This window comes from Micromonospora sp. BRA006-A (genome assembly GCF_033433935.1).
GTDB classification, from domain to species: Bacteria; Actinomycetota; Actinomycetes; order Mycobacteriales; family Micromonosporaceae; genus Micromonospora; species Micromonospora aurantiaca.
On sequence record NZ_JANCLW010000001.1, the window covers coordinates 5,486,610 to 5,544,280 of the forward strand.

General features: G+C 73.4%; 45 protein-coding genes and 1 pseudogene (2 of these 46 cut by a window edge). 20 read left to right on the forward strand and 26 right to left on the reverse strand.

The features are described from left to right. Positions 1-403, forward strand: the final stretch of a protein-coding gene (locus tag NMK34_RS24995; protein ID WP_318336418.1) for an alpha-amylase family glycosyl hydrolase. It extends 1,241 nt beyond the left edge of the window; only the last 403 of its 1,644 coding nucleotides appear in the window; its start codon lies beyond the left edge, outside the window; the stop codon is at positions 401-403. A 58-nt stretch (positions 404-461) separates the two neighbouring features. Here the strand turns inward: NMK34_RS24995 and NMK34_RS25000 are convergent, their stop codons facing one another. From NMK34_RS25000 to xylA, 3 genes are all read right to left on the reverse strand, one after another. Then, positions 462-1,895 carry an MFS transporter gene (locus NMK34_RS25000; RefSeq protein ID WP_318335440.1) on the reverse strand — a complete coding sequence of 478 codons (1,434 nt, stop codon included), beginning with the start codon at positions 1,893-1,895 and terminating at the stop codon, positions 462-464. A 109-nt stretch (positions 1,896-2,004) separates the two neighbouring features. Next, positions 2,005-3,462 carry a xylulokinase gene (gene xylB / locus NMK34_RS25005; protein WP_318335441.1) on the reverse strand — a complete coding sequence of 486 codons (1,458 nt, stop codon included), beginning with the start codon at positions 3,460-3,462 and terminating at the stop codon, positions 2,005-2,007. Between the two features lie 11 nt (positions 3,463-3,473). Then, entirely contained in the window at positions 3,474-4,661 is a 1,188-nt protein-coding gene (gene xylA / locus NMK34_RS25010; RefSeq protein ID WP_318335442.1) for a xylose isomerase, read from the reverse strand. Between the two features lie 53 nt (positions 4,662-4,714). On the opposite strand from xylA, the gene NMK34_RS25015 reads away from it, so the two are divergent. The 3 genes from NMK34_RS25015 to NMK34_RS25025 all read left to right on the forward strand — a co-directional run bounded on the left by NMK34_RS25015 (position 4,715) and on the right by NMK34_RS25025 (position 8,808). After that, positions 4,715-5,974 carry an ROK family protein gene (locus NMK34_RS25015; RefSeq protein WP_318335443.1) on the forward strand — a complete coding sequence of 420 codons (1,260 nt, stop codon included), beginning with the start codon at positions 4,715-4,717 and terminating at the stop codon, positions 5,972-5,974. Positions 5,975-6,106: 132 nt separating this feature from the next. After that, on the forward strand, positions 6,107-7,774 hold the full coding sequence (locus NMK34_RS25020) for a PP2C family protein-serine/threonine phosphatase (RefSeq protein ID WP_318335444.1): 1,668 nt from the start codon (positions 6,107-6,109) through the stop codon (positions 7,772-7,774). Further along, entirely contained in the window at positions 7,771-8,808 is a 1,038-nt protein-coding gene (locus NMK34_RS25025) for a B12-binding domain-containing protein (protein WP_318335445.1), read from the forward strand. The genes NMK34_RS25020 and NMK34_RS25025 overlap by 4 nt, the downstream gene beginning before the upstream one ends. A 1-nt stretch (position 8,809) precedes the next feature. Here NMK34_RS25025 and NMK34_RS25030 read toward each other — a convergent pair whose 3' ends face one another. Continuing rightward, the gene (locus tag NMK34_RS25030) at positions 8,810-9,325 is read right to left on the reverse strand and encodes a MarR family winged helix-turn-helix transcriptional regulator (RefSeq protein WP_135241735.1); all 516 of its coding nucleotides are present in this window, start codon (positions 9,323-9,325) and stop codon (positions 8,810-8,812) included. A gap of 95 nt (positions 9,326-9,420) precedes the next feature. Between NMK34_RS25030 and NMK34_RS25035 the strand changes: the two genes are divergently transcribed. Then, the gene (locus NMK34_RS25035; protein ID WP_318335446.1) at positions 9,421-10,551 is read left to right on the forward strand and encodes a PP2C family protein-serine/threonine phosphatase; all 1,131 of its coding nucleotides are present in this window, start codon (positions 9,421-9,423) and stop codon (positions 10,549-10,551) included. Positions 10,552-10,560: 9 nt separating this feature from the next. Here NMK34_RS25035 and NMK34_RS25040 read toward each other — a convergent pair whose 3' ends face one another. From NMK34_RS25040 to NMK34_RS25070, 7 genes are all read right to left on the reverse strand, one after another. Continuing rightward, positions 10,561-12,042 (reverse strand): sugar transferase, encoded by a 1,482-nt coding sequence (locus NMK34_RS25040; RefSeq protein ID WP_318335447.1) that lies wholly within the window; start codon positions 12,040-12,042, stop codon positions 10,561-10,563. Between the two features lie 212 nt (positions 12,043-12,254). Further along, positions 12,255-14,009, reverse strand: coding sequence for a substrate-binding domain-containing protein (locus NMK34_RS25045; protein WP_318335448.1), 1,755 nt, complete (start codon positions 14,007-14,009; stop codon positions 12,255-12,257). Between the two features lie 177 nt (positions 14,010-14,186). After that, positions 14,187-15,221, reverse strand: a complete 1,035-nt coding sequence (locus NMK34_RS25050) for a lactonase family protein (protein ID WP_318335449.1) — start codon at positions 15,219-15,221, stop codon at positions 14,187-14,189. Between the two features lie 101 nt (positions 15,222-15,322). After that, positions 15,323-15,925, reverse strand: a complete 603-nt coding sequence (locus tag NMK34_RS25055) for a GTP-binding protein (RefSeq protein WP_013288179.1) — start codon at positions 15,923-15,925, stop codon at positions 15,323-15,325. Next, positions 15,906-16,295, reverse strand: a complete 390-nt coding sequence (locus NMK34_RS25060; protein WP_091422853.1) for a DUF742 domain-containing protein — start codon at positions 16,293-16,295, stop codon at positions 15,906-15,908. The genes NMK34_RS25055 and NMK34_RS25060 overlap by 20 nt, the downstream gene beginning before the upstream one ends. Next, positions 16,285-16,707 carry a roadblock/LC7 domain-containing protein gene (locus tag NMK34_RS25065; RefSeq protein WP_013288181.1) on the reverse strand — a complete coding sequence of 141 codons (423 nt, stop codon included), beginning with the start codon at positions 16,705-16,707 and terminating at the stop codon, positions 16,285-16,287. The genes NMK34_RS25060 and NMK34_RS25065 overlap by 11 nt, the downstream gene beginning before the upstream one ends. Further along, positions 16,707-19,055, reverse strand: a complete 2,349-nt coding sequence (locus tag NMK34_RS25070; protein WP_318335450.1) for a nitrate- and nitrite sensing domain-containing protein — start codon at positions 19,053-19,055, stop codon at positions 16,707-16,709. Before NMK34_RS25070 ends, NMK34_RS25065 begins: the two co-directional genes overlap by 1 nt. Before the next feature lie 304 nt (positions 19,056-19,359). Here NMK34_RS25070 and NMK34_RS25075 point away from each other — a divergent pair, with 304 nt between their 5' ends. The 5 genes from NMK34_RS25075 to NMK34_RS25095 all read left to right on the forward strand — a co-directional run bounded on the left by NMK34_RS25075 (position 19,360) and on the right by NMK34_RS25095 (position 23,634). Continuing rightward, entirely contained in the window at positions 19,360-19,959 is a 600-nt protein-coding gene (locus tag NMK34_RS25075) for a hypothetical protein (protein ID WP_318335451.1), read from the forward strand. A 13-nt stretch (positions 19,960-19,972) separates the two neighbouring features. Further along, the gene (locus NMK34_RS25080) at positions 19,973-21,049 is read left to right on the forward strand and encodes a hypothetical protein (RefSeq protein ID WP_318335452.1); all 1,077 of its coding nucleotides are present in this window, start codon (positions 19,973-19,975) and stop codon (positions 21,047-21,049) included. Positions 21,050-21,175: 126 nt separating this feature from the next. Beyond that, positions 21,176-22,834 (forward strand): sodium:solute symporter family protein, encoded by a 1,659-nt coding sequence (locus tag NMK34_RS25085; protein ID WP_184975087.1) that lies wholly within the window; start codon positions 21,176-21,178, stop codon positions 22,832-22,834. Between the two features lie 16 nt (positions 22,835-22,850). Beyond that, the gene (locus tag NMK34_RS25090) at positions 22,851-23,174 is read left to right on the forward strand and encodes a hypothetical protein (protein WP_318335453.1); all 324 of its coding nucleotides are present in this window, start codon (positions 22,851-22,853) and stop codon (positions 23,172-23,174) included. 76 nt (positions 23,175-23,250) lie between these two features. Beyond that, complete coding sequence (locus NMK34_RS25095) at positions 23,251-23,634, forward strand: hypothetical protein (protein ID WP_123110071.1); 384 nt, start codon at positions 23,251-23,253, stop codon at positions 23,632-23,634. Positions 23,635-23,743: 109 nt separating this feature from the next. Here NMK34_RS25095 and NMK34_RS25100 read toward each other — a convergent pair whose 3' ends face one another. Continuing rightward, complete coding sequence (locus NMK34_RS25100) at positions 23,744-25,552, reverse strand: glycoside hydrolase family 6 protein (protein ID WP_318335454.1); 1,809 nt, start codon at positions 25,550-25,552, stop codon at positions 23,744-23,746. 631 nt (positions 25,553-26,183) lie between these two features. On the opposite strand from NMK34_RS25100, the gene NMK34_RS25105 reads away from it, so the two are divergent. Next, positions 26,184-27,422, forward strand: coding sequence for a hypothetical protein (locus NMK34_RS25105; RefSeq protein ID WP_318335455.1), 1,239 nt, complete (start codon positions 26,184-26,186; stop codon positions 27,420-27,422). 79 nt (positions 27,423-27,501) lie between these two features. Continuing rightward, the gene (locus tag NMK34_RS25110; protein ID WP_412098967.1) at positions 27,502-28,296 is read left to right on the forward strand and encodes a class F sortase; all 795 of its coding nucleotides are present in this window, start codon (positions 27,502-27,504) and stop codon (positions 28,294-28,296) included. A 63-nt stretch (positions 28,297-28,359) separates the two neighbouring features. Here the strand turns inward: NMK34_RS25110 and NMK34_RS25115 are convergent, their stop codons facing one another. Beyond that, a complete protein-coding gene (locus tag NMK34_RS25115; protein WP_318335457.1) occupies positions 28,360-33,426 on the reverse strand; it encodes an NAD-glutamate dehydrogenase in 5,067 nt (1,688 codons plus the stop codon). A 288-nt stretch (positions 33,427-33,714) separates the two neighbouring features. On the opposite strand from NMK34_RS25115, the gene NMK34_RS25120 reads away from it, so the two are divergent. Further along, positions 33,715-35,682 carry a penicillin-binding transpeptidase domain-containing protein gene (locus tag NMK34_RS25120; protein ID WP_318335458.1) on the forward strand — a complete coding sequence of 656 codons (1,968 nt, stop codon included), beginning with the start codon at positions 33,715-33,717 and terminating at the stop codon, positions 35,680-35,682. Positions 35,683-35,725: 43 nt separating this feature from the next. On the opposite strand, the gene NMK34_RS30940 is transcribed toward NMK34_RS25120, so the two are convergent. From NMK34_RS30940 to NMK34_RS25130, 3 genes and pseudogenes are all read right to left on the reverse strand, one after another. Then, complete coding sequence (locus tag NMK34_RS30940) at positions 35,726-35,854, reverse strand: hypothetical protein (RefSeq protein WP_412098918.1); 129 nt, start codon at positions 35,852-35,854, stop codon at positions 35,726-35,728. Between the two features lie 10 nt (positions 35,855-35,864). Next, positions 35,865-36,892, reverse strand: a pseudogene (locus NMK34_RS25125) (arginase family protein); the annotation flags it as partial. 58 nt (positions 36,893-36,950) lie between these two features. Then, the gene (locus NMK34_RS25130; protein WP_318335460.1) at positions 36,951-37,868 is read right to left on the reverse strand and encodes a tetratricopeptide repeat protein; all 918 of its coding nucleotides are present in this window, start codon (positions 37,866-37,868) and stop codon (positions 36,951-36,953) included. Positions 37,869-38,411: 543 nt separating this feature from the next. Here NMK34_RS25130 and ccrA point away from each other — a divergent pair. From ccrA to NMK34_RS25150, 4 genes are all read left to right on the forward strand, one after another. Then, positions 38,412-39,767 (forward strand): crotonyl-CoA carboxylase/reductase, encoded by a 1,356-nt coding sequence (gene ccrA, locus NMK34_RS25135; RefSeq protein WP_194800729.1) that lies wholly within the window; start codon positions 38,412-38,414, stop codon positions 39,765-39,767. 263 nt (positions 39,768-40,030) lie between these two features. Continuing rightward, positions 40,031-41,281, forward strand: coding sequence for a DivIVA domain-containing protein (locus NMK34_RS25140; RefSeq protein WP_318335461.1), 1,251 nt, complete (start codon positions 40,031-40,033; stop codon positions 41,279-41,281). A 171-nt stretch (positions 41,282-41,452) separates the two neighbouring features. Continuing rightward, positions 41,453-43,549, forward strand: a complete 2,097-nt coding sequence (locus NMK34_RS25145) for a hypothetical protein (protein ID WP_318335462.1) — start codon at positions 41,453-41,455, stop codon at positions 43,547-43,549. A gap of 435 nt (positions 43,550-43,984) precedes the next feature. Then, entirely contained in the window at positions 43,985-45,082 is a 1,098-nt protein-coding gene (locus tag NMK34_RS25150) for an AI-2E family transporter (protein WP_318336419.1), read from the forward strand. A 4-nt stretch (positions 45,083-45,086) separates the two neighbouring features. On the opposite strand, the gene NMK34_RS25155 is transcribed toward NMK34_RS25150, so the two are convergent. The 7 genes from NMK34_RS25155 to NMK34_RS25185 all read right to left on the reverse strand — a co-directional run bounded on the left by NMK34_RS25155 (position 45,087) and on the right by NMK34_RS25185 (position 51,960). Then, entirely contained in the window at positions 45,087-45,896 is an 810-nt protein-coding gene (locus NMK34_RS25155) for an alpha/beta hydrolase (protein WP_318335463.1), read from the reverse strand. A 67-nt stretch (positions 45,897-45,963) separates the two neighbouring features. Next, positions 45,964-46,296 (reverse strand): hypothetical protein, encoded by a 333-nt coding sequence (locus NMK34_RS25160; RefSeq protein WP_318335464.1) that lies wholly within the window; start codon positions 46,294-46,296, stop codon positions 45,964-45,966. A gap of 100 nt (positions 46,297-46,396) precedes the next feature. Beyond that, complete coding sequence (locus NMK34_RS25165; protein ID WP_318335465.1) at positions 46,397-47,476, reverse strand: hypothetical protein; 1,080 nt, start codon at positions 47,474-47,476, stop codon at positions 46,397-46,399. After that, complete coding sequence (locus NMK34_RS25170; RefSeq protein ID WP_318335466.1) at positions 47,473-47,967, reverse strand: SigE family RNA polymerase sigma factor; 495 nt, start codon at positions 47,965-47,967, stop codon at positions 47,473-47,475. Before NMK34_RS25170 ends, NMK34_RS25165 begins: the two co-directional genes overlap by 4 nt. Positions 47,968-48,008: 41 nt before the next feature. Further along, entirely contained in the window at positions 48,009-49,799 is a 1,791-nt protein-coding gene (locus NMK34_RS25175) for a 3-hydroxybutyryl-CoA dehydrogenase (protein WP_318335467.1), read from the reverse strand. A gap of 123 nt (positions 49,800-49,922) precedes the next feature. Next, positions 49,923-50,987: an alpha/beta hydrolase gene (locus NMK34_RS25180; RefSeq protein ID WP_318335468.1), complete on the reverse strand. Its 1,065-nt coding sequence runs from the start codon at positions 50,985-50,987 to the stop codon at positions 49,923-49,925. A 526-nt stretch (positions 50,988-51,513) separates the two neighbouring features. Next, entirely contained in the window at positions 51,514-51,960 is a 447-nt protein-coding gene (locus NMK34_RS25185; protein ID WP_135241787.1) for an FHA domain-containing protein, read from the reverse strand. Between the two features lie 218 nt (positions 51,961-52,178). On the opposite strand from NMK34_RS25185, the gene NMK34_RS25190 reads away from it, so the two are divergent. Next, positions 52,179-53,681 carry an aldehyde dehydrogenase family protein gene (locus tag NMK34_RS25190; protein ID WP_318335469.1) on the forward strand — a complete coding sequence of 501 codons (1,503 nt, stop codon included), beginning with the start codon at positions 52,179-52,181 and terminating at the stop codon, positions 53,679-53,681. 9 nt (positions 53,682-53,690) lie between these two features. Here NMK34_RS25190 and nucS read toward each other — a convergent pair whose 3' ends face one another. Next, positions 53,691-54,350, reverse strand: coding sequence for an endonuclease NucS (gene nucS / locus NMK34_RS25195; RefSeq protein WP_030503891.1), 660 nt, complete (start codon positions 54,348-54,350; stop codon positions 53,691-53,693). 71 nt (positions 54,351-54,421) lie between these two features. On the opposite strand from nucS, the gene NMK34_RS25200 reads away from it, so the two are divergent. Both NMK34_RS25200 and NMK34_RS25205 read left to right on the forward strand, forming a co-directional pair. Further along, positions 54,422-55,039: a DUF4126 domain-containing protein gene (locus NMK34_RS25200; RefSeq protein WP_013288236.1), complete on the forward strand. Its 618-nt coding sequence runs from the start codon at positions 54,422-54,424 to the stop codon at positions 55,037-55,039. A gap of 59 nt (positions 55,040-55,098) precedes the next feature. Further along, complete coding sequence (locus tag NMK34_RS25205; RefSeq protein ID WP_013288237.1) at positions 55,099-55,395, forward strand: DUF1540 domain-containing protein; 297 nt, start codon at positions 55,099-55,101, stop codon at positions 55,393-55,395. A 116-nt stretch (positions 55,396-55,511) separates the two neighbouring features. Here NMK34_RS25205 and NMK34_RS25210 read toward each other — a convergent pair whose 3' ends face one another. Both NMK34_RS25210 and NMK34_RS25215 read right to left on the reverse strand, forming a co-directional pair. Beyond that, positions 55,512-57,515, reverse strand: a complete 2,004-nt coding sequence (locus NMK34_RS25210) for a protein meaA (RefSeq protein ID WP_318335470.1) — start codon at positions 57,513-57,515, stop codon at positions 55,512-55,514. Between the two features lie 101 nt (positions 57,516-57,616). Beyond that, a protein-coding gene (locus tag NMK34_RS25215; protein ID WP_318335471.1) for an FtsX-like permease family protein crosses the window boundary here: on the reverse strand, positions 57,617-57,671 show its final stretch. 2,099 nt of this gene lie beyond the right edge of the window; 55 of the gene's 2,154 nt are visible here — the last part of the coding sequence; its start codon lies off the right edge, out of view; the stop codon is at positions 57,617-57,619.

The window sequence follows — 57,671 nt, forward strand, 5'->3', positions numbered from 1 at the left end:
CGGGCACACCGAGCGCGGCCGGGACGGCTGCCGGGTGCCGATCCCGTGGGAGGCCGACGCCCCGTCGTACGGCTTCGGGCCTACCGACGCGAGCTGGCTGCCCCAGCCGCCGGTGTGGGCCGAGTACGCGCTGGACCGGCAGCGCGGCGTGCCCGGGTCGACGTACGAGCTGTACCGGACCGCGCTGCGGCTGCGCCGCGAGCACGCGCTGGCCCGGGGGCCGCTGCGGTTCCTGTCCTCCGGCGACGAGGTGCTCACGTTCACCAACGGCGGCCTCACCGTGCTGACCAACTTCGGCGCCGACCCCGTATCGCTGCCGGCCGGCGCCGAGGTGCTGGTGTCGAGCGCGCCGCTGGACGCCGACACGGTCCCGACGGACGTCACCGTCTGGTTCCGGGTGTAAGGAAGGGCCCCTTCTTAACGCCTCCGGTAGAGGAAGGGCCCCTTCTTAACACGCACCGTTAAGAAGGGGCCCTTCCTTCCTCCAAGCGGTCGGCGCGGGCGTGCAGCAGGTCGTGCACCTGCGCGATGTCCCGCGGCGACGTACGCGCGGCCAGCCAGTACATGATCCCGGTCGGGATGAAGAAGAGCTGGAACGCGGCCAGCCCGACCGCGTAGTTCAGCGGCGGCGGGAAGGCCGCCCGCAGCCCGGCGAACGCCACCCCCACCAGCCCGTTGCCCGCCGCCCGGCCGACGCCGTTGACGAGGTTGCCCAGGCTGTAGACGGTGCCCCGGTGCTCGGGCGGGTTGACGTCGGCGATCAGCGCGAACCAGTTCGGCGAGTTCGCCGAGGTCAGCGCCAGCGCCACCACGGCGGTGAGCAGGCTCAGCCCCACCGACGGCTCGGTCAGCACGCTGGACAGCACGGCCGTGACCACCGCACCGGAGCCGGCGCCGTCGGGCACGTCGATGCGGATCGGCACGAAGAACAGGACCAGGTAGAACGGAAGCGCCGCGAGGATGCCGACGGCCGCGACCATGGCCCGGCCACTCGGCGTACGCCGTTGCAGCGCGTCGCCCACGAGTCCGCCCACGATGGACAGCACGCCGCCGAGCTGGAACAGGGTGGCGAAGACGCTGCCCACCACCACGGCCGTGGCCGGTGAGTAGCCCTGCGCCTCGGCCCGCTGGCTGAACAGCACCGGCAGCCAGACCAGCGAGCCGAACGCGGCCTGGGCGGTCAGCCCTTGCAGGATCAGCCAGCGGTTGGTCCGGCGGGCCAGGATCCGGGGCAGGTCGGCGCGGCTGATCCGGTAGTCGTACTCGTTCCCGGCGTCGATCGCCCCGGCCAGCTCCGGTTCGCTCTGCCCGCGCCGGATGTCGTATGTGAACAGGTACGCGACGGTGGCGGCCAGGCCCACACCGGTCAGCAGCAGGAACGGCCGCCGCCAGTCGGTCGCGCCGAGGACGCCGCCGAGCAGCGTCCCGGCCAGCGTGCCGACGCCCTGCGACAGCCCCCAGAAGCTCATCACCAGGCCCCGGCGGCGCGGTGAGATCAGGTCGGTGACCACCGAGAAACCGACCGAGCCCACCGCGCCGAGCCCGACCGCGCCGACGAACTGGGCGATCAGGAACGTCGCGTACCCCCCGGCGAGCGCGCTGCCCCCGGTGCCGGCGGCCCACAGCAGCGTGCCGACCATGAGCAGCGGCTTACGGTTGGTGCGGTCCCCCACGTACGCCCAGCCCACCGCCGCCACCGCGCTGACCAGGAAGCTGACGGCGGTGACCAGGCCGAGCATCCGCTGGGGTACGTCGAGGGCGGTGGAGATCGGCCCGTACAGCGGGGGCACCAGGCCGATCGCCACGTTGTCCAGCGAGGCGAGCACCACGAAGACCACGACGCTGTAGAACCGGTGTGCCGTGTTCCCGCGCCGGGAGATCCTGGTGCCCTTCATGCAGGGCAGCCAATCAGGTGCGGGCCGGATCCGGGACACCGCCCCCGGCCGGCGCGCGTGTTAAGAAGGGGCCCCTCCTCTACCGCAGGCGTTAAGAAGGGGCCCTTCCTTACCCCCGGGCGTGGGCGTAGCGCTCGCGGATGGCGGGGACCGCCTCGCCCGTGTACTCCTCGGTGTCGCCGATGGACCAGGCGGGCGGGGTGTCGCCACCGAGCGCCACCCAGGCGGCCTGCCGGGCCGCGCCGTCCGCCACGTACTCCCCCGGCGGCGGCACCACCACCGGGCGGCCGAAGACCTGCGGCGCGATCCGGCGTACCGCGGCGGACCGGGCGCCGCCGCCGACCAGGATGATCCGGTCGGCGCGGGCGCCCTGCGCGATCAGGGCGTCCAGGCCGTCGGCCAGGCCGCAGAGCATGCCCTCCACCGCGGCCCGGGCCAGGTGCGCCGGGGTCGAGGTGCGCAGCGTCAGGCCCTTCAGCTCGCCGGTGGCGTGCGGCCGGTCCGGCGTCCGCTCCCCTTCCAGGTACGGCACGAGCACCAGCCCGTCCGCGCCGGGCGGGGCGGACAGGGCCAGTTCGCCGAGCGTGTCGAGGTCGACGCCGAGCAGCGTCGCGGCGGCGTCCAGCACCCGGGCCGCGTTGAGCGTGCACACCAGCGGCAGGAACCGGCCGGTGGCGTCGGCGAACCCGGCCACCGCGCCGGTGGAGTCGGCGGCCGGGGTGTCCGCGACCGCGAACACGGTGCCGGAGGTGCCGATCGAGACGACCACGTCGCCCGGGCCGGCTCCGGCACCGAGCGCCGCGGCGGCGTTGTCCCCGGTGCCCGGTCCGAGGAGCACCGGGCCGGCAGCGGCCGGGCCTCCGGACGGACCGGCCGCGCCGGACGCCGCGCCGCCGCCGAACACGGCCGGGTCGAGGTGCCCGGCCGTCTCGGCCGGGCCGAGCACGACCGGCACCGTCACGCGTCGGCCGAAGGCCCGTTCCAGCAGGTCCAGCCGGTACTCGCCGGTGCGCGGCGACCAGTACCCGGTGCCGCTGGCGTCGCCCCGGTCGGTGCGCAGCGCGTCCAGGCCGGGAGCGCCGGCGAGCCGCCAGGTCAGCCAGTCGTGCGGCAGGCAGACGGCGGCGACCCGGTCGGCGTTGTCCGGCTCGTGCCGGGCCAGCCAGCGCAGCTTCGTCGCGGTGAAGCTGGCCACCGGCACCGCGCCGGTCGCCTCGGCCCAGAACCGGCGGCCGGTCTCCCCGCCGCCGGCCTCCTCGACCAGTTCCCGGGCCGCGTCGGCGGACCGGGTGTCGTTCCACAGCAGCGCCGGCCGGACCACCTCACCGGAGGCGTCCAGGCAGACCATGCCGTGCTGCTGGCCGCCGACCGAGACGGCGGCCACGTCGGCCAGGCCGCCGGCCTCGGCCACCGCCGCCCGCAGGGCCTCCCACCAGGCGTACGGGTCGACCTCGGTACCGGGCGGGTGCGGCGCGCGGCCCTGCCGGACCAGTTCGCCGGTCTCCGCGTCCCGGATGACCACCTTGCAGGACTGGGTCGACGAGTCGACCCCCGCGACGAGCGGCATGGCGGCCCGCCTCAGCGCGCGCCGAGCACGTGCTCGACGGCGAGCTGGTTGAGCCGGACGAAGCCGAAGCCCTTCGCCCCGGCGGCCTCCGGGTCGAACTCCTCGAACGCGGACCGGTCGGCCAGCAGCTCGCGGTAGCCCTCACCGGGGTTGAGCGTCGGGGTGGCCAGCTCGGCCACCCGGGCGGCGGCGAGCGCCTCGGCGACCTCGGGGTCGGCGCGGAACGCCGCGGCCCGCTCCTTGAGCAGCAGGTACGTGCGCATGTTCGCCTCGGCGGAGGCCCACACGCCGGTCATGTCCTCGGTGCGGGACGGCTTGTAGTCGAAGTGGCGCGGGCCGTCGTAGGCCGGGCCGCCGTCGGGGCCGCCGTGCTCCAGCAGGTCGACCAGGGCGAACGCGTTGAGCAGGTCGCCGTGGCCGAAGACCAGATCCTGGTCGTACTTGATGCCGCGCTGGCCGTTGAGGTCGATGTGGAACAGCTTGCCCTGCCAGAGCGCCTGGGCGATGCCGTGGGCGAAGTTCAGCCCGGCCATCTGCTCGTGCCCGACCTCCGGGTTGAGCCCGACCATCTCCGGGCGGGCCAGGGTGGAGATGAAGCCGAGCGCGTGGCCGACGGTGGGCAGCAGGATGTCGCCGCGCGGCTCGTTCGGCTTGGGCTCCAGGGCGAAGCGCAGGTCGTAGCCGTTGTCGACGACGTACTCGCAGAGCAGGTCGACTGCTTCGCGGTAGCGGTCCAGCGCGGCCTGGACGTCCTTGGCGACGTCGTACTCGGCGCCCTCCCGGCCGCCCCACATGACGAACGTCTTGGCGCCCAGCTCGGCGGCCAGGTCGACGTTGCGCAGCACCTTGCGCAGCGCGTACCGGCGCACGTCGCGGTCGTTGCTGGTGAAGCCGCCGTCCTTGAACACCGGGTGGGTGAACAGGTTGGTGGTGACCATCGGCACGACCAGGCCGGTCTCGTCGAGGGCCTTGCGGAAGCGGCTCAGCCGGGCGTCGCGGGTGGCGGCGTCCGCGCCGAACGGGACCAGGTCGTCGTCGTGGAAGGTGATGCCGTACGCGCCCAGCTCGGCGAGCCGGTGCACCGCCTCGACGGCGTCCAGCTCGGGCCGGGTGGCGTCGCCGAACGGGTCACGGGCCGGCCAGCCCACCGTCCAGAGACCGAAGGAGAACTTGTCCGCGGGGGTGGGGCGGGGTGCCATGGCAGACCTCCAGGTGGTGGTGTCGTCCGCGATTTGTTCAGCGGTTGAATTAAATGGCGGCGATGTGGCAGTGTCAAGAGGTGACGAGCACCAGCACCGCCGGGGCGGTCCGGCAGGGCAGCCTGCGCGAGTTGAACCTCGCGGTGGTGCTGCGGCGGATCGCCGCCGCCGACCGGCCGCCCTCGCGCGCCGGGATCGCCGCCGACACCGGCCTGACTCGGGCCACCGTCTCCGCCGTGGTGGACGACCTGATCGCCGGCCGGCTGGTCGCCGAGGCCGAGCCGGAGCCGCGTACCGGTGCGGGCCGTCCGGCCCGAGGCCTGGTGCTCGCCTCCGACGGCCCGGCCGGGCTCGGCCTGGAGGTCAACGTCGACTACCTGGCGGCCTGCGTCGTCGACCTGACCGGCACGGTCCGGCACCACCTGGTCCGCCGCGCCGACCTGCGCCCGGTCTCCCCCGCCGACGCGCTCGCCCGGCTCGCCGCGCTGGCCGCCGAGGCGCGCGCCGCCGCCGTACGCGACGGGCTGACCCTGGCCGGCGCGGCGCTCGCCGTGCCCGGCCTGGTGGGCGACGACGGCCTGGTCCGGCTCGCACCGAACCTCGGCTGGCGGGACGTGGACGTACCGGCGCTGCTGGCCGGGCACCCGCTGGCCGAGCCGGTCGACGGGGTGCCGCCGCTGGTGGTCGACAACGAGGCCAACCTGGCCGCCCTCGGGGAGCTGTACGCGGGCCCGGCCGGTCCGCACAGCTTCCTGCACGTCACCGGCGAGATCGGCATCGGCGCCGGGATCGTGCTCGACGGGGCGCTCTACCGGGGCGCGCGCGGCTGGAGCGGAGAGATCGGTCACTTCCCGGTGCAGCCGCAGGGGCGGCCGTGCCGCTGCGGCGGCCAGGGCTGCCTGGAGCGGTACGCGGGCCAGGAGGCGATCCTCGCCGCCGCCGGGCTACCCGGCGCGGAACTGCCCGCTGACACCGCCGCCACCCGGCTCGCCGACCTGGCCGGGGCCGGTGACCCGGCCACGCTGACCGCCCTGACCGACGCCGGCACCGCCCTCGGGGTGGCGGTGGCGGGCGTGGTGAACCTGCTTGATCTGGACACCGTGGTGCTCGGCGGCGGATACGCCCGGCTCGCGCCCTGGCTGCGGCCGACGGTGGAGGCGGAGGTATCCCGGCGGGTGCTCACCGCCGCCTGGGCGCCGGTTACGGTGCGCCCTGCGGTGCTCGGGGCGCAGTCCGCGGCGGTCGGCGGGGCCGGCTCGGTGGTCCGCCGGATCGTCGACCGGCCGGTGGGCTGGCTGGCCCGCACCGGCTGACCGGGACGATCCTCGACGGGCATTCCGTGCCTGCGCTCGGTACGCTTGCCGCCAGACAACCTGTTCGTCGAGCGAGGAGTGCACCGACAGCATGCGCACGGGTCGACCGACCGAAGCGCCCGGCCACCGGAGGTGACCGCCGCGCGCCGGGGCGGTGTCGCGGGGCCGGTCAGCGGCGGTGGACACGCCTCGCGGAGACGACCCCGGCGGGTTGCCGGGGTCGCGCTACCGGCTGACGACCATCTGGCCCGGGAGCTGCTGGACGGGCTCGCCGAGGCGGTCGTGACAGTCGACCACGCGGGCGTGGTGACGCTCGTCAACGCGATGGCCGCCGACCTGCTCCCCGAGGTGGCACCCGGCGTCGACCTGTCCGCGTGCCGGGTTCCCGCGCTGGCCGACGCGGCCGCCGCCGGATCGGACTCGTTCGAGACCGACCACCACGGCCGGCGGCTGCGCGGCGTGCGGCGCCCCCTGGCCGACGACCGCAGCGCCTGGTACGTCCGCGACGTCACCGAGGAACACGCGCGTACCGACGCGCTGCTGGCCGAACGGTCCCGCACCGCGTTCCTCGCCGAGGCGGGCAGCCGGCTCGGCCTGTCCCTGCACCGCGAGCAGACGCTGCGTACCGCGGTGACGCTGCCGGTGCCCTACCTGGCCGACGTCGCGGTGGTGGTGCACCGCCCGCCGCCGCCCGCCGAGGACCAGCCGCACTGGATCCGGTACGCCACCGGCGACCCCGGCCCGGTCACCGGCCTGGCCGGCTGGCCGACTGTGGAGTCCGTACCCGGCCTGGTCGAGGCGCTCGAAGGCGACCTCACCGAACCGAGTCCCTGGCTGGACGCCGAGCTGGCCGACCTGGCCGAGGTGCTGCCCGCCGGGTTCGGCCGTCCGGGCACCGTGTTGATCAGTCCGATGCCGAGCGCCGGTGGTCCGGCCGGCGCGCTGGTGCTGGCCCGCCGCCCGGAGCGGCCCGGCTTCGACAGGCGGGAGATCGGCCTGGCCCGGGAGTTCGCCGGGCGGGCCGGCGCCGCGCTGGCCGCCGCCGAGCTGTACGGCGAGCAGGCCCACCTGGCCCGGGTTCTCCAGAACAGCCTGCTCCCGCCGGAGCTGCCGCGCCTGCGCGGGATGACACTGGCCGGCGGGTACCGCGCCGCCGGGGACAGCCTGCGCATCGGCGGCGACTTCTACGACCTGTTCCCCACCGGCGACGGCGGTCTGTTCGCGCTCGGTGACGTCTGCGGCAAGGGTGTCGGCGCAGCAGTGCTGACCGGCCGGGTCCGCCAGTCGCTACAGACCCTGCGCCTGGTCGAGCAGCGCCCCCGGGAGCTGCTGGAGCTGCTCAACCGGGCGCTGCTGGACGCCCCCGACGCGGCCCGCCGCGCCCAGTTCACCACGCTCCTGCTGGGCGCGCTGCGCCGCGAGCCGGACGGCGGGCTGCTGGTGCGGCTCGCCGGCGGCGGGCACCCGTCACCGCTCGTCGTCCGCGCCGGCGGCGGGGTGGAGACGGTCCGGGTGGGCGGCATGCCGGTGGGCGCGCTCACCGACGCCCGCTTCGCCGGCACCGAGGTACGGCTGGCGCCGGGAGACCTGCTGCTGGCGTACACCGACGGGGTGACCGAGGCCCGCGGCGGCCCCACCGAGCCGGCCATGTTCGGCGACGCCCGGCTGCGTCAGGCGCTCGCCACCGGCACCGGGCTTCCGCCCGCCGCGCTCGTCGAGCGGGTGCTCCAGCTCGTCGACGAGTGGCTGGACGGGCAGCCCCACGACGACATCGCCATGCTCGCCGTGGCGGCCGGGTGACATCGCCGCCGCCGGATCGCCCCACCCCCGCGGCCGGGCGCCGGATCGGGCCGGACACGCTCGCCGCGTACCTCGATCGCCTGGACGCCGCCGACCGGGCCGGCGCGGTCGCGCTGGCGCGCGGCCTGCTCGCGGACGGCTTCTCGGTCGCGGACGTCCTGGTCGACCTGGTCGCGGTGGCGCAGCGGGAGGTCGGCCGGCGCTGGCTCACCGGCACGTGGAGCATCGCCCAGGAGCACGCCGCCACCCACGTCAGCGAGCAGGTGGTGGACGCGCTGGGCGCGACGGCCGGCCCACCGCGACGCGGGCACGTGGTGATGGCGTGCGTGGAGGGCGAGTGGCACGCGCTTGCCGCCCGCATCGTCACCGAGGTGGTCCGGGCGGCCGGCTGGCGGGTGACGTTCCTCGGTGCCAGCGTGCCGGCCCGGCACCTGGTCTCCTACCTGCACCAGACCGGCCCGGACGCGGTGCTGCTGAGCTGCGTGCAGCCCAACCGGTTGGTCCGGGCGGCGCGGATGGTGGAGGCCAGCCGGGCCGCCGGGGTGCCGGTGCTCGCGGGTGGTCCCGGCTTCGGCCCGGACGGCCGGTGGGCCACCGCGATCGGCGCGGCGGGCTGGGGCGCCAGCGCCCGGGACGCGGTGGAGTTGCTGGAACGGCCGCTGTTTGCCGCGCACACCGGCGCGCCGCCGCCCCCGCCCGACGACGCGTACGTGGCGGTGCTGCACCGGCGGCGTGAGCTGGTCCGGCTCGCGCTCGCCGCGGTGGACCCGCCGCCGGAGAGCGCCGAGGACGTCGCCGCCGGTATCGCGCACCTGGTGGACGCGCTGATCGCGGCCGTGCGGGTGGACGACGACCGGCTGCTGCGCGACTTCGTCGGATGGCAGGAGGAGGCGCTGACCTCCCGCGGCGGCCGGGCCCTGCTGGACCGGGTGCTCGACACGCTGGAACGGGCGCTCACCGAGCATCCCCGGGTGGTGGCCCGGTTGCGGGCCGCCCGCGAAGCCGCGCCGGGCGATCCCGGCCCCGCCGGCTGAGTCAGGCGGTACGGGCCACCGGAGGTTCGCCGGACGGCCGGGCCGGGTCGCCGATCCGTTCCCCGGAGGGTTGCAGCATCGGCCAGCCCTCCGCCACTGTGGCCTCCCCGCGCCGGCCCACCTCGTCGAACTCGCGCATGCCGCGTACCAGCGCGGCCCGGCCCTCCGGGCTCATCCCGGCCAGGATCCGCTCCAGCCGGTGCCGCCGGTCGGCACGCAACTCGGCGAGGAGCCGGAGGGCGGCGGGCGTGAGGTGCAGCGAGATCTCCCGCCGGTCGTAGCGGCCCGGCTCGCGCTCCAGCATCCCGGCCGCGACCAGCCGGTCGCACAGCCGGCTGGCGGAGGAGAGCAACATGTCGGTGAGCGTGGCGAGACGGCGGAGGTTGATGCCGTCATACTGCTCGACGACCATGATCGCGCGCAGTTGGGCACTCGACAGCCGGCTGGTGGTGCGCTCCCGGGCCGCCTCCCAGACGGCGAGCAAGGTGCCTGCCGCCTCGTCCAGGGCGGCGGACATACTCGTTACAGGTTCCCGGGTACTGCGCTCTTCGGTCATGGTGGGGCCGAGACTACTCCCCGGATCTGCCCGGCGACCTGTGCAAAGGAGCAAAGATGAGCGGAGCGGAGGGCCGCGCGCGCCGGGTCCTGACCGAGGCGCCGACGGATCTCATCGTGGACCGGCTCGCCGCCGAGCTCGCGCGCACGTACGGCGTCACCCGCACCGAGCTCTACCAGGTCGACTACCGGCTCGCCGAGCTGCTGCCGCTGGATGACGGACCGTCGGTCACCGGGCCCGGCCACCCGGCCTGGCGCGCCTTCGACCACCAGGAGCCGGTGATCGCCGACGGCGTCGGCTGGTTCCCGGTGGGCATGCGCGGCGAACGCCGGGGCGTACTGAAGGTCTCGCCGGTGCCCGCCGACCCGGACGCCCGCCGGGAGCTGGACACCATCGCCACGGTGCTCGGGCACGAGCTGAGCGCGGTCATGGCGACCACAGACATCTACCGGACCGCCCGGCGCAGCCGGCGGCTCACGCTGGCCGCCGAGATGCAGTGGGAGCTGCTGCCCGGGCGCAGCCGGATCCGGCCGTCGTTCAGCCTGGCCGGGCAGCTGGAGCCGGCGTACGCGGTGCGCGGGGACAGCTTCGACTGGTCCGACGACGGGCACCGGCTCTGGCTGGCGGTGCTGAACGGCTACGGCGAGGGGGTGGCCGCGGCGCTGCTCGCCTCGCTGGCCACGTACGCGCTGCGCAACGCGCGCCGGGCCGGGCTGGACCTGGCCGACCAGGCCGCGCTGGCCGACCAGGCCATCTACGCCCAGCACCGGGGCGAACAGCACGTCTCGGTGCTGCTGATCGAGCTGGACCTGGCCTCCGGCGAGATGACAGTGGTGGACGCCGGTTCGCCGCGGCTGCTGCGGCTACGGGCCGGCGAGGTGACCGAGCAGGAGCTGGACAAGCAGTTCCCGCTCGGCATGTTCGAGGGCACCGACTACCGGCCGCAGCGATTCCGGCTGGAGCGCGAGGACCGGCTCTTCGTGGTCAGCGACGGCGTGATCGACGCCACCACCGAGCAGGTGCGCTACGGAGAAGTGGCGCTGGACCGGTTCCTGCGCCGGACCGGCCCGATGGAGCCGCTGGACGCGGTCCGGTCGCTGATCGGCGACCTGCGGGCGTTCGTCGCCGGGGATCTGGTGGACGACGCGGTGGTGGTCTGCCTGGACTGGCTGGGGCCGCAGCCCTGAGCCGCCCGGTCAGTACGCGCCGCGGCTGTTGACCACCGCGCCGAACGTCTTCCACAGGATGGTCAGGTCGGCGGCCAGCGACCAGTTCTCCACGTAGTACAGGTCGAGCCGGATGCCGTCCTCCCAGCTCAGGTCGGACCGGCCGCTGACCTGCCAGAGGCCGGTCATGCCGGGCTTGACCAGCAGGCGGCGTGCCACGTCGCCGTCGTAGCGGGCCACCTCGGACGGCAGCGGCGGGCGCGGGCCGACCAGGCTCATCTGGCCGAGCAGCACGTTGGCGAGCTGGGGCAGCTCGTCCAGCGACCACTTGCGCAGCAGCCGGCCGACCCGGGTGACGCGCGGGTCGTCGCGCATCTTGAACATCAGGCCGTCGGTCTCGTTGCGCGCGGCCAGCTCGGCGAGCAGGGCGTCGGCGTTGACGACCATGGTGCGGAACTTGAAGACGCCGAACTCCTCGCCGCCCTGGCCGACGCGGGTCTGCCGGAACAGCACCGGGCCCCGGCTGTCGATCTTGATGGCGAGCGCGATCACGATCAGCAGCGGCGCCAGCACGAGCAGCGCGATCAGCGAGATCGACCTGTCGACGAACCCCTTGACCAGCTTGCGGGCGCCGCGGAACTCGGGCGCCTCGACGTGGATCAGCGGCAGGCCGGCGACCGGGCGGGTGTGGATGCGAGGGCCGGCCACGTCGGTGAGCGCCGGCGCCACCACCAGGTCGACGCCGGTGCCCTCCAGCTGCCAGCCGAGGCGGCGCAGCCGGGTCGCGGTCAGCTCGCCGGAGGCGGTGACCGCCACCGTGTCGGCGCCGATCGCGGTGGCCGCCTCCGGGATGCCGCGGAAGCTGCCGACCACCGGCACGTCGCCCAGGCGTTGCGGAACCGGGGCGAGCAGCGCGTCCGGGATGCACGCGCCGACCACCTGGTAGCCGGCGTACGGTTCCCGGCGCAGCGTGTGCACCAGCTCCAGCACGTGTGCGGTGTCGCCCACCACGAGCACCTTGCGGGACCAGCCGGCGCCCCGGTCGCGGGCCCGGTGCAGCCGCTTGCGGGCCGCGAACCGCGCCACCTCCAGGCCGATCGTGCCGACCGCGAAGGAGATGGCCAGGAAACCCCGGGAGACGCCGACGTCGGCGATGTACCCGGCGATGGCGATTCCGCCGGCGAGTCGCATGCTGGCCGCGCTGACCCGCCGGTACTCGTCGGCGCCGTAGCCGAGCACCTGGTCGTCGTAGCACCGCATCGCCTTGAGCGAGACGAGCCAGACGAGCAGGAGCGCCGGGGCGACCACCACGTACGGGATCTCGGACCCGGTCGGTTCCTCGTCGCCGAACCGGGCCAGATAGCCGACCAGGATGGCCACCGCGAGCACGGCGGTGTCCAGCACCACCAGGACCCGTATGTAGGCCCGCTCCGCCGCTCGCGTCGTCTTGCCCGGGCGTTCACCACCGGGTCGCGACGACGTGGCAGGGGTCAACAGCGTCGCCGAGGTCACCGGCCCTCCCCACTTCGCTCAGGACCGCCCCGTCCCCGCCCGGCTCCGGTGTGGAGCCTGCGGTCGAGGCACCCGGTCATCATGCCTGGACAATTATGGTTACCGATTGATTCGGACGCATTACCGTCAGTTCTCATCCCGCGTCTTGACCCGGGAAGCCTTCCGCCGTACCGGATTTCCGGTACGGCGGAAGACTAGCGCTGAGCTTCAGGTCAGCGGGGGGCGGGCGGCCGGAGCGCGATCGCCCGGAGGAAGATCTCGCCGATCTTGCTGGGGTCGGTGGTGACGAACGCGCCGCCGCCGGTGACCTTGGTGATCGACTCCAGCTCGGCCCGGTTCACCTCGGTGCCGATGCCGATGATGACGACCTGGACCGGCTGCTCGTCGTCCTTCAGCTTCTTCAGCTGGTCCAGCAACTCCTTCTGCGAGATGCCGTTGTCGTCCTCGTTCTTGCCGTCGGTGAACAGCACGATCGAGTTGACCTTGCCCGGCTCCCAGTCCTGCTGCACCTTCTTGTACGCCGCGAGCATGGTGTCGTACAGGCCGGTGTCGCCACTGGAGGGCTTGATCGAGGCCAGGCCGCGCTGGAGCGCGCCCCGGTTGCTGGACAGAGGCTTTATTCCGACCAGCTCGCTCCAGTCCTGCGAGCCCTGGAGGTTGGTGGAGAAGGTCCAGAGGCCGATCGACCAGGAGTCGTCGAACAGCCCGAGGCCCTGGCTCGCGGCGGCGACCGTGACCTGCTCCCGGCTGGCGCCGTTGGCGGTCGCGACCGGCTTCTTCATCGAGCCGGAGACGTCGATGACGCAGAGCATCCGGCCCGACTGGGTGGCTACCGACCAGGTCGTGGTGGCGGTCGAGATGGCGCCGGGGTCGAGGTCGGCCGCGCCGCCCTGGCCCGACGGCGGCACCTGGCTCGCGCCGCCGTTGGCCGGGCTCGGCGCGCCGGTCGGGGCCTGGAAACCCCGGCCCCAGTTGCCGTCCGGCGCGCGCAGCGCCTGCGAGGCGAGCCGGTCCTTGAAGCCCGGCGTCCGCAGCACCTCGAAGAGCACCTTGGCGGCGGACGCCTTGGCCGGCTCGATGCCGGGCAGCACCGCGAACGGGTAGTCCAGCGGGATCGGCGCCGGCTCCAGGTAGAGCGCGGCCAGCCGGATCGGCGGCTTGGTGCTGTTGTAGGCGATCACGTCCTCCTCGGACAGCGCCGCCGCCCCGAGGCCGTTGGCGATCGCCGTCGGGTCGGACGAGCGCGGGAACCGCGCGAGGAGGTCCTGCCGCAGCGAGGAACGGTTGGTGGCGAGCGCCCGCAGCGCGCCGACCATCGCCTCCTGCGCCTTCGGCGAGCCGGACTCACCGGTGGAGCTGGCCGCGGCGGTCAGCGACAGCAGGCCGGACAGGCCGGCCGCGTCCTGGGTCGGCTCGACGATGCCGGCCCGCAGCGGCTTGCTGGCGGTGACCTGGGTGAGCAGGTCGGACCAGCGGAGCTTCTTGTCCGGCCACCCTATGCGGGAGGCCACCGGCTCGGGCAGCGCCACCACGACCGGGCTGCGCGCGATCGAGGCGCCGTTCGTCGGCGCGAACGCGCTGGCCCCGCCGCTCTTGAGCCGGACCAGCCAGGTCGAGGAGTCCGGCACCCAGACGTCGGGGGTGACGGCGGTGCCGCTGGCCTGCCCGACGCCGGCGAGCGTGGCGCCGTGCTTGCTCGCCACCGCCGCGGCCACCTCGACCGACTCGGACGAGGAGACGTTCACCGCGATGCACGTGCCGCCCACCGCGGCGCCGTCGGAGACCCACTGGTCGGCGGCGGCGCGCACCGCGGGGGCGATCTCCGGGGCGGTCGCCACCGACAACTCGATCCGGCCCGAACAGTTCGGGCCGGCCAGCTGCTGGTAGCCGAACCAGGAGCCGGCTACGACGGCGACCAGGGCGGCCGCCACGGCGGCGGCACCTGCTCCGCGGAGGTGAGAACGCATGCGATGGCGGCCAGACACGGTGACCATCTTGCGTACCTCGTGGGGTTACCACCACAACCGTTCGGACGAAAGTTACGCAGCAGAAACAGTTGATCAGCTAACCCATACGCTAAGTTACTAGTCAGTCATTTATGGTGATGTCAATCCACTTCGGACTGCCACTTGGTGACCATTCGGTCACGGTCGGACGCACGTCGGGCTCGCCATCGGCACCGGCTCCCCCACCGGCTCCGGCACCCCGCCGTCCGGATCGACCCGGAAGATCCTGATCATGTCGGCCCGCTCGTCGGCCACGTACAGGTGCTCCCCGGCGAACGCGAAGTGCCGCGGCCACTCGCCGCCGGTGTCGACCTCGGCCACCAGCTCCGGCGCCGGGCCGTCGAGAGCGAAGACGGCGATCGTGCCCACGCCGCGGTTGCCCACGTAGAGGAACCGCCCGCCCGGCCCGACAGCCACCTCGGAGGGCTGGACGTGCCCGGTCCGGCCGCTGGCGTCCACGCGCGTCCGCTGCCGTGGCCCGTCCGGCGTCAGCTCGTACGCGGTGACGGTGGCGTCCAGCTCGCCGACCAGCCAGAGGCGCCGCCCGTCCGGGTGCCGGGCCAGGTGCCGGGGACCGGTTCCGGGCGCCGTCCGCAGCCTCGGCTCCCGCTCGGCCAGCCGGCCGGTGGCGGCGTCGACGTCGTACCGGTAGACCGAGTCGGTGCCCAGGTCGACGGCGAGCAGCCCGCTGCCGGCCGGGTCGGGCGAGACCATGTGGCAGTGCGCGTGCTCCTGCCGCTGCGGGTCGGCGCCTTGGCCGGAGTGCCGGACCAGGTCGGCGCGCTCCCCCGGCACGCCGTCGGCGTCCAGGCCGAACACCGCCACGCTGCCGCCGCCGTAGTTCGCCACGAACAGGTGCCGCCCGTCCGGAGCGACGGACAGGTGGCACGGCTCCGCGCCGCCGGTCTCGCGGACGCCCAGCGGCGCGAGGTCACCGTCCGAGGCCACCCGGAACGCGCTCACCTGCCCGTCGGGCAGCTCGTTGCACGCGTACAGCACCGGCAGCGCCGGATGCCGCACCAGGAACGACGGCGACGGGGTGACCGCCACGACGCCCAGCGGGGTCAGTTCCCCGGTCGCCCGGTCCCGCCGGGCCGCCACGACGCCCTCGGCCCGCCCGCCCGTCTCCGCCGTGTAGCCGCCGATGTGGACGATCTCGTCCTGCCCGGTCACCGTACCCACCTCTCGTCGGTCCTGCCTGCGATCCAACCAGAGGGTTCCCGGTGGCGCGCCCGGTCAGTCCCACGCGGCCCGACGGATCGGGTACGGCGTGCTCACCCCACCGGCACCGGCTCGCCGCGCTGCCGCGCCACGTGCTCGACGAGCGAGATCAGCACCAGCTTGCCGGACTGCCGGTCCCGGGCGTCGCAGAGCACCAGCGGGACGTCCGGGTCCAGGTCCAGCGCGTCACGGACCGCCTCCAGGCCGAACCGGCGGGAACCCTCGAAGCAGTTGACGCCCACCACGAACGGGATGCCCCGCTGCTCGAAGTAGTCGATCGAGGGGAAGCAGTCGGCCAGCCGCCGGGTGTCGGCGAGCACCACCGCGCCGAGCGCGCCGAACGCCAGCTCGTCCCAGAGGAACCAGAACCGGTCCTGGCCCGGCGTGCCGAACAGGTAGACCTGGAGGTCGTCGTTGATGGTGATCCGGCCGAAGTCCATCGCCACCGTCGTGGTCGACTTCTGCTCGACCCCGGAGACGTCGTCGGTGCCGAGCCCGGCCCCGGTCAGGACCTCCTCGGTCTGCAACGGCCGGACCTCACTCAACGCGCTGACCAGCGTCGTCTTTCCGGCGCCGAAGCCGCCGGCGATGAGGATCTTCAAAGCCAGCGGCACTCGTGGCGCCCCCGGCTCCCGGTCATAGCGCACGGAGTCCACTGACCACCGCCTTGAGGATGTTGTCGTCGGGCAGGTACGCGGTGGCCGGTGGCCGGTGCACCGCGACGAGCCCATGGGCGAGGAGGTCGCCGAGCAGCACCCGGACCACGCCCACGGCGAGGTCCAGGTCGGCGGCGAGGTCGGCCACGGCCTTCGGCCGCCGGGCCAGCTCGATCAGGCGGCGGTGCTCCGGCTGGAGACCGGGCGTGCCGGCCGGGTCCGCGCCGGGGGCGGCGAGCACGAACGCCAGCAGGTCGAAGCCGTCGACAGGCGGGCGCACCCGGCCGCCGGTGAGCGTGTACGGGCGCACCACCGGCCCCGCGTCGGCGTCCAGCCACTCGTGCTGCGGCCCCGGCGACTCAGCGCGCATCGGTCCGCTCCCCCGCCACCCGGCTCGGCGCGGCCAGGTTCTCCCCGACCCGGATGACGAGCATCGCCATCTCGTACGCCACCAGGCCGATGTCGGCGTCGGCGTCGCTGGCCACCGCGAGGCAGGCGCCCTGCCCGGCGGCGGTCACGAACAGGTAGGCCGACTCCATCTCCACCACGGTCTGACGGACCGCGCCGCCGCCCAGGTGCCGGGTCGCGCCCTTGGCCAGCCCGGAGAAGCCGGACGCCAGCGCGCACAGGTGTTCCGCGTCGGTGCGGTCCTGGTCGGTGGAGGCGCCGAGCAGGAGCCCGTCCGCCGAGAGCACCACCGCCTGGCGGGCGGCGGGAACGCGCTCCACCAGGTCGTCGAGCAGCCAGTCGAGATCGGCGTTCTGCCGCGTCGTGTGCACCACTAGGCGTCCCTCTCAGTCGCGGTTCGTTTGTCCGGCGCCGGCGGGGCGGGCGGAACGGCCGGCCCCGCGGTGGTGGACGGCGTACCGGTGTCGCGCGTTTCGGTGACGGCGGTGGCCGGATCGGTCCCGGCGGCGCGCACGCCGTCCCGGCGTCCGCGCGCGGTGCCGGCCTGCAACGCCGACATGGCCCGGCGGGCCTCCTCCGGAGTGCGGTGGGCCGGGGTGTCGGCGACGGCCGCGCGGGGACGGGCGGTCGCGCCGCGACGCCGGATCCGGCGGGGCAGCCCGTCGTCGTCGGCGGGTGGCTCCACCGTCGAGGCCCGCGCCGACTGCAGCGGGACCACGGTGCTCTCCGACCGGTCCCGGCCCGGCCGGACCGGCCGCCCCGGCCGGGGCACAGTGGCCAGCCGGGTCACCTTGGCCAGGCGCCGCCGTTCCGGCCCGGCGGAGACGTCCGCGCCCACCGGCGGCTCGTCGGTGACCAGTTCCGACGGTACGAACACCGCGGCCACGATTCCGGCCGGGCGCGACGGCCGCAGCTCCACCCGGACACCGTGCCGGGCGGCCAGTCGCGCCACCACGAACAGCCCCAGCCGGGCGCTGCCGGCCGGGTCGAACTCCGGTGGCTCGGCCAGCTTGCGGTTGGCCTCGGCCAGGGCCGGCGCGGACATGCCCAGCCCCCGGTCGAGGATCTCGATGGTGTAGCCGCCCGGAACGCTGCGGCCGGTGACGTCCACCCGGGTGCCGGGCGGGGAGAACGTGGTCGCGTTCTCGATCAGCTCGGCGAGCAGGTGGATCACGTCGCCGACGGCCCGGCCCAGCACCCCGGCCGGCGCCACCTCGCCCACGTCGACCCGGTCGTACGCCTCGACCTCGGAGATCGCGCCGCGCATCACGTCGACAGCGGCGACCGGGCGGCGCCAGCCCCGCCCGGGCGCGGCCCCGGCGAGGATGACCAGGTCCTCGGCGTGCCGCCGCAGCCGCGTCGCCAGGTGGTCGACCTGGAACAGCCCGGCCAGCTCGTCCGGATCCTCGGTACGCCGTTCCAGCCGGTCCAGCAGCGCCAGCTGCCGGTGCACCAGCCCCTGGCTGCGGCGGGCCAGGTTGAGGATCACCTCGTTGAAACCCCGCCGCAGCGTCACCTCGTCGACGGCGGCCCGGACCGCGGTCCGGCGTACCTCGTTGAAGGCGCGCGCCACCTGGCCGATCTCGTCGCCGCCGTGGTCCAGCTCGGGCGCCTCCCGGGCCACGTCGACCTCCTCGCCCCGGCGCAGCCGCGCGACCACGTCGGGCAGCCGACGTTCGGCCACCTCGGTCGCGGCGGCGCGTACGCCGGTCAGCCGCTGCGCCAGCGATCGGCCGACCCGCAGCGCCACCAGTACGCACACCACGATCGCGACCAGGCCCAGCACACCGGCGGCGGCGAGCTGGACGAGGATCCGGGTGGCCATCGGCACCGACCGCTCGGCGAGGGCGTCCGCGCCGCGCAGCTCGAAGTCGCGCAGGCTCTGCCACACCTCGGCGTGGCCGGTCTCCCACCCCCGCATGTCGAACCGGGCGGGCAGCGCGGACGAGCGGATCAGGCCGTCCTGGAGCGCGCGCAGCTTGAGGAACGCGGCGCCCTCGGTCATCCGCTGGTACGCGGTCCGCTCCCCGGCCGGCAGGTCGGCGACCGCCATCTCGGCCAGGAAACGCTGGTTCTCCACTGTGCGTACCAGTTGCTCGTGCTCGCCGTCGGCGTACCGCCCGGCGGTGACGGCACCGGCCAGCAGCGCGTCCGCCTGCCCGAGCAGCTCCCGGGATCGGCCCAGCGCGGTCAGCGCCGTGGCCTCCCGGTTGAGCTGCGCGTCGGGCAGCGCGGCCATCGCGCCGAACGCCTGGAACGCCGAGCCGATCATCCCGCTGTAGAGGCCGACGGCGCCGGCCCGGTCCACCTTGCGGTCGTCGATGAACGCGCGCCCGGCGGGCAGCGCGTCGAGCGCCGAGACGAGTTGGTCGAGCCGGTTGTCGAGCTGGGCGTCGGCGACGTCGCGCAGGTCACCGCCGTCGACCTTGCGGCGCAGCTCGACGATCGCGTCGTCGGTGCGTACCCGCTGCTCGGTCAGCTCGGGGAGGGCGCGGTCGCCGGCGAGCTGGACCACCGACAGCCGCCGCTCGCGTTGCAGCTCGGCCACCACGGCCTCGCCGGGACGGCCCAGGTCGTAGAGGAGGGTACGCGCGGAGAGCAGGTCGAGCGCGGGCCCGAAGGTGAGCGTGGTGGCGAAGATCCACAACGCCAGCAGCCCGGTCACCGGGCCGATGACCAGCGCGGTCAGCTTGGCGCGGATCGGCCAGTCACGGGTGTTCAATCAGACCTCGCCCGGGAAGGTGTCGCTCGGTGGCGCCGGCAGCGGCCGTCACGTTCGCCGGCCACGACGCCGGGCCCCGGCCCGGACGCCTTGGGCAGGATACGTAATCCGGGGCGGATGCACTACCGGCCGTCTCGGCTCTCACTACGGTCCGAGACGGGCACGGCGGGCGCAGTCGGACACCCGTCCGGCACCGGACGGCGGTCGCGACACCGCGCCTTTTCCAGAAGCGGGGCGGAAAGTGCCGTACAACGGGATTGGCGATCACCCGCACGAGGGAATACCAGCGTGCGAAGGAGGAGCCATGTCGTCCACCCAGGTAGTCGTCATAGTCATCGTCGTCGCCGTCATCGCCGCGCTCGTCGCGGTCGCCGTGGTCGCCAGCCGCCGCCGGGCGCTGCGCGAGCGCTTCGGCCCCGAGTACGACCGGGTCGTCGCCGAGCAGGACAGCCGCAGCGCCGCCGAGCGCGAGCTGCGGGAACGCGAACGCCGGCACGCCGAGCTGGAGCTGACCCCGCTGAGCCCGGAGTCCCGGGCCCGCTACGCCGCCGCCTGGGAGGAACTCCAGGTGCGCTTCGTCGATTCCCCCGCGGAGACCGTCGGCGAGGCCGACGAGCTGGTCAGCCGTCTGATCGCGGAGCGCGGATACCCCACCGGGGACTTCTCGGACCAGATCGCCCACCTCTCCGTCGAGCACGCCCGCACGCTCACCCACTACCGCGACGCCCACGAGATCCGGCAGCGCAACGAGCGCGGTGAGGCCGGCACCGAGGGCCTCCGGCAGGCGCTCGTGCACTACCGGGCCCTCTTCGCCGACCTGCTCGGCGAGGAGCCGGTGCCCACGTCCACGCAGCAGCCGGAGCAGCGCCACCCCGACCACGACCACGACGTCCCGAGCCGCTGAGGAGGCCGCCGCCATGCGCCAGGATGAACAGCAGGTCACGCAGGACCACCCCGAGGCCGTCCGGTCCGCACCCGTGCCGGTGCCGCAGCCGGGCGAGCACGCCGACACCGACCGCCGCGACGCCGACCGGGCCGACGTGCCCGAGGACGCGCTGGACGACCGCGGCACCTTCGACGACCCGGCGGTCACCGACGGGCGGCGCGACGCCGAGGTCGACGAGACCCGCGCCGACGACGCCGGGGAGCTGCGCGACGCGGCCGACCGGACCGATGACGACGGGCGCGCCCCGTACGCCGAGCCGGCGCCGCTGCCGACGGCGTTCGGCGCGGCCACGGTGGGCGACGCGGTAGCCGCCTCGGCCCTGGCCGGCGGCCGTCCGCAGGACGAACGCGACGCGCGCGGCGAGGACACGGCGGCGCCGGGCGACGGCGCGCCGGGACGCACCGACCCGCTGGACGACGAGCGGGCCGACCCGACCGCCGGGGACCGCCTGCACGACCGGGACCGCTGGGACGCCGAGCACTCCGGCACCACCGACCGTGACGTGGACGGCGACGGCCGGGACGACCGCACCGGCGACGACGTGGCGCGGGTCGACGGCGTCCGCCGGGACGACGCGGTCGCCGACGGCGCGGTCGGGTACGGCAGCGCCGAGCCCGGCCTGGTCGACCCGGACGCCGAGCCGGTCCCCGCCACCGACGACGCCGACCGGCGGCACGACCGGGTGGACACCGACACCGCCACCGCCGCGGCGGGCGCGGCAGCCGCCGGCGCGGGCCTGGCCGGCGGCGAGCGGACCACGCCCGGCGCGGTACCCGCCGACGCGGCGACGCTGTTCGCGCCGGAGGCCGCCCAGGGCTTCCGGGACCGCTGGCGCGACGTGCAGCTGCGCTTCGTGGACGACCCGCGCGCCGCGGTCGGCGAGGCCGAGTCGCTGGTCGAGGAGGCGATCGAGGCACTCTCCACGGCCCTGCGCGAGCAGCGCACCCGGCTCGGCGCCTGGCAGGAGTCCGGCTCCACGGACACCGAGCAGCTCCGGGTCGCCGTGCGCGGCTACCGCGACTTCCTGGACCGCGTACTGGGCCGCTGAGAAACCGCCACGAAGCCCCGGCCGGTGACCCGGCCGGGGCTTCCGCACGCCCGGACCGAACAGCAGGTATGAAACTTCGCAATCGGGGTACGTGCGGTCAGCGGTGCACACGAGGGGAGCACGGTCATGGGCGGTGGCGGCCTGCGATTGAACATGAACGCCCTGGACTATCTGATCCTGGCGCTCTACTTCGTCACGGTGCTCGGCGTCGGTTTCGCCGCCCGGCGCGCGATCCGCACCAGCGTGGACTTCTTCCTCTCCGGCCGCTCACTGCCCGCCTGGGTCACCGGCCTGGCGTTCGTCTCGGCGAACCTGGGCGCGCTGGAGATCATCGGAATGGCCGCCAACGGCGCCCAGTACGGCATCATGACCGTGCACTACTACTGGATCGGCGCCGTACCGGCGATGGTCTTCCTCGGCATCGTGATGATGCCGTTCTACTACGGTTCCAAGGTCCGCAGCGTCCCCGAGTATCTGCGGCTGCGCTTCAACCGCCCCACCCACCTGCTCAACGCGATCAGCTTCGCGGTCGCGCAGGTGCTCATCGCGGGCGTGAACCTCTACGCGCTGGCCCTGATCATGCAGGCGCTGCTCGGCTGGCCGCTCTGGTTCGCGATCATCGTCGGTGCGGTGATCGTGCTGGCGTACATCACCGTCGGCGGGCTCTCCGGCGCCATCTACAACGAGGTGCTCCAGTTCTTCGTGATCATCGCCGGTCTGGTGCCGATCACGGTGATCGGGCTGGTCAAGGTCGGCGGCGTGAGCGGCCTGATGGACGCGGTCCGTGACTCCAGGCTCGGCGAGGCCGGGCTGCACGCCTGGGAGGGCACCGGCAGCACCGACAACCCGCTCGGCGCGCACTGGCTGGGCATCGTCTTCGGCCTGGGCTTCGTGCTCTCCTTCGGCTACTGGACCACGAACTTCGCCGAGGTGCAGCGCGCCCTGTCCGCGCGGAACATGAGCGCCGCCCGGCGTACGCCGATCATCGCCGCGTACCCGAAGCTGCTGATCCCGGCGGTCACCGTGATCCCCGGCCTGATCGCCCTGGTCACCGTCAAGGGGCTGGGCGCCGACGAGGGCGACCTGGTCTACAACAACGCGATCCCGCTGCTCATGCGCGACCTGCTGCCCAACGGCGTGCTCGGAATCGCGGTCACCGGCCTGGTGGCCTCGTTCATGGCCGGCATGGCGGCGAACGTCAGCGGCTTCAACACCGTCTTCACGTACGACATCTGGCAGGCGTACTTCCGGCGCGACATGCCGGACGAGCACTACGTGAAGGTGGGCCGGCTCGCCACCGTCGGCGCCGTGGTGATCGGCATCGGCACCGCGTTCATCGCGGCCGGGTTCAGCAACATCATGAACTACATCCAGGCGCTGTTCTCGGTGTTCAACGCGCCGCTGTTCGGCACGTTCATCATCGGCATGTTCTGGCGGCGGATGACGCCGCTGGCCGGGTTCTGGTCGCTGCTGTCCGGCACCGTCGTCGCCACCGCCACGTACCTGCTCTACAAGGGCGGCGTGATCAGCTTCAACTCGGACCTGGAGGAGAGCTTCTGGGGCGCGGGCCTGGCCTTCGCCACCGTCGCGGTGGTGGCCGCGATCGTCACCCCGCTGACCCGGCCGAAGACCGACGACCAGCTGACCGGGCTGGTGTACGGCCTCAGCGACACCACGCTCGCCGACGACACGCTGGCCGGCGACGCCGCCTGGTACCGCTCCCCGGTGCTGCTCGGCGTCGTCGCCGTGATCCTCGCCGCCCTGTTCTACATCCCGGTCTTCTGAGGAGAGGACGCACGCCATGGCAGACGACGCGGACCGCCACTACCAGGGCGGCGAGGCGCACGACCCGCTGGTCGACGAGACCGAGGACGTCCGGGAGGAACGCTCCGCCGCGGCCCGGCTCTTCGACATCCGCCGGGTCATCGGTGGCCTGTTCGTGGTGTACGGGCTGATCGTCGGGCTGATGGGGCTGTTCGACACGTCCGCCGAGATCGACAAGGCGCAGGGCGTCCGGATCAACCTGTGGGCCGGCGCGGCGATGCTGGTGTTCGGCCTGCTGATGCTGCTGTGGCTGCGGCTGCGCCCGACCGAGACGCCGAAGCCGCACCGCGACGAGTCCTGACCCCCGCCGCCCGCATGGCACGGCCCGCACCGGGTACGCCACGGGGATCAGGCGGAAGGGACAGGAGGGCAGCAGCATGACCGATCGTGACCGCGGTGGCGAGCGGCCGCTGGAGGAGACCCCCGAGGTGGCCGCGGCGGTGGACGACGACAGCACGGTGCCCCAGTTGCGCAGCGGCGGCACCGACCCGGACAACCCCGTCTTCGCCGAGCCCGACGGGGCGGTGCCCGACACCGGGTCGCCGAACCTCATCGGTGACCCGTACGCGGCCGGTACCGGCGCGACAGGCACCGGCACCGGTGCCGCACCGGACGACATCCGCACCGGCGCCGAGCAGCCCTGGGATCCGGAGGACCTGGTGCAGGCCCGGGGCCAGGACGTGACCCCGGAGAACCTGGAACGGGCCCGCCGCGACCTGGCCGAGCTGGGCCGGGCGGCGATCGAGCGCACCGTGCCCTGACCTTCGGCACGGCCGAGGGCCCCTGGCCGACGTGGGCGTCGACCAGGGGCCCGGGGAACCCGCGCGGCGGTGCCTCACTCCCGCCGCCGCGGGTGGCCCGTACCGCGGCTCAGGAGAGCGGCGGGTAGGCGTTCTGCATGAGCTGCTGGAACTGGGCCGGGAACCAGGCGCCGGAGATCGGCGCGTCCGGCAGGGCGCCGGACATGCTGTTGCCGTTGCGGGCGTTGCCGGTGTACGTCGGGTCGCACATCCGGTCGAAGCCCTTGCCCTCGTTGTTCGGGATCTCCTTGCTGGAGCCGTCCGACTCGCCCGGGGGCTTCACCCAGACGTAGGCGTCGATCCCGGTCTCCGGGTTGGCCCGCGGCCGCTCGCCGAGACCCGCACCGGCCTGGTTGCACCAGTTGCCGGCGTGAATGCGCCGGTCGACCCGGCCGCCGTTGACGTAGGCGTCCACGCTGGTCATCGGGCCCGGGCCGGTGGGCCGGGCGGTGCCGCCCCAACCGTTACGGGAGGTGTCGATCAGCATGCCGATGTTGCTGTCGAAGCCGACCGAGACCAGCTTCTGCCGGAACGCCTGGGCGAACGACAGCTCGTCGACGTACTGGTTCCAGTCGATCCACTTGGACTGCCGGACCGTCTGGCCGTTCACCGAGTCGGTGACCTTGACGTACGGCTCCTTCAGGGCGGAGTAGTTCGCCGTGTTGACGATGAAGCCCTGCACGTTGGCGACGGTGCTGCCGGACGCCACGGCGGCGGCCTTGAGCTGGTCGGCGACCGGGCCGAAGTTGCTGTCCCAGCCGATCCAGCCGTGGTGGGCGGCGTCGATGTAGTTGTAGACGTTGCCGATCGCGCCCAGCTTCGCCAGGGCGTAGCCGACACCGTTCACGTACGCGCCGTTGGCCTTCACGGTGTCACACATGACGGTCCCGCCCGGGTTGCCCGAGGTGTTGGTCACCAGGTTGGGCAGCGAGTCGATCTCGATGATGTTGACGATGCGCAGGTTCCGGTACTTCGCGTCGCCCTGGATCGCGGCGATCGGGTCGATGTACTCGGCCTTGTACTTGGGCAGCTCGTCCGGGCCCAGCTCACCGTTGGAGGCGAGCGCCGCACAGTCGCGGCCCGGCAGGTTGTAGATGACGAACTGGATGTAACCGGCACCCTGGGCGAGCGCGGCGTCCAGGTGGTCACGGACGCCCATCGCCCCGTTGGAGCTGCTGTCCGGCGTGCCGTTGATGGCGGCGATCCGGTCGATCCAGACGGCGGTCGGGTTGTTCGACACCCGGTTGCCGCCGGACACCGACTCGGCCTTGGCCTTCCACTCGGGGTTCACGTACCCCTTCACGCCGGCGTACGGGTTGTCGACCCGCTGCCCGGGCGGCGGGGTCGTCGTCGGCGGGGTCGACGTCGGCGGGGTGCTCGTGGGGGGCGTGCTGGTCGGCGGCGTGCTCGTCGGCGGGGTGCTCGTCGGCGGGGTGCTGGTGGTCGGCGTGCCGCCGTTGCACACAGTGCCGTTGAGCGTGAACTGGGTCGGCTTGGGGTTGCTGCCGCTCCAGGAGCCGTTGAAGCCGATGGTGGTGCTGGCGCCGCTGGCGAGCGACCCGTTGTACGACTCGTTCTGCGCGGTGACGTTCTGGCCGCTCTGGGACCACCGCGCGGACCAGCCGTTCACCACCCGCTGCGAGCTGTTCGGGAAGGTGAAGCCGAGGTTCCACGAGCTGAGCGCGTCACCGATGTTCTTGATGGTCACGGTGCCGGTGAATCCACCGGGCCAGTCGCTGGTCGTGTAGGTCACGCTGCACTGCGTGGCGGCCTGCGCCGCGGTGACCGGGAGGGTCACCAGTCCACCGGCTACCAGGACGCCGGCGCCGGTGAGCGCAAGCGTCCGGTTCCGGCCGGACAGCCTTCTCCACAGATTCATGCCAATGATCTCCTTGGGCGAGACCGGATCCGCGTACGGCCCGGCGCAATGGCGGCTGCGGTCGTCCTGCGGGAACGACCGTGCGCGCCACGGGTTACTTTCGGGGGACGCCCGACCCGGACGGGCGTTGTGGGGGTGGTGGTGCCGGCCGGTCCGCAGGACCGGCCGATGGAGCCGGACGTCGGCCGGTGGTGCCGGCTGCCCTCGACGTCTGAGCTCGCGGTGTGGCTCCCCGAACCGCGTGCAGCGATTCTTGCATGGGAGCGCTTCCATGGCAATGGCTCGATGCGGCTCGCCCCACCGTACCGCCGCCCGGCGCCACCACACTCCACTCCCCGCCGCCCACCGGCGCCCTTCGGCTCGGGTGGAACGTCATGGGTGTCATAACGGCCCGGAGACACCCATGACGTTCCACTCGGCACGGGGACCGCGCGGAGGGGCGCCAACAGCACGAGTGGGACCGGCGTCGCGGTACCGCCGCGGAGAGCCCGATCGGCGCTACCGGTCGGGCAGCACGCGCCGAGGCCGCATCACCGGCAAATCCCTAAAAGCGAATCTTTCCCCGAATAAGTCGCGAAAAGGTCTAACGTCGGCCTTAGCTCGACTGACGTCGGGCTCAGGACGAACAGGGATGGAGACGCTGGTCATGGCTAAGAAGATGCTCGGGAAGGTGGTCGCGGGCGCCGCCCTCGGCGGAGCCGGCCTTCTCGCGTTCACCCCGGGAATGGCCTACGCGGGCGGGCACGACGAGGGCAAGGTCATCGCCAAGCCCCACGTGGTGAAGGCGGGGGACACCGTCGAGCTGCTCGCGATCTGCTCCGAGCCGCAGAAGCACGCCACCGTCTGGTCGAAGGTCACCGGCAAGGTCGACCTGCACCCGGCCCGCGACGGCGAGCACGGCGACTGGGCCGACCGCGGCGGCGACTGGGGCGGCGACCAGGACTGGGGCTGGGACGACAAGGGCCCGGACGGCAAGGACGACCACGGCAAGGGCCCGGACGGCCGCGGTGAGCCGGGCGGGGACGGGCACGGCCCGGACGGCAACGGCCCGGACGGCAACGGCCCCGGCGGCAACGGCCCGGGTGGGAACGGCCCCGGCGGCAACGGGCCGGGCGGTGACGGGCCCGGCGGGAACGGCCCGGGCGGCGACGGCATGCCGCAGCCTCCGGCGAACCAGCCCCAGCCGCCGGCCGGCCAGCCGGAAGGGCAGCCGCAGCCGGGTGGCGCGGGCGCCGGCGCGGCCGTCGACCCCGGCGACTGGCAGGGGCACGACGAGTACGGCCAGGACGCCGAGCCGGGCTGGGAGAAGGAGAAGCCGGGCGCGCCGGACTGGACCAAGGACGAGCACGGCCCCGACGGCAAGGACCGGCACGGCAAGGACGCCAAGGACGAGCACGGCAAGGACGACCGTGGCGGCCGGCCGGACGACAAGGGCAAGGACGGCAAGGACGAGCACGGCTCCTGGCAGGACGGTAACGACGACTGGCAGGGCGGTAACGACGACTGGCAGGGCGGCAAGGACGACTGGCAGGCGAGCGGAGGCGCCTGGCAGGAGGACAAGGGCGACTACGGCAAGGACGCCGAGCGCGACTACGGCAAGGACGAGTGGGAGCACGGGAAGGACTTCGTCTACTACGGCGAGGCCACCGTGTCGCACGACGCCCGGCCGGGCCGGTACGAGCTGCGGGGCACCTGCGGTGAGGGCGAACTGGTGGTCCTGCCGCGCGGTGGGGTCGACGGCGGCGACGGTGGCATGACGACCACCGGCGTGGACCGTACCCTCGCCACCGGCGGCGCGGGCATGATCGGCGCCGCGGCGCTGGGCGGCCTGGTGCTGCTGCGCCGGCGGCGGGCCGGTGGCCTGGTCTGACCGGACGACGACCCGGGCCGGCGGCCGCCACGGAAGTCCGTGGCGTGCCGCCGGCACGGCCGTCGTCGTCCTGCTCGCCATGGCCGGGGCCGGTCTGATCGGCGCGTCCGTCCGGACCGTCCCGCCACCGTCACCGCCGCAGCCGCTCGGCCAGGCGGCCCCGGTCACCACCGGCCCGCAGAGCGATCCGGGCGGCGCCGACGCCGACCCGGACGCCGAGAGCCGACCCGCACCGGGCGCCGAGGCCCAACCGGCACCGGGCACCACCGGCCCGTCCGCACCGGGTGGCACCGGCCGGCCGGCCGCGGACGCCGCCGGGGGCGGCCCGGCGACACCGGGTCCACCGACCGGCGCCACCCCGGGCGCCGCAGCCGTCCCCGAGACACCGAACACGACGGGCGCCGACCCGGCCCCGCTGCCCCGGTCGGCGCCGGTCACCATCTCGATCCCCCGCATCGGGGTGCAGGCGCCGATCATGTCGCTCGGCACGAACCCGGACGGCACGGTCCAGGTGCCCCCGCTGGACCAGGCCATGAACGCCGGCTGGTACTCCCCCGGCGCCAGCCCGGGCGAGGCCGGCAACGCGGTGATAGTTGGTCACGTCGACTCCGCCCAGCTCGGCCCGGCGGTGTTCTTCAACCTCGGCGCGCTGGTGGCGGGCGACACGATCGTCGTGGCCCGGCAGGACGGCTCGTCCGCCACGTTCACGGTGCGGGAGGTCGCGTCGTACCCGAAGACCGCCTTTCCCGCCGCGCAGGTCTACGGCCCGTCGGACGTCCCCGCCCTGCGCGTGGTGACCTGCGGCGGGGTGTTCGACAAGACGGCCGGCAGCTACCTGAACAACATCGTCGTCTACGCCCCGATGACGAGCTGAGGGCGGGAACGGCAGTGGCCCGGTGGTCGGGGAACCGACCACCGGGCCACTCGCGTCGAGCGGTCAGGCCGCCGCCGAGGTCCGGACGAGGGTACGGATCTGGCGCAGCAGCACCGACAGCGCGGACAGGTCGGCGCGGGACTCGTCGAACTCCCCCATCGCCCGGTGCGCCCGGTGGATCGAGGTGGCGTTCGCCTGCTCCCACTCCTGCACCCGCTCCACCGGCGGCACGTCCTCCGGCGTGGACCCGAGCACCTCCGCGGTGAGCGCGGCCAGCGCGGCGTACAGGTCGTAGCGCAGCGCCATCCGGGCCAGCGTCTGCCACCGGTCCTCGCGGGGCAGCAGGGAGATCTTCGACAGCAGCGCGTCGACCCGGAACCGGTCGGAGAGCACGAAGTAGACCGAGGCCACCTCGCTCACGTCCCGCCCGGTGCCCTGCGCCGTCTCGACGATGTCCAGCAGGCCGAAGCTGTACATCAGGCGGGTCGCCTGCTCGGCCAGGTCACGCGGCAGCCCGCGCTCGACCAGCGACTCGATGTGCGCCGCGATGGCCTCCCGCTCGGTGCCCCAGAACCGGTTCTCCAGGTCCGGCAGGAGCCGGGCCACACCGTCGCGCAGCCGGGCGATCTCCGCCGGCACGTCGATCGGCGAGCGCCGGTTGGTGACCAGCCAGCGCACCGCGCGGTCGAGCAGCCGCCGGGTGTCCAGGTAGACGGCCGTCTGCAACTCGGGCGAGACCTTGTTGTCCAGCGCCTCGACCGCGTCCCACAGGTCACGCAGGCCGAACACCTCGCGGACCACCACGTACGCCCGGAGCACGTCGGCGGCGGACGCCGCCGTCTCCTCGACCACCCGGAAGACGAACGAGATGCCGCCCCGGTTGATCGCCTCGTTGACCAGGACCGTGGTGACGATGTCCCGGCGCAGGCGGTGCCGGCCCATCCGCTCGGCGAAGCGCTGCCGCAGCGGCGTCGGGAAGTAGTTGACCAGGACGTCGGTCGTCCACTCCTCGTCCGCCAGGCCCTCGCCGACGATCTCGCGCTCCAGCACGATCTTGACGTACGCGAGCAGCACCGCGAACTCCGGCGCGGTCAGGCCGCTCTCGGTGCGGACCGCCAGCTCCTCGTCCGAGGGCAACGCCTCCAGCGCCCGGTTCAGTGCGCCGGACCGCTCCAGCTCGTTGATCATCCGCCGGTGCACCGGAAGCAGCGAGGCGGCCTGGGCCTGGGCGTTGTTCAGCGCCCGGGCCTGGTCGTAGTTGTCCCGCAGCACCAGCTCGGCGACCTCGTCGGTCATCTGGGCCAGCAGCTCGTCGCGCTCCGGCCGGTCCAGCTCACCGTCGGCCACCGCCGTGTTGAGCAGGATCTTGATGTTGACCTCGTGGTCGGAGCAGTCCACACCGGCCGCGTTGTCGATGAAGTCGGTGTAGATGCGGCCGCCGGTCGAGGCGTACTCGATCCGGCCCTGCTGGGTGAAGCCCAGGTTGCCGCCCTCGCCGACCACCCGGCAGCGCAGGCCCTTGCCGTCCACCCGGATGGCGTCGTTGGACTTGTCCCCCACCTCGGCGTTGGTCTGGCTGGACGCCTTCACGTAGGTGCCGATGCCGCCGTTCCAGAACAGGTCGACCGGCGCGGTGAGGATCGCCTTCATCAGCTCCTGCGGGCTGAGCTGCGTGACGTCCTCGTCGAGGCCGAGCACCGCGCGGACCTGCGGCGAGATCGGCACCGACTTCGCCGTACGCGAATAGACGCCGCCGCCGGCGGAGATCAGCTCGCGGTCGTAGTCCTCCCACGACGAACGCGGCATGTCGAACAGCCGCTTGCGCTCCTGGAAGGACCGGGCCGAGTCCGGATCCGGGTCCAGGAAGATGTGCCTGTGGTCGAACGCGGCCACCAGCCGGATGTGCTTCGACAGCAGCATCCCGTTGCCGAACACGTCGCCGGACATGTCGCCGACGCCGACAACTGTGAAGTCCTGCGTCTGGGTGTCGTGGCCCAGCTCCCGGAAGTGCCGCTTGACCGACTCCCAGGCGCCCCGGGCGGTGATGCCCATCTTCTTGTGGTCGTAGCCGGCCGAGCCGCCGGAGGCGAACGCGTCGCCCAGCCAGAAGTTGTGCGCCTCGGAGATCTCGTTGGCGATGTCGGAGAACGTCGCGGTGCCCTTGTCGGCGGCCACGACCATGTACGGGTCGTCGCCGTCGTGCCGGACCACGTCGTCGGGCGGCACGATCTCGCCGCTGACGATGTTGTCGGTGACATCGAGCAGCGCGGAGATGAACTCCTTGTAGCAGATCACCGCCTCGTCCCGGTCGCCCGGCTTCTGCTTGAGCACGAAGCCGCCCTTGGCGCCGACCGGCACGATCACCGCGTTCTTCACCATCTGCGCCTTGACCAGGCCGAGCACCTCGGTCCGGAAGTCCTCGCGCCGGTCGGACCAGCGCAGGCCGCCGCGGGCCACCGGCCCGTAGCGCAGGTGCACGCCCTCGAACCGGGGCGAGTAGACGAAGATCTCGAACTTGGGCCGCGGGGCCGGCAGGTCCGGGATGGCCTGCGGGTCCAGCTTGAACGCCACGTACGCCTTGGGCCGCCCGCCCACCGGCTTCTGGTAGAAGCTGGTGCGCAGCGTGGCCTGGATCAACGTCAGGTACGACCGCAGGATGCGATCCTGGTCGAGGCTGGCCACCTCGTCCAGCGCCTCACCGATCGCGTCGACCAGCTCACCGCTGCGCTGCCGCCGCTCGTCGAGCGTGGTGGCGCCCGGGGCGAACCGGGTCTCGAACAGCTTCACCAGCAGTTCGGCGATCTGCGGGTACGCGATGAACGTCTGTTCCATGTACTCCTGGGAGAACACGGTGCCGGCCTGACGCAGGTACTTCGCGTACGCGCGCAGCACGACGACCTGCCGCCAGGTGAGCCCGGCCCGGAGCACCAGCTCGTTGAAGCCGTCCACCTCGGCCTCGCCCCGCCAGGCGGCGGCGAAGGCGTTCTCCACGTGCGGACGCACCTCGGCCAGGTCCTGGTGCCGCTCGGGCAGCTCCAGACCGAAGTCGTAGAGCCAGATCCGGCCGTCGACGCGCTCCACCTCGTACGGGTGCTCGTCGACCACCTTCACACCGAGCGAGTGCAGCACCGGCAGCACGGCGGAGAGCATCATCGGCTCGCCGTACCGGTAGACCTTGAACCGCACGTCCATCGTCTCGTCGGCGTCGGCGGCGCGGGCGGCGTACGGACGCGGCGGCGCCTGCTTGCGGAACAGGTGCATCTCCAGCTGGCCGGGCTCCTCCAGCAGCTCCAGCTTCGCCAGGTCCTTCATCGCCTCGTACGGCGTGTGCCCGTCCTTGTAGCCCTCCGGGAACGCGTCGGCGTACCTGGCGAACAGGTGCTTGGCCTGCTCGTCACCGAGCTTGCGTTCCAGCACCAGCCGGTAGTCGTCGTCCCACAGCCGGGTCGCGTCGGCCAGTTCCTCGGCGAGCAGGTCGGCGTCGATGTCGCCGGGCGGATTGGTCGGGTCGGTACGCACGATGAAGTGCACCCGGGCCAGCATCGACTCGGTCACCCGGGTGGTGTAGTCGACGCCGACGCCGTTCAGCTCGCGCAGCAGGATGTCCTGCATGCGCAGCCGGTTCTGGGTGGTGAAGCGGTCCCGCGGCAGGTAGATCAGGCAGGAGATGAACCGCCCGTACGCGTCGCGGCGCAGGAACACCCGCAGTTGCCGGCGACCCGCCATCCGCAGCACGCCGATCACCGCGTGGTACAGGTCGTCGGTCTTGATCTGGAACAGCTCGTCGCGCGGGTAGGTCTCCAGGATCTGCAGCAGGTCCTTGCCGGAGTGGCTGCGCAGGCTCAGGCCCGAGCGGTCGAGCACCTCGGCGACCTTGCGCCGGACCACCGGCAGCTCCTGCACGCTGGTCCGGTACGCGGCGGTGGAGAACAGGCCCAGGAAGCGTCGCTCCCCGACCACCTCGCCCGCCTCGTTGAAGATCTTGAAGCCGATGTAGTCGAGGTACGCCGAGCGGTGCACAGTGGCACGCGAGTTGGCCTTGGTGATGATGAGCAGGCGCTTCTCCAGCACCTTCTCGTGCGCCTCGGGCGTCATCGAGTTCAGCGACCGGGCCTCTGGCGAGTCGGAGCGCAGGATGCCCAGCCCGGTGCCGAGCACCGCCTCCAGGGCCTGCCCGCCGCGCACACCGTCGGTGTGGACCAGGCGGTACTCCCGGTAACCGAGGAACGTGAAGTGGTCGTGCGCCAGCCAGCGCAGCAGCTCCACCGAGTCGGTGATGTCCTTCTCCGGCACCGGCGGGCGGTTGTCCGACGTCCGGGCGGCGGCCAGCTCGTCGGCGAGCGCGAGGGCCCGCTGCCGCATCTTCGGCCAGTCCTCGACCGCCTCGCGCACGTCGGTGAGCACCCGCTGCAACTCGCGCCGCAGCGTCTCCCGCTCGGCCGGGTCGCGGACCGGGTCGATCTCGATCCGCATCCAGCTCTCGACCAGGTCACCGGCGATGGCGTCGTCCGGTTCCACGTCCGCCGACACCTCGGTGAGCCGGCCCAGCGGCTCGCGCCGCACCACGACCAGCGGGTGCACCAGCAGGTGCACGTCCAGGTGGCGGGAGTTCAGCAGGGCGGTCACCGAGTCGACGAGGAACGGCATGTCGTCGGTGACGATCTCCACGACCGTGTGGTGCTGCTCGGCGTCCGGCTCGTGGATACGGAGCTTCAGCTCGCCCGGCACCCGCTGCTGGGCCAGGTCCCGGTGGGCCCGGGCCGCCTCCAGCATCTCCTCGGCGGTGAAGCCGATCAGCTCCTCGTCCGGCGCGAACCGCCAGAAGCGGTCCACCAGTGTGGCCGCGTCGTGGTCGTCGCCGGCCAGCGCGACCGCCTGGGCGACCAGCCGCTCCGCGTTGGGAACGGGCTCGTCCAGCTCGGCGTCCTCCGACTCGTCGGCCAGTGCCTGCGCGGGCAGGCCCAGGTCGTAGAGGGTGTCGATGCTGGAACCGGTCATCCCGGTCACTCCTGTGTCGAGACGGCTGAAACCGTCTCCGTCGGTCGCCGAATCGAAGCTGTCGTCGTCGTCCCGGCCGGTGTCAGCCTGCCGGAGGTCGGGTCCCGGTTTGATCGCCGGACGCCGGTCCATCGGTGCCACTCCCCTCGACCCACCGCGTTGTGGGTCACTCTGCCGCCCAGCCTAGGCCCTACCGCGTGGTACCTCCCGCGGCGGACCACCGGCCGGACATCCGGATCGGGACTCTGTCCTTTCACCCGTTGCGGGTCCGAGGTCGGCCGCTCGCGGAGTACCCCGACTGGCGATGTTCATCACACTCCCACACGCTGCTTCTCGCGCTGCCGGAGGCCGTGGCGGGGCGGTGGGGAGCGCCGGGTCGTACTAGCGTGCAGGGCAGTTGAGCACCGGAGGGACCGCTTCATGCCCGTGTCGTACCCCGTCCGCCCCCGCCGCCACACCCGTCACCGTGTCCTCGCGGCACTGGCCGCAGTCCTGGTCACGGCCGGTGCGCTGACCGGATGCTCCGGGGACGACGGCCCGGAGGCGGCCGTCGAGGCGTTCCTCGGCGGCTGGCGCTCCGGCGACCTGCAGGCGGTCGGCTTCGTCCAGCCGGCCGGCGGGCGGGTGCCCGCCGGCGACGTGACCAAGCAGATCCAGGCGCTCGCCGGCGCGCTCGCGGCCGACCCGCCGGAGCTGGCGCGGACCGGCGACATCACCACCAAGGGCGACGTCGCCACCGCCCGGGTCAAGGTGAGCTGGGCGCTGCCCGGCGGCGGCACCTGGGCCTACGAGAATCCGGTACGCCTCAAGCGCGGCGGCGACGACCAGTGGCAGGTGATCTGGGAGCCGTCGGTGGTGCACGAGAAGCTGGAGAGCGGCGACAGGATCGCGCTGCGGCGGGAGCCGGCGCAGCGCGCCGGTGTGCTCGACGCGGCCGGACAGCCGATCGTCGCGCCGCGCCCGGTGGTCCGGGTGCAACTCGTCCCCGGCGAGATCGACGACGTCCCCGGCCTGCTCCGGAAGCTGGATGCCGCGTTCAAGGCGATCCGGCCCGCGCTCACCCCGCCGGTCGACCTGGGCGACCTGCCCAAGCGGCTCAAGGAGGCGAAGGCGGACGGGCTCGTCGAGGTGGTGACGCTGCGCGACGAGGCGTACCGGCAGATCAAGCCGCGCATCTACGACCTGCCCGGCACCCGGTTCGTCTCCGAGCAGCTCATGCTGGCGCCGACCCGCGAGTTCGCCCGGGCCCTGCTCGGCTCGGTCGACCAGGCCACCGCCGACGACCTCCAGGCCCACCCTGAGCGGTACGCACGCGGCGACCTGGTCGGCCACGGCGGGCTCCAGGGCCGGTACGACGAGCGGCTGCGCGGCGTCCCCGGCGTCACCGTCATCACCGAGCGGACCACCCCGGACGGCAAGGTCGAGCCGACCGGCACGGAGCTGTACCGCGCCGACCCGAAGCCCGGTCAGCCGGTGAAGACGACGATCGACGCGGCCACCCAGAACGCCGCCGACGCCGCGCTGCGCGGGCAGACCCGCCGGTCCGCCCTGGTCGCCGTGCGGATCAGTGACGGCGCGGTGCTGGCCGCCGCGAACGGTCCGGGCGCGGCGGGCGAGAACCTCGCCTTCACCGCCCAGGTCCCGCCGGGTTCGACGTTCAAGATGGTCAGCGCGCTCGGCCTGCTCGACCGTGGTGCGGTGACCCCGCAGACGACTGTGAACTGCCCGAAGACGGCGACCGTCGAGGGCCGGGTCTTCAAGAACTCGGACGACTTCGAGCTGGGCGCGGTGCCGTTCGCCACTGACTTCGCCAAGTCGTGCAACACCGCGTTCGTGGCGCTGGCGCCGAAGCTCGGCCCGGACGGGCTGGCGCAGGCCGGCCGGTCGCTCGGCCTGGAGGCCGCGTGGGATCTGGGCACCGACGCGTTCACCGGCAAGATCTCCGCCAACGGCCCGGCCACCGAACAGGCCGCCGCCGCGATCGGCCAGGGCACCACACTGGTCAGCCCGCTGACGATGGCGAGCGCCACCGCGGCGGTGGCCCGGGGCAGGTTCGAGCAGCCGAAGCTGCTGCTCGAACCGGCGCCGGCCAAGCCCGCGCCGGCCGGCGAGGCGCTCAAGCCGGAGTCGGTGGCGGCGCTGAAGACGATGATGCGCGGGGTGGTCACGTCGGGCAGCGGCAGCGTGCTCGCCGACGTCCCGGGCGAGCCGGTGCACGGCAAGACCGGCACCGCGGAGTACGACAACAACCCGGCGCACACGCACGCCTGGTTCGTCGGCTGGCAGGGCGACGTGGCCTTCGCCGTCTTCGTGGAGCAGGGCGGGGCGGGCTCGAAGGTGGCGGCGCCGATCGCCGAGAAGTTCCTGCGCGGCCTGGCCGCGAGCTGAGCGGGTTCCGCACCGCCGTGCGCCGCGAACTGAGGCGTACCGGTCAGGCGATGTCGATGCCGGAGCGGGCCGGGTCCGGCTCGTCTCCGGCGGAGGCGCGGCGCAGCAGGCCGGGCCCGAGCGGGTCGTCGCCGAGGTCGTCGTCGGTCGGGTCGGGCCCGATCGGCTCCACCGCGACCGCCGGCGCCGGTACGGCCGCCGGGGCGGGCAGCGGCTCGGGCTCCGGCCTGCTGTCGGCGGCGCGGGGCGCCGGTGCGACAGGTCCGGCCGGCAGCAGCCGGGGCGGCACGGCACCGGGCGCGACCACCGGGGCGAGCCCGGCGACCACCGTGTTCACGATCTCGGCCGCGTACGCCCCGTCCGGGTCGTAGTCGGGGTCGAACACGGTCAGCTCGACGCCGAGGCAGTGCGGGGTGTCGACCAGCCCGGCGAGCAGGATCTCCAGTTCGGCGAAGGCGATGCCGCCCGGGTCGGGCGCGTCCACGGCGGGCATCACCGCCGGGTCGAGCACGTCCACGTCGATGTGCACCCAGTAGCCGGCGCAGTCGACGAGCTGCTCGTGCGCCCACTGTGCGGTCCGTGCGGCGCCCTCGGCGCGCAGCGCCGGCACCGGCCGGGTGGTGATGCCGGCGGCCTGGAGGTCGAGCCGGTACTCGTCCTGCGCGCGGATGCCGAGCACCACCACGTCGATGTCCCGGAAGTACGGCCGGCGGCCCTCGATCGCGGCCAGGTCGGGCTGCCCCCGGCCGGTGACCAGGGCCAGGTCCTCCCCGGCGGCGGCACCGACGTAGGAGGCGTTGCCGGGGTGCCGGAAGTCGGAGTGGCCGTCGACGAAGACCAGCCCGATCCGCCCGCCGACCGCCTCGCCGAGACGGTGCATGGCCAGCGCCGAGCCGAGCAGCACCGAGCAGTCCCCGCCGAGCACCAGCGGGAACTCGCCCCGGTCGATGATCGCCCCGATCCGGTCGGCGAGCGCCACCGAGTACGCGGAGATCTCCGGCGCGTGGCAGACGCCGTCGCCGGGCCGCCAGTCCCCCGGGTCGTACCGGGGCGGGGTCAGGCAACCGGCGTCGCGGGCCCGCAGCCGGGCGAGCAGGCCGTGGTCGCGCAGCGCGCCCGGCGCCTTGCCGCACCCGGGGACGGAGCTCGCAGTGGGCGGGCGCAGTCCGAGGTTCGTCGGCGCGTCGAGGACGGCGATCCGGCGCATCATGGGCTCCCGTCCTCGGTGGTCGGGCGGGCCGGCGGTGCGCCGGCCCGCGCGGGTTGACTCAGAACAGCGCGCTGGCCAGGGCGCGTCGGGCGGAGGCCACGGCGGGGTCGTCCGGGCCGGCGATGGTGAACAGGCCGAGCAGGTGCTGGCGTACCCGGTCCCGGTCGTCGCCGGCGGTGCGCCGGACCACGCCGACGAGCCGCTTGTACGCCTCGTCGGCGAGGCCGCTGAGCACCTCGATGTCGGCGGCGAGCAACTGGGCGTCCACGTCGTCGGGGGCGGCGGCAGCGGCGTCGAGCGCGCCCTGCGGGTCCGCGCCGGCGACCCGGCGGGCCAGCCCGACCTGCGCCAGGCCCGCCTCCGCCGCCGCGTCGGCCGGGGTCTCGGCGAGGATCTTCCGGTACGCCGCCTCGGCCGCGTCGAGGTCACCGCTCATCAGCGCGTCGTCGGCGGCGTCGAGGCGCGGATCCTCCGGTGCGGCGACGGTGACGCCACCGGCCTTGAGCACGGCCTGGAGCCACTGTCGCAACTGCGACTCGGGGACCGGGCCGGGGAAGGCGTCGATCGGGCGGCCGCCGACGATGGCGTACGTGGTGGGCAGCGTCTGGAGCTGGAACATCTGCGCGAGCCGCGGCTGCTGCTGCACGTCGACCCGGGCCAGCAGCCACGCTCCGCCGCCCTCGGCGGCCAGCCGCTCCAGCACCGGGGCGAACTGGTCGCTCTCCGGGTAGCCGGCGGCACCGAAGAAGACCACCACCGGTGTGGTGAGCGAGCGTTCGAGCACCTCGGACTGGATGTTCGCCTCGGTCACGTCGATCACGGCGGCGGAGCCTGCGGGGCTGCCGGGCAGCCCGGTCGGCCCAGCGACCTGGGACGGTGTGGCGGAGGAGGTGTCGGCCGGTGCGGGGGTGCGCAGCGCGCTGAGGTCGACCGCGCCGCGGGTGAAGATCGACGAGGTGATCCGTGGGTCGCTCATGGTTGTCTAGTCTCGCACGTGCGCGACGGATCTCCGACCAGCCGCGACGGCGACAGTCACCACTCTCCCCCAGCTCAGCCCGCCCGCAAGGAAGGGCCCCTTATTAACGCCTCCGGTAGAGGAAGGGCCCCTTGTTAACAGCAGTTGCTTGGGTTCTAGGGATCGTTGCAACGCCTGACCTGATGAGGGCCATGATCCACGTCATGGTCACCCGCCTGGCCCGCAACACGAAACCGGCCCAGGCAACCAGCACCTGAACCGGCTTCTCAAACGCTCACTAAGAAGGGGCCCTTCCTAACACGTGGGAACACGCGCGGCAGTGCGCACTTGCACGTTCCCACGGACACCTCCACGCATCGGTGGATGCAGTTTTTCACAGAGGGGTTCCCGCTTTAGCTACCGTTCAGTAACGTCCGCCCGAACAGCAGCGGCGACCGGTTGCCGAATGTGTCGATTGCCGACATGGCGGTCCCGTCGCACCGGCGCCGACGATGGCAGCACCCCTGCCCGCGTCGTGCGGGTGCGGACAAACGGGAGGTCACCGTGCAGGACATCCTCGAAGCGATCATGGCGGCGGAGGGTTCGTCGCAGCCGGAGCGGGAGCTCGCCGGCCTCGCCGGCCTGCCCGTGCCGGAGAGCTACCGGGGCGTGGTGGTGCGTGCCGAGGACACCCGCATGTTCGAGGGCATGGCCACCCGCGACAAGGATCCGCGCAAGGCGCTGCACGTGCAGGAGGTGCCCACCCCCGAGCTGGGCCCCGGTGAGGCGCTCGTCGCGGTGATGGCCAGCGCGATCAACTACAACACGGTGTGGACGAGCATCTTCGAGCCGCTGCCGACCTTCAAGTTCCTCCAGCGCTACGGCCGGCTCTCCGAGCTGACCCGCCGCCACGACCTGCCGTACCACGTGGTCGGCTCGGACGCCGCGGGCGTGGTGCTGCGCACCGGGCCGGGCGTGACCAAGTGGAAGGCCGGCGACGAGGTGGTCGCGCACTGCCTCTCGGTCGAGCTGGAGGACTCCGCCGGCCACGACGACACGATGCTCGACCCGCAGCAGCGGATCTGGGGCTTCGAGACCAACTTCGGCGGCCTGGCCGAGCTGGCGATCGTCAAGGCCAACCAGCTGATGCCGAAGCCGCGCCACCTGAGCTGGGAGGAGGCGGCCAGCCCGGGGCTGGTCAACTCCACCGCGTACCGGCAGCTCGTCTCGCACCACGGCGCGAACATGAAGCAGGGCGACGTGGTGCTGATCTGGGGCGCCTCCGGCGGCCTCGGCGGGTACGCCACCCAGATGGCCCTCAACGGCGGCGCGATCCCGGTCTGCGTGGTCTCCTCGCCGGAGAAGGCCGAGCTGTGCCGCAAGATGGGCGCCGAGCTGGTCATCGACCGGACGGCCGAGGGGTTCAAGTTCTGGTCCGACGAGCAGACCCAGGACCAGGACGAGTGGCGGCGCTTCGGTGAACGCATCCGCGAGCTGACCGGCGGCGAGGACCCGGACATCGTCTTCGAGCACCCCGGCCGGGAGACGTTCGGCGCCAGCGTCTACGTCGCCAAGAAGGGCGGCACGATCGTCACCTGCGCCTCCACCAGCGGCTTCAACCACCAGTACGACAACCGCTACCTGTGGATGCACCTCAAGCGCATCGTCGGCAGCCACTTCGCCAACTACCACGAGGCGTGGCAGGCCAACCGGCTGGTCGCGCTGGGCAAGGTGCACCCGACCGTGTCGAAGACGTACGCCCTGGAGCAGACCGGCCAGGCCGCGTACGAGGTGCACCGCAACGCGCACCAGGGCAAGGTCGGCGTGCGGTGCCTCGCCCCCGCCGACGGGCTCGGCGTCCGGGACACCGAGATGCGCTCGCGCCACGAAAGCGCCATCAACCGGTTCCGCGGTCACTGACCGTACGGTCGCGCCGGATTGCCTTTCCGGCCGAGCCGGGCACCATTCGACCGGCGTACGCACAAAGGGCCGCGGGTACCGACCCGCGGCCCTTTTCGCGCCGCCTTCCCCGCAGAAGCCCGACCCGCCCCACCCGCCCGGGAGCTGCCAAGATCGCCAATTGGTCCGGTCTCACCGGCCGACCGAGTTGACCATGTAAACAGGACGCGAAAGGTGCCCACCGCTCTTGCGAACCACCCTGGGGCGTCTGCCAGTATGTCCCAATGCCCCAGCAGCAGTCCTCCCCTCTTGCGTTCTTCGATAACGCGAACTCACAGCCCGATTTCACCGTTGGCCTGCGTGGTTACAACACCAACCAGGTCGACGACTTCATCGGCCGGCTCAGCGCCGCCCTGAGCCAGTCCGAGCAGGCCCGCGCCGAGGCCGAGCAGCGGATGAACGACGCTCAGCGCCGGCTGCGGCAGGCCGAGCAGCGCCAGAGCGCGCTGGAGCAGAAGCTCACCGAGACCAACAAGCAGCTCGAGGAGAACAGCCGGCCGACGCTCTCCGGCCTGGGCACTCGCGTCGAGCAGATCCTGCGGCTGGCCGAGGAGCAGGCCAACGACCACCGCAACGAGGCCAAGCGCGAGTCGGAGGGCATCCTCTCCGCCGCCCGCCTCGAGGCGCGTGAGATCACCGACAAGGCCCGCGCCGAGGCCGCCGCCATGAAGGCGACCGCCGAGCGCGAGGCCGGCAGCGTCCGTACCGCCGCCGAGCGCGAGGCCGCCGAGGTCCGCGTGCAGGCCCGCCGCGAGGCCGACACGCTGCGCGCCGACGCCGACCGGGAGACCAAGCAGCTGCGTACGGTCACCGCGCACGAGGTGGCCGAGCTGAAGTCGACCGTGGAGCGCGAGGTCGCCACGCTGCGCGCCACCGCCGAGCGGGAGATCACTCAGCAACGGGCCAAGGCCGCCCGGGAGGCCGAGGAGAAGCGGGCCGAGGCGACCAAGCTGCTCACCGACGCGCGCGACAAGCGCGACAAGGACCTGCAGGCCCTGGAGCTCCAGCTCGCCGAGCGGCGCGAGAAGGCCGAGCGCGAGGAGTCGGAGCGGCACGCCGCCCAGGTCGCGCAGACCCAGAAGCTGGTGAACGAGGCCGAGCAGCGCGCCCGCGCCGCGCAGGAGCGGGCCAAGGAGATCGAGCAGCGGGCCGAGGCCCGGCGGGTCGAGTCCGAGCGCACCGCCAACGAGACCGTCGACAAGGCCAAGGCGCTGGCCGACAAGACGCTCAACGAGGCGCGCGCCGAGGCGCAGCGGGTGCTCAACGAGGCCCGCACCGAGGCCGAGCTGACCACGCAGGCGGCCCGCCGCGAGGTCGAGGACCTGACCCGTCAGAAGGACGCGGTCACCTCGCAGCTCGGGCAGATGCTGTCCGGCCTGGCCGGCATCGTGCCGGGCGTGCCGGCCGGCGGCAAGGCCGAGGCGCCGAAGGCGGACGCCGCCGGGCAGAAGGTGACGGCCGAGTCGGCCGGCTGATCGGACACCCGCTGTCGGGGGCATGAGCCACGGCGCGGGGTGACGCCGGGTGACCGGTGTCGCCCCGCGCCGTCATGCTTGTGCGGCCCGTTTCGCCAGGAGGGTGAAGTAGCTCCCAGAAGGGGCGTCCGTATCGCCCCAGCAGAGCCGGATGCGTGTGAGGATGGGGGCATGTCGCACGGCGAGGAACTGTTCGCGCTCGGCGGGGACGTGACGACGGAGCCCAGCTTCGAGTCCGCCCTGCGGGGATACGAGAAACGGCAGGTCGACCGCTACGTCGCTCGCGCGGAGCACGAGATCGCGGCGTTGACCACCGAGCGGGAACAGGCATACACCCAGATCCACAAGCTGGCCGGTCAGGTCGAGGTGCTCCAGCGCGACCTGGCCCAGGTGCGCAAGCAGGCGGCGGTGGTGGACCGGGCGTCGTTCCGGCACCTGGGTCCGCGCGTCGAGCAGATCCTCACCATGGCCGAGGAGCAGGCCGACGACATCCTGGCCGCCGCCAACGAGGAGATCGAGGCCCGCCGCGCCGCCGCCGAGCACATCGTCGAGGAGGCCCGGGAGCAGGCTGCCCAGGCGCTCAAGGACTTCGAGATCGCGCTGGCGGCCCGCCGGACCGAGGAGGAGCGGCACACCGCCGCCCGCAAGGCCGAGGCCGAGGCCACGCTGAAGGCCGCCAAGGACGAGTCGGCGAAGCTGCGCAAGGACGCGCAGGACGAGTCGACGAGGCTGCGGACGGCCGCCCAGGACGAGGCCGAGAAGCTGCGCCGGACCGCCCGGGAGGCGCTGGCGAAGGCCCAGCAGGAGGCCACCCAGCTCCGTGACACCGCCAAGGAGATCCACTCCCGGGCACAGCAGGAGGCCGCGCGGCTGCGGGAGTCGGCCAAGGAGGCGCTGGCCAAGGCCCAGCAGGAGGCGAACCAGCTCCGCGAGGCGGCCAAGGAGGTGCACGCCAAGGGCCAGCAGGAGGCCAAGCGGCTCACCGACGCCGCCGCCGAGGCCGGCCGGGCCACGCACGCCAAGGCGCTGGCCGAGGCCAAGAAGATCGTGGACGACGCGGAGGAGGCCGCCAAGGCCACCCGCGGCCGGGCCCGCAGCGAGGCCAACCGGCTCACCACCGAGGCCGCCGAGGCCGGCAAGCGCAATCGCGCCGAGGTCGAGGCGTACGTGCAGCGCATGCGCACCGAGACCGAGGCGTACGTGCAGCAGGCCCGCGCGCAGACCCAGCAGGAGCTGGGCGCGTGGCGGGCCGGGGTGGAGAAGGAGGTCGCCGAGCGGCGGGACGGCGCGGAGAAGGAGCTGGCCCAGCGCCGGGCCGCCGCCGAGCAGGAGTTCGCCAAGCGCCGCGACGAGCTGGACAAGCAGCACGCCAAGCGCCAGGAGGAGCTGGAGCAGGCGTACACGACGCGGCGTGACGAGATCGAGCGCACCGCCGCCGATGTCCGGCAGGCCGCCGAGGCCGACGCGCTGAGCATGCGGCAGCAGGCCGAGCTGGAGGCCGCCGAGCTGCTGCGCCGCGCCGAGGCCGACGCCGGCGCGCAGCGCCGCAAGGCCGACGAGCACGTCGCGGCCTCGCGACGCCAGTTCGAGGAGTACGCGGCCACCACCCAGCAGCACCTCGCCACCACGCAGCAGCACCTGGCCGCCACCCAGCAGGAGGTGGCCGCCGGCCGGCAGCAGCTCGCCGGGGTCATGCTGGAGATCGCCAAGGCCCAGCAGGAGCTGGCCGACCTGCGTACCGAGACCTGGAAGTCGCGGCAGGAGTCCGACGACCTGCAGCGCCGCCTCACCGACCTGCGGCGCGACGCCGACTCGGCCGGGATCGCGGCCACCCCAGTCGACCCGGACGACCTCGCCGCCGCCTCCACCGGCCGGTCCACGGGCGACGGCACGCCGGCGGGCGACGGCACGCCGGTCACCAGCGGCGCGGAGAGCGCCGGCGACACCCCGGCCGGCGCCGGCGCGCCGGTGGCCGCGAAGGGCACCGCCACCGCGGTCCCCAACGGTGCCGGGCCGGCCAGGGGTGACGGCGAGTCCCCCGACGCGGGCACGGCGAAGCCGGTCGGCGAGCCGGTGACCACGATGGACTCCCCCGCCGGCGCGGGCGTCGACGGCGAGCCCACTGTGGCCGCCGTGCCGGGCGAGGGCGGCCGGGGAGCCACCCCCACGAAGATCACCAGCACCGGTGAGAACGGCAAGCGCCCGACCAAGCCCACCACCGACGAGCGCAGCGCCAAGCCCAGCACGGTGACGGTCGACAAGGACTGAGCCACCCGACGCGCCGGATCGGGGAGGTGGTGGCATCCGCCCCACCCGGACCCCGCCACTTCCCCGAACTGGCGGGCCCAGCGCCACCTCGGCGACGTGGCGGCATCCCACTCACCCGGACCACACCACCTCCCCGAACTGGCGGGCGACCCGCGCCACCCGCCCGGCGGGTGGCGGTGGTGGGATGGCCGGGCCGGGCGGCGGAGACTACCCTGCGGGCAGAGGGCCGCACGTCGGCCGTGGACGGCACCGGCGGGCGAGCCGGGTAGCGGGGAGGCACGGGTGTCACAGGAGGGTTCCGCCGCCCGGGACGACGAGGCCGCGGACGTGAACACCTCCGGCTCCCCCACCGGCGATGCGAGGCCCGCAGGCGGCACCACGGGCACCGCGAGTGAGACCACGCGCACCGCGGAGCACACGCGGACCGGCACCGGCATGAGCGGCGAGCGGCCCGTCGACGTCGAGCCGGGTGAGTTCGAGCCGAGCGGGCGCTTCGGCGTACCGGGACGCCCGCTGCGGCGCAGCGCCTTCCTGGTCGGGTTCACCGGCGCGCTCGGCGTGCTGCTCGCGTACGCGTTGTTCCTGGGCATCCGCAACGCCGCCGGCATCCTGGTGCTCGTGGTGATCGCGCTGTTCCTCGCGGTCGGCCTGCACCCCGCGGTGGTCCGGTTGCGCAAGTGGGGCGTGCCGCGCGGGCTGGCGGTGGCGGTCGTGACGCTCACCCTGCTGCTGCTGATCGTCGCCGGCCTGCTGGCGCTGGTGCCGCCGGTGGTGACCCAGTCCGGTCAGTTCATCCAGCAGTTGCCCGGGTACGTCGAGGAGCTGCGCCGCAATCCCACAGTCAACGACCTGGTGATCCGGTACGACGTGATGGAGCGGGTCCAGGCGGCGGCGAACGCGGACAACGTCGGGCGGGCGCTCGGCGGGGTGCTCGGCGGCGCGCAACTGATCTTCGGGACGATCTTCCGCCTGCTCACCGTGCTGGTGCTGACGATCTACTTCCTGGCGTACTTCGACAAGCTGCGCGAACTCGGGTACGCGCTGGCGCCGCGCTCACGCCGGGAGCGGGTCCGGCTGATCGGCGACGAGATCCTCACCCGGGTCGGCGCGTACATGGTCGGTGCGCTCGCCATCGCGGTGCTGGCCGGGGTGAGCACGTTCGTGTTCGCGCTGGCGGTCGGCCTGCCGTACCCGTTCGCCCTGGCCGTGGTGGTCGCGGTGACCGACCTGATCCCGCAGATCGGCGCGACGCTGGGCGCGGTGGTGGTGACGCTCGTCGGGCTCGCCACGGACCTGCCGGTGGGCATCGCCTGTCTGGTGTTCTTCGTGATCTACCAGCAGGTGGAGAACTACCTGATCTATCCGAAGATCATGCGCCGGGCGGTGGCGGTGAACGAGGTGGCCGCGCTGCTCGCCGCGCTGCTCGGGGTGGCGCTGCTGGGCGTGGTGGGCGCGCTCATCGCGATCCCGACGGTGGCCGCGTTGCAGCTGATCCTGCGCGAGGTGGTGCTACCCCGCCAGGACGCCCGCTGAGCGGTTACTCGGCGCGCCGCTGGGCCGGGCCGGGCACCGGGGTGTCGGCGAACGCGGCGACGGTGCGGTCGGCGTACGCGCTGACGTCGCCGGTCTCCATCGGGCCGTCCCAGGTGGTGGGCAGCGGCAGCGGTACGCCGGGGGCGACCCGCCGGACGATCTCGTCCAGCACCTTCTCCGCGTCGCCGACCCAGAGGTGCTTGGCTCCGTCCACGCCCACCACCTCGGCCTGCGGCACCGCGGCGAAGCGCTCCCGGGCCTCCTCCGGGCGCAGGTAGTCGTCGAACTCGGGGACCAGCGCGGTGAGCGGCTTGCCCGTCTCGGCCCAGACCGCCAGGTCCTCCGGCGCGGAGTAGCGCAGCGGCGGGGAGAGCAGGATCGCGCCGGCCACCGCCGGGTCGCAGCCGTACTTCAGCGCCAGGTCGGTGCCGAACGACCACCCGACCAGCCAGATGTTCGGCAGCTCGTGGAACTCGGCGTACTCGATCGCCGCGGCCACGTCGAACTTCTCGCCGACGGCGCCGTCGAACGCTCCCTCGCTGGTGCCGCGGACGCTGCTGGTGCCCCGGGTGTTGAACCGGAGCACGGCCAGGCCGGCCAGCGCGGGCAGCCGCCACGCCGCCTTGCGGAACACGTGGCTGTCCATCATCCCGCCGTGCGTGGGCAGCGGGTGCAGGCAGACGAGTGTGGCGGCCGGTTCGCGGTCCAGCGGCCGGGCCAGCTCGCCGACGAGCGTCAGCCCGTCGGCCGTGTGCAGCTCGATGTCCTCCCGGCGGCCGGGCAGGATCGACGACGCGCGAATCGGAGTGCTCACGCCTGCCAGTCTCCCGCGTCGGCGGCCCCGCCGCCCAGCGGGACGGGAACCGGGTGATCCAGATCGCTCAGCCGTAGCGCGGGGCGCCCCGGCCGCGCTGGAGGTTCGGCCCACGCCGGTCCCGGGCCCGCCAGCAGCCGGAGTGCCAGTGCCGGCGGTCGGTCAGGTCACCCCGGTCGTCGGCCGGCCAGGCCACCAGGTGCGCCACGCCGGGACGGATCTCCTGGTCACAGCCGGGACAACGGTACGTCTTGACTGATGCTCCGCCGCTGATCGCGCGTATCTGCCAGTCGCCGTCGCGCCACTGCTGCACGGTCGGCACGCCGTGGCGGGCACGCTCGGCGTCCAGGCCGGGGTTCTCCTCCCGGCGGGGGCGGTTGCGACGAGGGCTCACGGTCACCAAGCGTACGGTCCGCCGGCCGGACCCGGGTCGGGCGATCTTGGTACGGATGCGCCCTTCCCGGGCCGTTCCGTACCGAGATCGCCCTCGTGGTGGCCGATCAGGGCCAGGTCTGCGGACGCGCGAGGTCCTTCGCCACCTCCGCCCCGGCCAGCACCGTCGCCGCGTCGGCCTCGGTGAAGTCCACCTGGCCCGCGGGCCGGTCGCCGGAGAAGGGCCAGGCGAAGTCGACTGTCAACCGCCCCTTGGGCAGGCCGAGCAGTTCCAGCCGGGTGCCGTCCGGATAGAGGAAGCCCGGGCGGCCACCCAGGTCCCGGTTGCTGCCGCGACCCGTGTCCTCCGCCGTCTCCGCCCCGTAGATCAAGCGCATCCACATGGTCGAGGAGGGCTCCCGGAAGACGGTGAGCTGAGCCATGTAGCCCTTCGGGAAGGCGGCCACGTCCACCGCGCATCCGGTCACCGCCGCGTCGGCCGGCAGCGAAGTCAGCCGCACCGGCCCGGCGCATCGCCGGGCCTCGTCCCAGCGCACCAGGCCGGAGACCCGTTTCAAGGCGGCCACGTCACCGCGCAGCGTGGCCGCCCGGGCGTAGAGACCGGGGAACGGCTGCCACGACGTGACCAGACCGTCCGTACCGGCGACGCGCAGCACGCCACCGTCGAAGTCGAGCCGGCCGCTGACGGCCTGCACCGGGAAGCCGTCGATCGGCGTGTCGTCGAGGGCCTTCGCCACCGGGCTCACCTCGAGCAGGATCGGGTGTCCCTCGCCGTCGCTGAACCGGATCGACTCGATCGGGTTGGACGCGTGCACGGACCAGCCGAGATAGCGGGCCCGGCTGCTGTCCAGTCCGAGGTGCAGCACCTGCGGATCGGTGCCGACCAGGTCGGGGCGGTCGCGCGCGGCGGGCACCCCGTCGGCGAGCGGCGGCACCGGGGGTGGTGCGGCCTCCGGCGTCGCGGCCGTCCAGGGCATCCGCCCGGCCAGCCCGCCCACGTCCGCGCGTATCGCGCCGGTGAAACCGAGCACGCCGACCAGGGCGAGCGCGGTCCCGGCGGTGGCCCGGCGGCGTACCCGCCGGCGCCGGCCGAGCGCGCGCGAACCACGCAGCAGGCGTCCGGTGTCGATCTCCCCTTCGGCGTGCTCCCGCAGCACCGAGGCGATCCGCTGGTCGAGGTCGGTCACAGCCGGCTCCCCTTCGTCATCGGGACGCCGTAGCGCTCCCGGAGGTGGGCGAGCGCCCGCATCGCGTGGGTGCGGACGGTGACCGGGGAGCAGTCGAGGATCTGGGCGATCGTGGCGTCGTCCAGGTCCTCGTAGTAGCGCAGCACCAGGACGGCGCGCTGGCGGTCCGGGAGGGCGCGGATCAGCCGCCACATCTCGTCCCGGTCCGCCGCCTCACCGCCGAGGTCGCCGCGTTGGGGCCGTTCGGCGAACGTGTCCACCGCCAGCTCGCGGCTGGACCGCCGCCGCCACCAGGACGTGTTCGCGTTGACGAGCATCCGGCGCACGTACACGTCGGGCCGGTCGACCCGGGCGATCTTCCGCCAGTGCACGTACGCGCGCGCCAGCACGTCCTGGGTCAGGTCCTCGGCGCGGTGCGCGTCGCCGGTCAGCAGCCGGGCCAGACGCAACAGAGCCGGGCCGCGGCTGCCGACGTACTCCTCGAAGGTCACACCCCGAAGACGCCGTCACCGGGCCCGGCTGTTGACAGCGGTCAGCGCCGGGTGTGGTCGCGGAACCCGCGGCCGGACTTGCGGCCCAGGTAGCCGGCCGTGACCAGGTGCTCCAGCAGCGGCGCCGGGGCGAAGCCGGGCTCGCGCAGCTCCAGGTACAGCTCCCGCTGGATGGCCAGCGAGACGTCCAGCCCGACCACGTCCAGCAGCTCGAACGGGCCCATCGGGTAACCGCAGCCGAGCTTCATCGCGTAGTCGATGTCGTCGGCGGTCGAGTAGCTGGCCTCCAGCATCTTCACCGCGTCGTTCAGGTACGGGAACAGCAGCGCGTTGACGATGAAGCCGGACCGGTCACCGCAGACCACGCCGGTCTTGCCGAGCTTCGCGCAGACCGCGCGGGCGGTGGCCGACGTCTCGGCGGAGGTGCGGATGGTCTGCACGATCTCCACCAGCGGCATGATCGGCGCCGGGTTGAAGAAGTGCAGGCCGACCACGTCGGCGGGGCGCTGGGTCGCCATCGCCACGTCGATCACCGGCAGCGACGAGGTGGTGGTGGCGAGCACGACGCCCGGCTTGCAGATCTCGTCGAGGCTGGCGAACAGCGCCTTCTTGACGCTCAGCTCCTCGATCACGGCCTCGACCACCAGGTCGACGTCGGCCAGGTGCTCCAGCGTCGCGGACCACGTGATCCGGCCGAGCGCGTCGTCCCGGTCGGTCTCGCTGAGCTTGCCGCGCACCACGCCCTTGTTCAGCGAGGTCTTCACCGCCTCGCAGACCTTCGCGGACTTCTCCGCGCCCCGGGTCACCGAGATGACCTCGTAGCCGGCCTTGGCGAACACCTCGATGATGCCGGTGGCCATGGTGCCGGAGCCGACCACGCCGACCTTCGCGATGGCGCGGGCGCCGTCGGCGAGCGCGGCGTCCGCGGCGAGCGGCGTGAACTCGTCGGGTACGACCTTCGGCGAGCCCGGCCGCTCGTAGGTGTAGAAGCCCCGACCGGACTTGCGGCCCAGCAGACCGGCGGTGACCATCTGCTTGAGCAGCGGGGCCGGGGCGTGCCGCCGGTCCCGGCCGCCGCGCCGGTACATCGTGTCGAGGATCTCGTACGCGGTGTCCAGGCCGATCAGGTCCATCAGCGCCAGCGGGCCCATCGGCAGGCCGCAGCCGAGCTTCATGGCGGCGTCGATGTCCTCGCGGGTGGCGTAGCGGGCCTCGAACATGCCGACCGCGTGGTTCAGGTAGCCGAACAGCAGCGCGTTGGCGATGAAGCCGGCCCGGTCACTGATCGTCACGTCGACCTTGCCGAGCCGCTCGCAGAGCGCCTCCACGTCGGCGACCACGTCGGCGGAGGTGACGACCGTGCGGACCACCTCGACCAGCTTCATCACCGGGGCCGGGTTGAAGAAGTGGATGCCGATGACCTGGTTGGGCCGGGTGGTGGCGACGGAGATCTCGGTGACGCTCAGCGAGGACGTGTTGGTGGCGAGGATCGCCTCGGGCTTGCAGACCCGGTCCAGCTCGGCGAAGATCCGCTGCTTGAGGTCCAGGTGCTCGGGCACCGCCTCGATCACCAGGTCCACGTCGTGCAGCGCGTCCAGGCCGACCCGGAAGTCGACCCGCGCCATCAGGGCGTCCCGCTCGGCCTCGGCGAGCTTGCCCTTGGCGACCGCCCGGTCGGTGGAGCCGGTGAGCGTGGTCCGGCCGCGCTCCAGCGCCGCGTCGGAGATCTCGACGGCTGTGACGTCGACGCCGTTGCGGGCGAACACCTCCACGATGCCGGCACCCATGGTGCCCAGACCCACCACGCCCACCCTGGTGAACTCCCGCGCCACGACCGGCCTCCCCTGGCTCGACTCCGCCGTCCGCGACATGAACGGCCGCTAAGGTTATGCGCCGGAGTCTGCCACGTGACGCTGTGTTGTCGAGACGCCGTGGGATATTTCACGCACCACGCCTCACCCGGTGGCGTTCTCCCCGGCCAGCGCCAGCAGTTCGGCGACGAACTCCGCCGGCCGCTCCAGGTGCGGGCTGTGCCCGCAGCCGGGCAGTACCACCTCGCGGTACGTCCCGCCGGCCGCCGCGTACCGGTCCAGCACCGCGCGGGTCTGCCCCACCATCGGCTGCGGCGGGCACTCCCCGTCGCCGGGCCAGGCGGGCACCACACCGAGCCGGCCGAGGTACGCCAGGTCGAACAGCGAGGTGTCCGAGACGATCACGTCGGCGTCGCCGCGTACCCAGGTCACCGGCGGCTTGACCGGGACGGCGACCAGCTCGTCGGCGAGCCGGAAGTGGGCCGGGGCCAACGCGTTGAGGACGCCGCGCGGCCCGGCGGCGGTCCCCGGCCAGTGGGCCGAGGCGACGGCGGTGCCCGGGTAGTTGTCGTCTCCGGTGGCGGTGGTCAGCATGCTGTCCAGCAGCAGGTCCTCGTCGTCGCCGAGGGACGCGGGGTCGGCCACGTACGCGGCGCGCAGCACCGCCCGCGGGCTGGTCGGGCCGTCGGCGCTCTGGTCACCGGCGGCGAGCCGGGCCACGAAGTCGGGATTCGCGCCGCCGGCGCCGGTACCGGCGAAGTCGGGCGTGGTGGGGGTGCCGTCGAGGTCCCGGGTGCCGCCGAAGCCGTACGGGGACACCGGCGCCTCCAGCAGCAGCCCGGCCACCCGCTCGGGGTGGCCGACGAGCAGCCGCATCGCCACGCCGCCGCCCAGCGAGTGCCCGGCCACCACCGGCCGGGCGCCGGGCGCGAACAGCCCCGGGGCGTCCAGCAGCGCGGCCACGTCGTCGGCGAAGTCGTCGAGCCCCCGGGTGGCGTCGACCGGCGCGGTGTCTGTTTCGCCGTAGCCGCGCAGGTCGGGGGCGACCACCCGCAGCGTCTCCGGCAGCCGGGCGAGCAGCGGTTCCCAGAACGCGGAGGAGGAGACGTTGCCGTGCACCAGCAGGACCGGTACGCCGTCCGGTGGACCGGCCACGCGGACCGCCTGGGTGATGCCGTTGGCCTGGACGGTGAGCCGTGCGCTGCGCATCCGCGCATGCTGGCACGCACGCCCACCCCCGGTCCATGTGCCCCACAGACACAGCGGGCCACCCGGAGATGGCGCACGCCCCCGGGCACCGCGCGCCCCGCCGCCCCCGCATCCCGCCGCCGCACCCCACTTCACCTACCGCGTTGATCATGAAGTTGGCGGCGTTCCGCGTCCGATTTGTCGCCGCAAACTTCATGATCGACGGGACCTGGGAACGTCCGCCCACTCCTTGATCACCGCGAGTAGGCGGGCCGGGGAGGGGCGCCGAGAAGGCAGCGGGTGGCGGGGCGCGCGCTCAGGAGCCGCCGGGCTGAGCACGCGGGCCGGCGCGAGGCCGGGGTCAGCGCGGGTGCGAGGGCTCCGCGAGCACCGGGAATCAGCGGCCGTCGAGGGATCAACGTGGCGCCTCGACGGCCCAGCGGGTGCCGGCACTCAGCAGCCGTGGAGGACGCAACGCGGTATCGAGGGCCCGACGAGCGGGTGCCGGGAATCAGCGGCCTCGAGGGCGCAGCGAGGGCTGGGGCCGCTAGCTGACGTCGGCCGGCTGCGCCTCGCGGGCCTCGATCGGCTGGCGCGGCCCGGGGACGGGCAGCGGCACAGTGGGGCGCTGGTCGCGGCGCATCGCGCCGAAGCTCATCCCGACCGGGTCGGTGCGGGCCACACCCGGGTCGTAGAGGCGCAGGTCGGTGCGGCCCAGCCGGACCACGTCGCCGTCGGCGATCGCCACGCTGCCGGTGACCCGGGTGTCGTTGAGCCAGGTGCCGTTCGTCGAGCCCAGGTCGGTGAGCAGCACCCCCTCCGGGGTGGCCCGGACCGTGGCGTGCCGCCGGCTCAGGTGCGGGTCGGCGAGCACGATGTCGGCGGTCGGCGCACGGCCGATCACCTGCGCCTCCTGGCCGACCCGGAACGTGAGCCCTCGCATCGCCCCGCCCGACACCGTCAGCAACGGCATCAGCTCAGGATGCTCCTCCATGGACAGTCGACCTCCACCCCACATCGCCCCGCGGCGTCAGCCTGCCACCTCACCGTAGTGGCTTGCACCACCGCGCGGTCACCCCCGCGACCCCGGCCGGTCATCTCCCGTTCGCCGTTTCGGACGGCATCTCCGTCGATGCGACGGCTGATCGTCCGCGCAGCGTACGGCGCGTTCGACACCTACCGGCGAGTAATCCTCGGGTCTAGACTTCGGCCATGACCGCTGTGCATGTGCCGGGCGCCCCGCTCATCTCCGACGGTCGGCTGGTGTCGACCAGCCCGGCCACCGGCGCCGAGGCAGGCAGTTTCCCGCTGGCCACCGAGGCGGACGTGCGCGCCGCCGTCGACCGCGCCCGGGCGGCCGGCGACTGGTGGGCCGGGCTCGGCTTCGCCGGCCGGCGCGACCGCCTCCAGCGCTGGCGCGGCGTGCTCGCCCGGCGGATCGAGGAACTCGCCGACCTGATGCACACCGAGGGCGGCAAGCCGGTCGGTGACGCGGTGGTGGAGATCCTCACCGCGCTGGAGCACATCGACTGGGCGGCCCGCAACGCGCAGCGGGTGCTCGGGCCGCGCCGGGTCCGCTCCCGCCTGGTCCTCGCCGAGTTCAGCGGTCACCTCGAATACCAGCCGTACGGCGTGATCGGTGTGATCGGCCCGTGGAACTACCCGGTCTTCACCCCGATCGGCTCCGCCGCGTACGCGCTCGCGGCCGGCAACGCGGTGGTGTTCAAGCCCAGCGAGTACACCCCGGCGGTCGGCCAGTGGCTGGTCGACAGGTTCGCCGAGGTGGTGCCGGAGCAGCCGGTGTTCCAGGTGGTGCACGGCTTCGGCGCGGTCGGCGCGGCGCTGTGCCGCTCCGGGGTCGGCAAGGTCGCGTTCACCGGCTCGACCGCCACCGCCAAGCGGGTGATGGCCGCCTGCGCCGAAACGCTCACACCGGTGCTGCTGGAGGCCGGCGGCAAGGACGCGATGATCGTGGACAGCGACGCCGACCTGGACGCCGCCGCCGACGCGTGCGTGTGGGGCGGGATGACGAACGCCGGCCAGACGTGCATCGGCATCGAGCGGGTCTACGCGGTCGACCAGGTCTTCGACGCCTTCGTGGAGAAGGTGGTGGCGAAGGCCGGGCGGCTCACCGTGGGCGCCGACGGGTCCGACCTCGGCCCGATCACCATGCCGTCGCAGATCGACGTCATCCGCCGGCACATCGACGACGCGCTCAGCCGGGGCGGCCGGGCGGTGCTGGGCGGCCCGGAGGCGGTCCAGCCGCCGTACGTGCACCCGACGGTGCTGGTCGACGTGCCGGAGGACTCGGCCGCCGTGCAGGAGGAGACGTTCGGGCCGACGCTCGTGGTCAACCGCGTCCGGGACGTGGACGAGGCGGTCGAGCGGGCGAACGCGCTGCCGTACGGGCTCGGGGGTTCGGTCTTCGGCCGGGCGCGGGCGGTGGCGGTCGCGCGGCGGTTGCGGTCCGGGATGGCCTCGGTCAACTCGGCGCTGACCTTCGCCGGCATGTCGACGCTGCCGTTCGGCGGCACCGGCGAGTCCGGCTTCGGCCGCATCCACGGCGAGGAAGGACTGCGCGAGTTCGGCCGGCCCAAGTCGGTCACCCGCCGCCGGGCCCGGTCGCTGCTGCCGGCCATGACGTTCGAGCGCACCCCGGCCGACATCGCCCGGATCATCAAGATCGCCAAGCTGATGTACGGCCGGGGCCGCTGAGGCGGCGCCTCAGAACAGCGTCAGCTCGTCGCGCTCGATGCCGCGCAGCTTGTCGTAGTCGACCACCACGCACCGGATCCCCCGGTCGGTGGCGAGCACCCGCGCCTGCGGCTTGATCTCCTGCGCGGCGAACACACCGGCCACCGGCGCGAGCAGCGGGTCGCGGTTCATCAGTTCCAGGTAACGGGTGAGCTGCTCCACGCCGTCGATCTCGCCGCGCCGCTTCACCTCGACCGCCACCGCGCCGCCGACCGCGTCCCGGCAGAGCAGGTCGACCGGCCCGATCGCGGTCATGTACTCCCGGCGGACCAGCGTGAAGCCCTCCCCCAACGTCTCCGGGTTCGCGGCGAGCAGCTCCTGCAGGTGCGCCTCGACGCCGTCCTTGCGCAGGCCCGGGTCCACGCCCAGCTCGTACGAGGTGTCCTGGAAGATCTCCTCCAGGGTGATGCGCAGTTCCTCGCCGGCCTTGTTCACCACCCGCCAGACGCCTGGCGCCTCCTCCAGCCGGCAGGGCGGGCTCATCCAGTTCAACGGCTTGTAGGCCCGGTCGTCCGCGTGGATCGACACCGACCCGTCCGCCTTCACCATCAGCAACCGGGTCGCCGGGGGCAGGTGGGCCGAGAGCCGTCCGACGTAGTCCACCGAGCACTTCGCAATCACCAACCGCACCCGCCGAGGGTAGCCGAGGCCCCGGCGGACGCCGACGAGCGCCACTGGCGTACCGGTGCCATATTGAGATCGTGCTCGAAGTCCTCACCGGTTCCGGCCTGGCCGCCTCGGCGGGCCTGAACGCCTACATCCCGCTGCTGCTGATGGGGCTGCTGTCCCGCTACACCGATCTGGTCGAGCTGCCGAGCGGCTGGCAGTGGCTCGGCAACGGCTGGGTGGTGCTGATCCTCGCCGTCCTGCTCGCGGTCGAGGTGGTGGCCGACAAGGTGCCTGTGGTCGACCACGTCAACGACGTGGTGCAGACGGTGGTCCGGCCGACCGCGGGCGGGCTCGCGTTCGGCGCGGGCGCCGGCTCGGAGACGGTCACCGTGAGCGACCCGGACACGTTCTTCTCCACGCACCAGTGGGTACCGGTGGTGGTCGGCGTGCTGATCGCGCTCGGCGTGCACCTGCTCAAGGCCGCCGCCCGTCCGGTCATCAACGCGACCACGGCCGGGGTGGGCGCGCCGGTCGCCAGCACCGCCGAGGACGCGACGAGCGTGGTCATGTCGGTGGTGGCGCTGCTGCTGCCGGTGCTGGTGCTGGTGTTCCTGGTCGCCCTGGTGTTCTTCGTACCGTGGCTGTTCCGCCGCCGCCGGGAGCGGCGCCGCGAGCGCGCCGCGGCCCGCGCGGCCGGCTTCCGCGTCTGACCCGCACCGACTCCCGAAACCTCTAAAATCGGGGCAAGAAACCCAAGGAGGTACGGGAGATGACCGCGTCGTTGGAGATGCCCCGGGTCCAGGAGTGCGCCGTCCGGTCCTGCGCCTACAACCACACGAACGACTGCCACGCGTTCGCCATCACGATCGGCAGCAGCGACCACGCGCACTGCCACACGTTCGTGGAGATGCCGGTGCGCGGCGGCCTCGACCAGTTGGTCGCGCAGGTCGGCGCGTGCTCGCGCGCCGACTGCCGGCACAACGCCGACCTGGAGTGTCACGCCCCGGCCATCACCGTCGGCCCCGACATGGACATGGCCGACTGCATGACCTACGAGAGCCGCTGACCCACCCGCGCGGATGCGGCGCCTGCTTGCGGGCGCCGCTTTCGCGCGCGGTTGTCGCGCGGGTGTTAAGAAGGGGCCCCTTCCCTACCGGAGGCGTTAATAAGGGGCCCTTCCTTTCACGACAGGGCGTTGGCCTCGCGGATCACTGTGACCAGCTCGTCGATGATGCCGGTGAGCGCGAAGTCCTTCGGCGTGAACACCCTTGCCACCCCGGCCGCGCGCAGCGCCTCGGCGTCGGCGGCCGGGATGATCCCGCCCACCACCACCGGCAGGTCGCCGCGCCCGGCAGCGCGCAGCCCGTCCAGCACCGCCGGCACGGCGGCCAGGTGCGAGCCGGACAGCACGGAGAGGCCGACCAGGTCGACGTCCTCCTCCACCGCCGCCGCCACGATCTGCCCGGCGGTCAGCCGGATGCCCTGGTAGACCACCTCGAAGCCGGCGTCACGGGCGCGTACCGCGATCTGCTCCGCGCCGTTGGAGTGCCCGTCCAGCCCCGGCTTGCCGACCAGCAGCCGCAGCCGGCCGCTGCCCAGCTCCCGGGCGGTGGCGGCGACCCGCTCCCGGACCCCGGCGAGGGTCGCGTCACCGGCTGTCCCGACCGCCCCGGCCAGGCCGGTCGGCGCGCGGTACTCGCCGTACACCTGGCGCAGCGCGCCAGCCCACTCGCCGGTGGTGACCCCGGCCCGCACGCAGTCCAGCGTCGCCGGCATCAGGTTCGCCGTGGTGGCGGCATCGGCGCGCAGCCGGTCCAGCGCCGCCTCGACCGCCGCCGCGTCCCGGTCGGCCCGCCACCGGCGTACGCCGTCGGTGGCCGCCTCTTCGACGGCCGGGTCCACCTGCTCGATCGCCTCGGCGCCGGCCGCTGTCAGCGGGGACGGCTCGGTCTCGGTGAACCGGTTGACGCCGACCACCACGTCCGAGCCGGACTCCATCCGGCGGCGCCGGTCGGCGAGCGAGGCCACCAGCGCGCTCTTGAGGTAGCCGGTCTCGACGGCGGTGACCACGCCGCCCATCTCCAGCACCTTCTCCAGCTCGACCCGGGCGCCGGAGACGATCTCGTCGACCAGCGCGGTCATCACGTGCGAGCCGGCGAACAGGTCCGGGTACTCCAGCAGGTCCGACTCGTACGCCAGCACCTGCTGCATGCGCAGCGACCACTGCTGGTCCCACGGGCGGGGCAGGCCCAGCGCCTCGTTCCAGGCGGGCAGCTGCACGGCGCGGGCGCGGGCGTCGCGGGACAGCGTGACGCCGAGCATCTCCAGCACGATCCGCTGGATGTTGTTCTCCGGCTGCGCCTCGGTCAGGCCCAGCGAGTTGACCTGGACGCCGTAGCGGAACCGGCGCTGCTTCGGGTTCTCCACGCCGTAGCGGTCGCGGGTGATCTCGTCCCAGAGCGCGCCGAACGCGCGCATCTTGGCGATCTCCTCGACGAAGCGCACCCCGGCGTTGACGAAGAACGAGATCCGCTGGACCACATCACCCATCCGCTCGGGCGGCACCTGACCGGAGTCGCGCACGGTGTCCAGCACGGCGACGGCGGTGGCCAGCGCGAAGCCGACCTCCTGCACCGGCGTGGCGCCGGCCTCCTGGAGGTGGTACGAGCAGATGTTGACCGGGTTCCACCGGGGCATCTCGCGCAGCGTGTACGCGATCACGTCGGCGGTCAGCCGCAGCGACGCCGCCGGCGGGAAGATGTACGTCCCCCGGGACAGGTACTCCTTGATGATGTCGTTCTGCGTGGTGCCGGCGCAGCGGCTCAGCTCCGCGCCCTGCTCGGCGGCGACGGTGCCGTAGAGGCCGAGCAGCCACATCGCCGGCGCGTTGATGGTCATCGAGGTGTTCATCTCGGCCAGCGGGATGCCCTCGAACAGCGCCCGCATGTCGCCCAGGTGCGCCACCGGCACGCCGACCCGCCCCACCTCGCCGGAGGCCAGCTCGTGGTCCGGGTCGTACCCGGTCTGGGTGGGCAGGTCGAAGGCGACCGACAGGCCGGTCTGCCCCTTCGCCAGGTTGCGGCGGAAGAGCGCGTTGGTGGCCGCGGCGGAGGAGTGCCCGGCGTACGTGCGCATCACCCACGGGCGGTCCCGCTCGGGCAGCCGTCCCGGCATCGCGTCGTCCATGGCCGGAGTTTAAGTTACCGTTCAGTAAAAGAGAGTGTGGAAAACCACACAACCCGATGCCCGCACCGGTGGGCCGGCGTGCCGCCGGCCCACCGTACGGGTCATTCGCTGCGGGCGGTCTCCGGGCCGGTGATCCGTTCCAGCAGCGGCAGGGTG

Bases quoted from the DNA above. Each gene is read 5' to 3' on its own strand.
- NMK34_RS25000 (WP_318335440.1), bottom strand. From the start codon at position 1,895: ATGAAGGGCACCAGGATCTCCCGGCGCGGGAACACGGCACACCGGTTC.
- xylB (WP_318335441.1), bottom strand. From the start codon at position 3,462: ATGCCGCTCGTCGCGGGGGTCGACTCGTCGACCCAGTCCTGCAAGGTG.
- xylA (WP_318335442.1), bottom strand. From the start codon at position 4,661: ATGGCACCCCGCCCCACCCCCGCGGACAAGTTCTCCTTCGGTCTCTGG.
- NMK34_RS25015 (WP_318335443.1), top strand. From the start codon at position 4,715: ATGGCGGCGATGTGGCAGTGTCAAGAGGTGACGAGCACCAGCACCGCC.
- NMK34_RS25030 (WP_135241735.1), bottom strand. From the start codon at position 9,325: ATGTCCGCCGCCCTGGACGAGGCGGCAGGCACCTTGCTCGCCGTCTGG.
- NMK34_RS25035 (WP_318335446.1), top strand. From the start codon at position 9,421: ATGAGCGGAGCGGAGGGCCGCGCGCGCCGGGTCCTGACCGAGGCGCCG.
- NMK34_RS25045 (WP_318335448.1), bottom strand. From the start codon at position 14,009: ATGCGTTCTCACCTCCGCGGAGCAGGTGCCGCCGCCGTGGCGGCCGCC.
- NMK34_RS25060 (WP_091422853.1), bottom strand. From the start codon at position 16,295: ATGCGCGCTGAGTCGCCGGGGCCGCAGCACGAGTGGCTGGACGCCGAC.
- NMK34_RS25075 (WP_318335451.1), top strand. From the start codon at position 19,360: ATGTCGTCCACCCAGGTAGTCGTCATAGTCATCGTCGTCGCCGTCATC.
- NMK34_RS25080 (WP_318335452.1), top strand. From the start codon at position 19,973: ATGCGCCAGGATGAACAGCAGGTCACGCAGGACCACCCCGAGGCCGTC.
- NMK34_RS25085 (WP_184975087.1), top strand. From the start codon at position 21,176: ATGGGCGGTGGCGGCCTGCGATTGAACATGAACGCCCTGGACTATCTG.
- NMK34_RS25090 (WP_318335453.1), top strand. From the start codon at position 22,851: ATGGCAGACGACGCGGACCGCCACTACCAGGGCGGCGAGGCGCACGAC.
- NMK34_RS25095 (WP_123110071.1), top strand. From the start codon at position 23,251: ATGACCGATCGTGACCGCGGTGGCGAGCGGCCGCTGGAGGAGACCCCC.
- NMK34_RS25100 (WP_318335454.1), bottom strand. From the start codon at position 25,552: ATGAATCTGTGGAGAAGGCTGTCCGGCCGGAACCGGACGCTTGCGCTC.
- NMK34_RS25105 (WP_318335455.1), top strand. From the start codon at position 26,184: ATGGAGACGCTGGTCATGGCTAAGAAGATGCTCGGGAAGGTGGTCGCG.
- NMK34_RS25110 (WP_412098967.1), top strand. From the start codon at position 27,502: ATGGCCGGGGCCGGTCTGATCGGCGCGTCCGTCCGGACCGTCCCGCCA.
- NMK34_RS25115 (WP_318335457.1), bottom strand. From the start codon at position 33,426: ATGGACCGGCGTCCGGCGATCAAACCGGGACCCGACCTCCGGCAGGCT.
- NMK34_RS25120 (WP_318335458.1), top strand. From the start codon at position 33,715: ATGCCCGTGTCGTACCCCGTCCGCCCCCGCCGCCACACCCGTCACCGT.
- NMK34_RS25130 (WP_318335460.1), bottom strand. From the start codon at position 37,868: ATGAGCGACCCACGGATCACCTCGTCGATCTTCACCCGCGGCGCGGTC.
- NMK34_RS25140 (WP_318335461.1), top strand. From the start codon at position 40,031: ATGCCCCAGCAGCAGTCCTCCCCTCTTGCGTTCTTCGATAACGCGAAC.
- NMK34_RS25145 (WP_318335462.1), top strand. From the start codon at position 41,453: ATGTCGCACGGCGAGGAACTGTTCGCGCTCGGCGGGGACGTGACGACG.
- NMK34_RS25150 (WP_318336419.1), top strand. From the start codon at position 43,985: ATGAGCGGCGAGCGGCCCGTCGACGTCGAGCCGGGTGAGTTCGAGCCG.
- NMK34_RS25180 (WP_318335468.1), bottom strand. From the start codon at position 50,987: ATGCGCAGCGCACGGCTCACCGTCCAGGCCAACGGCATCACCCAGGCG.
- NMK34_RS25185 (WP_135241787.1), bottom strand. From the start codon at position 51,960: ATGGAGGAGCATCCTGAGCTGATGCCGTTGCTGACGGTGTCGGGCGGG.
- NMK34_RS25190 (WP_318335469.1), top strand. From the start codon at position 52,179: ATGACCGCTGTGCATGTGCCGGGCGCCCCGCTCATCTCCGACGGTCGG.
- NMK34_RS25205 (WP_013288237.1), top strand. From the start codon at position 55,099: ATGACCGCGTCGTTGGAGATGCCCCGGGTCCAGGAGTGCGCCGTCCGG.
- NMK34_RS25210 (WP_318335470.1), bottom strand. From the start codon at position 57,515: ATGGACGACGCGATGCCGGGACGGCTGCCCGAGCGGGACCGCCCGTGG.